Raw genomic sequence first — 57,671 nt, forward strand, 5'->3', positions numbered from 1 at the left:
AGGTCGTACGAAAAGCCTTAGACAGAATACAGATACTTGATAAAGTTAAAGACTCAACAGAAAATCAGCTTTCCGAATTATTATTAGCGTGAGCCAGAGATGGACACGGTAATAARCAGAATTTGCTTGGTGACAATAGCCTTGTGGAACCACCTGATCCCATCCCGAACTCAGAAGTGAAACGCAAACGCGCCGATGGTAGTGTGGGGTCTCCCCATGTGAGAGTAGGTCATCGCCAAGCGCCTAATTTAGGTTAAYGTGTAGACGTTAAGCTAAAGGAGCGGTAGTTCAGTTGGTTAGAATACCGGCCTGTCACGCCGGGGGTCGCGGGTTCGAGTCCCGTCCGCTCCGCCAACATTAAGAGATAAGCCTCATCGAAAGATGAGGCTTTTTTCGTTATGGCGTCGTGGATAATTCGTGTCAGTGACGCACATGCTTCGGGCTCGAAGCATGTGGTTATCGTCATAGTCGGCCATCATGTAGATGACATCCTTATCAGAATATGAAATTTTTGTTTTAAAGCTAAACCAATTCTATTAATTAGCAAAATTTACCCATTCCCGAAAGCACAACTGAGTCATCCTCTTTAGCTCCTCAATGCATTCAGGCTATCGAGCATTACATAACAATATCGCCATACCTATTGAAACAACGATTTGCCAATGTGTGCTGCCTTGGCCATGACTACGTCTGCTCTATCGGATTCAATTTGATTCAAACGGTTGCTGTCTAATGGAACTAGGACGTGTTCCAGTAGTCGCCCAAAGCGATGCTACTTCATTTTCAAAACGATTGAGGGGAAAAGATAGATAAGCGCACAGATGCCGCAAGGTGCGCTTATGAAGGAGGACTACTGGTTATGCTCAGAATGTTTGCGATGGAGAACTTCAAGTAGTTCATCTTCGAGTTCGAAGCGTGTTTCCATGTTATGGGCGAGCTCAGATAGGTCTTTATCGAGTTGATATAATACGAAATCGTCTTGTGTTTCCGCATATTTATCGTTGAAATCTAATGCTGCATTCGTGGTTGGCGTTATCTTGGGCAATACTTGTTGCGCGAGCGTTTTGCTTGATTCGCCATATTCACTGCAGGCATTAACGACTTTATCATAGACCTCGAAATGTCCTTCGGAGACATAGTCAACTAATAAGTCACAGAAAGATTTAACATGTTCGAACGAGGGAAGTGATTTTTCTGATTTACTGTAAGGAGGAAGCCCAGCAATTTGGCAGTAATGCACTAACAGTTTTCGACGGTTTTTTAGCCATTGATCAATAAGCTTATTTGAACCGCCCCACTTCTGTTCTGCTTTTTCGAGTTCTCTCAGCATGATGCATTCCATTTAAGTGCCAGCACATAACTCTAATGTAGGGACAAGTTGCTAATCGATCAACTCTTTTCATGCGAATTTGCGAGAATGACGAAATGGACAAACCAGCTGTTTCGTATCGAAAAATGCCAATAAAAAGCCCAACGATAGAAACCTATCGTTGGGCGAGTAAAGTTTATAGCAGGCTCGATGCGACGAGCTTCTTGATTGTTCTTGCTAGCGCAGACTTTTTATACCAAAGGCGGGGAACCGGCGCAACTTTTTTCTGTCTGAGTGTGACTTCGTTACGAATAAATGAGCAGTATGTTAGCTGGATAACATTTTCCGGTTTATGCGGTCAAATCGACGCCAATGATGGGGAATAGCTCACATAAATTTGCACATAAAGGTTACATTATTCGCGTAAATGCTAAACTACCGACCCAGCGGATCTCAATAAGACTAGGAACCAAGCCCAATGGCAGAATTAAAGAATGATCGTTATTTACGCGCCCTACTAAAAGAGCCTGTCGATGTGACCCCTGTGTGGATGATGCGTCAAGCTGGCCGTTATCTTCCTGAATATAAAGCCACTCGCGCTCAAGCGGGTGACTTCATGTCTTTGTGTAAAAATCATGAGCTTGCCTGTGAAGTCACGCTGCAACCTTTACGTCGTTATGATCTCGATGCGGCGATTTTGTTTTCCGATATCCTAACTGTGCCCGATGCTATGGGTTTAGGTTTGTATTTTGAGGCGGGTGAAGGCCCACGTTTTGAGCGCCCAACAGACACTATCGATGCGATCAAAAAGCTCTCAATTCCTGATCCAGAAGATGAGCTGGGTTATGTGATGAAAGCCGTTAGCACTATTCGCCGTGAACTTAATGGCGCAGTGCCGTTAATTGGCTTTTCTGGTTCACCTTGGACCTTAGCGACTTACATGGTTGAAGGTGGTTCGAGCAAAACCTTCGAAAAAATTAAGAAGATGGCTTACGCTGAGCCAATGGCATTACACATGCTGTTAGATAAATTAGCCGATTCAGTGATCTTATACCTGAATGCTCAAGTTGCTAACGGTGCGCAATCTTTGATGATATTTGACTCATGGGGCGGTGCGTTATCGCATTCTGCTTACCGTGAGTTCTCTTTGCGTTATATGCAGAAGATTATTGATGGTCTGACACGCTTTGCCGATGGCCGTAAAGTGCCTGTGACTCTGTTCACTAAAGGCGGTGGTTTGTGGCTAGAAGCGATGGCAGAAACTGGCTGTGATGCACTAGGTTTGGATTGGACGGTAGACATTGCCGATGCCCGTCGTCGTGTAGGCCATAAGGTTGCATTGCAAGGCAACATGGACCCATCCATGTTGTATGCGCCAATTCCACGTATCGAAGAGGAAGTTGGTCATATTCTAGCGGGTTATGGTGAAGGTACTGGCCATGTATTTAACCTAGGCCATGGTATTCATCAGCATGTCGATCCAGAACATGCTGGCGCCTTTATCAAGGCGGTTCATGCACAATCAAAGCAATACCATAAGTAATTTTTGGTTTGCGAAACAGGCCCGCTTGCGGGCCTGTTTTATATCCGACATTTGAATTTGATAGCGTTGGAGCTTCTGGCGAAGATATCTTTATGGATTAGCGTATGCGGTGGTTTCTATCGTCTGCGAGCTTAATGAGTCTTACTTTTAAACAACGACTTGAATTCCCTATATTCACATACTGATTATGTGTGAATTATCTTGATAAAAAAGTAAAATTTATAATCGTTTAATTTATAAATTTTAATTTAAATCAAAGGTATAAAATTGATTTAATTGCATGAAAATGTCTACTTTAGCAACGACTAAAGCGAAGTGATGTTTAATACTATTCGCAAATAAGATATGTTGCATGGCGCAGTGAAGGATTATGCAAGGCCGTCAATCAATTTAGTCATAACAAGCCGTGGTAAGAGATGCACATTGGCAAGAAAATAATGGTATTTATTGCGGGCTTTTGTCTCCCTGCGGTGGTAATTGTCTCCTATTGTCTTGGTTATTGGTACGACCATCGCGTCGAGCTATTACGTCAAGATAGTGCTAACCGTGAGCTTGCCAATATCCAGCAGCAGTTTCAAATTGATGTCGATCGCTTAACCTTTCTCACTAATATTTATGCCTTACCTTTGTCTCAATTAGATGAAGACCAACTTAAAAAGCTTGAATCCTCGTGGCGCGATAGCTCAATGTCAGCCAATCTGAGTTGGTATATTCTACGGCAGGGTGAATTGCACCCTTTTTTCCCCAATGAACGTCCCTTTGAGAATGATAAGTTACGAGAAATCGCCAGTGCTATTGTCAGTGCCGATAAGCCCAGTGTTGCTGGCGCTTATTTGATGGGCAAGTATGCTTATGTCGTTACTTCCGTGGCTTCTGCGCCCAATGAATCTGTGCTGCTGGTACGCCAACTGACTGATAAAGACTTACTGGAATATGCTCAGGCCTTATTGGTGACTAAGGTGAGCATGAGTCATTCTCGCGACGTTACGCCAACAGTTGATGGTGTGCACAGTGACGCGATTAACATTCCAAGCCTGCTAAAAGATAAGCCTGTCTACCTGCAAGTACTGTTTTCCGATGGTCCCTTTAGGGAGGTTAAATTTCAACTCGATTGGGTATCGCTTGGATTTATTCTCTTTGGTGTGTTTATTGTTGGTCTTGGTTATATTTGGCTGCGTTCGGGCTTACTCAAACCCTTTAAAAATCTGATGCATCAATTGGCGCTGGTCGATCCTATGTCCAGTGTCTATCAACCCGTTACAAGCGAGGGTAATGAAGAATTAGAAGTGCTCGCCAGCCGTGTTAATAGCTTGCTGGCAAGAATTTATCAGCAAAAAGAACGTGCGAAAATCACCTTAGAATCCATTGCTGAAGCGGTGATTTTGACCGATGTCGATGCCAACGTGATTTATATGAATCCGCGGGCCGAGTTGCTTCTCGATGTTGCTAGTTGCTATGCCATAGGTCAGAGCCTTGCGAGTCTGTTAAAGGCTGGGGAGCAGTTGAATCAGGCGGTTTTTACCTGCATTCGTCTCGAAGAATCAGCGCCGCAGGTCGAGAAAATCAAGCTATTAACTGCTTCGCCTCGGATTATGGAGCGCAGTATTAGCAATCTGCGCAATCACGATAAAGAAATTGTTGGTACTGTCGTGGTATTGCGGGATATCACTCAAGAAGAGTTGCTTAAACACCAGCTACAAAAAAGGGCAAATTTCGATAGCATTACAGGGCTGCTAAACCGTCAGGCATTTGATGAGCAGTTACCCCAATTTGCCGCCTCAGCTAAAACCATCGCCGTTTGTTACCTCGATTTGGAGCAATTCAAGTTGATTAACGACAGCTGTGGCCATACTGCAGGCGATCGTATGCTTGCTATGGTGGCCAAGGCAATGCAGGCTTGTCTTGGGCCACAGGAGCTATTGGCGCGCCTTGGTGGCGATGAGTTTGGGTTAGTGATTTGTAATCGCAGTGCCTTATCTGTGGCGCAATTACTGAAGCAAATGATCGCGCAAGTCTCCATGCAAGTGTTGAACGATAAAAACTGTAATTATAAAGTTGGCCTCAGCATAGGTGTCGCTTTTGGTCGTGCGCCCTATATTGATGCTCAAGAATTATTGAAAGACGCGGACATTGCCTGCATTGCCGCTAAAGCTAAGGGGGCTAATCAAATTCATTTTTACGATGATAAAGATAAAGAGCTCACCTACCAAAGAAATGCGCCTAAATGGGCGGTACGTATTGCGCAAGCGATTGAAGAAAATGAGTTGATTCTGTATTACCAACCGATCCGCGGACTAGGCAGTGGTCCGCAGCGACAACGAATGGAAATCCTGCTACGAATTCAAGAGCCCTGTGGCCGCATTTTGGCGCCTGCGCAGTTTATAGCCGCCGCTGAACGTTTTAAGTTGATGCCAGATATCGATAAAGAAGTCATCCGCAAAGCTTTTTTATGGTTGTCTTTGAACCCCGTGCTTTGGCCTGATCATTGTATTTCGATCAACCTTTCAGGCAATAGTTTAGGTGCCGAAGGTATGGTGGAATATATCGCCCAGCAGCAACACATTTTTGATATTCCAAGCCAATGTATTTGTTTTGAAATTACTGAAACCACCGCGATCCAAAATCGCAATCGTGGTATGGAAATGTTGAAGCAGTTACGTAAACTCGGTTTTTCATTTGCACTGGATGATTTTGGCAGCGGTTTTGCCTCTTATGGCTATCTGCGTGAGCTGCCCGTGGATTATGTCAAAATCGACGGCTGTTTTATTAAGAATCTCGCCGTGAATGCTAAAGACTACGCCATCGTTAAATCGATTCAGGATGTTTGTCGGGTTATGGGAATCGAGACTGTTGCTGAATTTGTTGAGAATCAGGATATTATTGACAGATTGTTGAGCATAGGCATTAACTATGCGCAAGGTTATGCGATAGGGCGCCCGCAACCCTTAGCTAATTATCGTGAGCAATACGAGATGAGGCTTGCACAACGCGCGTGAAGGATTGCGCTTTTAGCGTGATTATGCCAATTTAGCAAAAGGCGTAATTAACATAGCGATAACAAAGGAATGACTATGGATGGACTCACAGGCAAGGTCGTGATCATCACGGGTGCCTCAGAAGGTATTGGTCGGGCGCTCGCAGTGGCAATGGCGCGAATGGGCTGCCAACTGGTGCTCAGTGCGCGTAATGAAACACGTCTCGCCTCACTCGCTTTAGAAATCGCTAATTATGGTCCGCCTCCTTTTGTATTTGCCGCCGATGTCTCCAGCCCAGAACAGTGTGAAGCCTTAGTTGAAGCTGCTGTTGCGCATTATGGCCATCTCGATATTTTGATTAACAATGCTGGCATGACTATGTGGTCACGTTTTGATGAACTGACTCAGCTCTCGGTGCTTGAAGACATAATGCGGGTGAATTATCTTGGTCCTGCGTATTTAACCCATGCCGCGTTACCGCACTTGAAAGCCAGTAAAGGCCAAGTGGTGGTTGTGGCGTCAGTCGCTGGATTAACGGGCGTTCCTACTCGCAGCGGTTATGCCGCTTCTAAACATGCTGTGATTGGTTTTTTCGATTCTTTGCGGATTGAATTAGTGGATGATAATGTGGCCGTAACTGTTATTTGCCCCGATTTTGTAGTGTCACAAATTCACAAACGTGCCCTCGATAGTGCAGGTAATCCTTTAGGTAAATCTCCGATGCAGGAAGCTAAGATACTGACGGCTGAGCAATGCGCTAATATGATGTTGCCAGTGATTGCAACTCGAGGCCGTCAACTGATTACTTCACTTCGCGGTCGTTTGGGGCGTTGGCTTAAGCTGATCGCGCCAGGCTTAATCGACAAAATTGCCCGCAGGGCGATCGCCTCCGGGCACTAAAGTCTTTGCCACTACAAGCTATTTGCCACTCTTATTGAGGTGCTTAATGATGGATTGTTCAGCCTCACTTTGGGTCGCTTTGTCCCCATCGATATCGATAGTCACAGTCGCGTTATGGCCCGTCATATCCTCTGCAATATGAAACCAATCTGGATGCCAGTAAAAGCTGGCTCCTTCTAGGGTTTGCCAGTTATGTACGCCTGATTTTTCACCTTGATAAATAAGATCTTTTATCGAATAACCCATATATTTACCCCATTAATTTCATGATTGTTAAAAATATAAGAAGCTAAATGGTGCACGTCATCTTAACCTAGGTATGTGCTTTACATCACATTTTCAGGTAAACATAAACCCCGCCAGAGCGAGGTTTATGAATAGCGTTAGTATCTTAGCGAGATTAAGATTTATTAGTGCAATTAAGGTTTAGCACACTGGGTTGGCGAACCCATGCCTTTCCACAGGGTTGTACCATCAGTGAGTGACAGGGGCACAAAGGTTAAACCTTGGCTCATATTGGCGGGTGGCAAGTCGGTTTCTAACTCATACATGCCCATGGGGATAGCCCCTGATGTGGCATTGGCGGCTGTTTGTGCGGCCGCAAGGCTTGAGTAGTGCAGGCCTAACATATCGAAATGGCTGCGCCAATCTTTGCCTGTGAGTTTACTCAAAGACACTAGCATAAAGTCGTTGCCCGGAATATCTTTCACCGTTTTGCCACCGTAGACACTATTGCCTTCAAACGAAAATTGGCTAAAGCCCAGTTTGCTACGATTCGCTTCCCAATCACTGGCGTTATTCGCATATTTACCGAAAATACGACTGTGTTGATACAGCAAGGTAAAGAGATTAAAGCCATTGTTCAGAGTGGTGCCGTCACTGAGCGTCATGCCGTGAGCCTTAAGCGCCATTTGGATGTAAAACGCCATGCGATAACCGTTATGCACTGCATAAGCATTGCTGGCCCAAGGCGCAGTGTATCTGTCTTCACCAGCATCGAGCACCTTACAATTGGCGCCAAACACTAGGCGTTTACCACTGGTGTCTGTTGTACCTGCGGCATCGGACATAAACACATAAAAGAGATCCTTGTGGTTCATGTGACCATCGGTCACTGTGCCTGTATTGCCGTCGCGCAGATAATGGGTTTTCCACTTCACCACATAGGGGAAGATATTGTTGGAGTTTTCCCCTGCGCGACTGCCATAACCTGCCCAGATATCATGATCACTTGCCGCAGCATATTGCACATTGAGACGGTTAGTTTGTAGATTGTGGCCTAACTCATGGTTATCACCCCAACCCGTTGGGTCGATATTCCATGCTGCGTCCCAAGGATTACCGCTACAACCTCCACCACACTGGGCATTTTGGTCATAATTCGCGTGTTGAATGATAGTGCGGGTATGCAGACTATTATCGATACAGTCGTCGCCAAACAGTCCTTTGCAAGCCGCTAGCACATCGGCGGGTAAGGATTCACTTAAGCTCTTGCCTTGGCTCTTAAGTCCCGCAAGGGTGTAAACTCTGTTGATATGGTCATCGACAATACTTTTGAGTAGCGCGTTTACATCGGGCACATCCCCGCCGATGGCGTTTAAAAAGCGGTCGCGACGCAGATGCTGCTCGGCACCATCGGTACGCAAGTCCACATGGGGTAATTCGGTATTTTGGATGCGATCGTTAAAGGCTGCTATTTCTGCAGGGTTTGAAAAATCCATAATGGTCGGATGTTTAGCCACATGCTCAGCGTTGACTTCGACACTTAACGCGCCGCCATCAGTACTCGAAGTATCACCACTGATATACAGATAAATCGGCCCGCCGTAGGGGGAAGAAAATTCAAGACTTTGTCCTTGAGCTAAGCGCAGGCGTTGCTGCGCCAACTCCAATGGGCCGCGGTAGATTTTCTGCTCATAGGCACGGTTAGTATTGCGTCTGTGGTAGTTGAGTTTGATCTCCACATTCGCAGCGCTGCTATCGAGACGAGTCAGCTTAATGGTTTGTCCTGGCAGTGCATACCAGCCAGTGGTCGTCCATTGGCCTGCATAGGGCACGCTAATGGTTTTACGTTCAGTGACAGTCGCAGGATAAGCGTAGTGCGCATTGCTGCCCTTGCTGAGGTTAGCTCTGTCGGTAACATATTCACCTAAATCTGGCTGGGCTAAGTTATGGCTACGGGCATAGCTGACGGTCCAATCGGCAAACAGGGCCTGCTGCCACTGGGCGTATTCGCTGTAGGCTATGGGGTAGTCAATCTCGCTGCGATACTTATCGGCGAGCAGCAGTCCGGCCTTCATCAAGGGGAAGTCTGTTTTGGTAAACACATCGATAGCATGGGTATCTAAGGTTTCAGCATTGGCTCGATACCAATCGGCACCCGCCTTGAATGAGTCAACAAAGGCGGCAGCATTACAGCTCAAGTAATTACCGCCGCAGTCGTTGAGTACTGAGGTGTCGAAGCGGTCTTCGTTAAGCTTACCGAGCAAATTATTCACCTTGGCCAGGGCGGTGTCTTCGACCAAAATGTCGGTCACACTGAGGTTATTGGCATTGAGTTTTGACCAGTAATTGCCAGAGGTAGAAAGCCCCATCTCAAGGTAAAGTGGCGACAGTATTGGGCTTTCATTACGCCAGTAGTTAGAGAGCAACAAGGGAATTCTTGCCGCTTTGGCCTTAGCGATCGCGGCTTTTATGCCTGCAAAACCCAAGGACTGACGGTCTATGTCACTAATGATAATCAGATCCGGTTTCAGTGTGTTGATACAGTTGCTTAACTCGCTGTAGTCACAGGTATTTGCTGTATTAATGCTATGGGCTGCGGGGTAGTTGTTTGTGAGCCAAGTGCGGATCCCTTCATTATGGGGAAAGTACCAACTGTCAGCCTTGCTCGGCATTTGGGCGGTCACTATGCTGATGCCGTCGGTTTTATCGGCACCTTTGGTCAGCCAGCCTAAAAGATTTTTCAATAAAGTATCGGTTTGAGCCGAAGTGTTGACGGAAAACAGATTCCCCGCCATGGCCGCATATCTTTGCCCCTGTTGCTCGCCCGCCATCACTAACCCACGAACGGCGCTTGCCCCACTGCCATCGACATTTGATGGTAAGACAGTAAAAGTGTTCTCCGGCATAAAGCTCGAAAAGGTAATTGAGTCATGGGTTGGATGCCAAGAGATGCTGCTACCGACACCTTGATATAGCTGATTTATCTGGGCTTTACGTTTGATGTCGATATTAGCGAGTTCGGCGATGCTGAAATCAATTAACTCACTCGCACTGGCAAGCCTGTGGTCTTGGTGCTTAATGGCATTTTCGGCATTACTGATGAATGTCGGCGTGATAGTGCAATCGGCCGTCATGGCCGCAGTGGTGTAAGTCAGCACATTGAGCGTGCCACCACAGCCAGTAATGCCCTCAAGCGTAAAGCCGGTATCGGCAGTAACGCTAAAAATAGCGCTTTTGCCAGACTCCACTTTTTGGCTGCTTGGACTCAGTGCGCCACCTATTACCGATAGGCTGTTGGCGGTGTATTGTACCAGCGCGGGAGGTTGGACTGGCGGCTGAGTGGGTGGTGGTGTCGTGCCAGCATCTTCTGAGCCGCCACCGCATCCGCTAAGCTGTATGGCAATGGAGGCATAAAGTAGTCTAATCCTCATGGGGAGTCCTTGATCTTTGTGTATTTAACATTTGGTTGACATTGTATCTTGTCGCCCCTGTTTTCAATAGAATTAATTGCATAATTTTATTGAAAATCATGACGTTATATTTGGCACTTGTCAAAAAGCAGGCACAAAAAAACCGGCTTCTTGCCGGTTTTTTTAATAGAGATATTAATTAATCTTGCTGTTCACGTGCGATCGCGCGATAACCAATATCGGTACGGAAATACACATCATCCCAGTGGATTTCATCAACCAATTTATAGGCGGCTTTTTGCGCTTCGGTGACTGTGTTACCCAATGCCGTCGCACACAATACGCGACCGCCGTTGGTAACGACGTGGCCGTTTTTCATCTCAGTGCCCGCATGGAAAACTTTACCGTCGTTATCGCCAAGGCTGAGACCGTCAATCACATCAAATTTGCGATACTCATCTGGGTAACCGCCAGCGGCTAATACTACGCCCACGGCTGCGCGCTCGTCGTATTCAGCTGTCACTTTATCTAACTCGCCACGGGTGGCGGCTAAACACAGTTCCACTAAGTCAGACTTTAAACGCATCATGATGGGCTGAGTTTCTGGATCGCCAAAGCGGCAGTTGTACTCGAGCACTTTGGCACTGCCATCGGGTGATATCATCAAGCCAGCATACAAAAAGCCTGTGTAGATATTGCCTTCTGCCGCCATGCCATCAACCGTTGGGCGAATCACGTTTGCCACAGTCCAATCGTGTACCGCTTGGGTTACCACAGGTGCTGGCGAGTAAGCGCCCATACCACCCGTGTTTGGACCATAGTCGCCGTTATCGCGGGCTTTATGATCTTGGCTGGTTGCCATTGGCAGAATGTTTTTACCATCTACCATCACGATAAAGCTAGCTTCTTCGCCCTTGAGAAACTCTTCAATCACTACGCGTGAACCCGCTTCGCCAAACTTGTTACCGGCGAGCATGTCATCAATTGCGGCATCGGCTTCGGCTTGGTTTTGGGCGATGATCACGCCTTTTCCCGCGGCTAAACCGTCGGCTTTGATGACCACTGGATAACCTGTTGTGGCCGTTAATTCACGCACGAAGGCTTTGGCGTCGCTGATCTCAGTGCAGTTTTTGTAACCCGCCGTTGGAATATTGTGGCGGGCTAAAAAGTCTTTAGTGAAGGCTTTTGAACCTTCGAGCTGAGCTGCGGCCTTAGTTGGGCCAAAAATCGCTAAACCTGCGGCGTTGAAGGCATCGACGACACCGATCACGAGCGGCGCTTCAGGGCCGACTATGGTCAGTTCAATCTTATTGGTTTTGGCAAAACCCAGCAGGGCAGGAATGTCGGTGGCGCTGATCGCCAGATTCTCAACATTAGGTTCTAGGGCTGTGCCCGCATTGCCCGGTGCTACATAAACGGTATCAACTTGAGCCGATTGAGCGGCTTTCCAAGCTAGGGCATGTTCGCGGCCGCCGCCACCAATGATTAACACTTTCATGGTTAAAACTCCCACACATCGCAAAGGAAAAGGCCCTAATCGCTAGGGCCAAGTTTGATTTAAGTTGTTATCAATGACGGAAGTGGCGCATGCCTGTCATCACCATGGCCATGCCGTGCTCGTCTGCTGCTGCGATGATTTCAGCATCGCGCATTGAGCCACCCGGTTGGATGATGCAGCTAATGCCCGCAGCCGCTGCGGCATCGATACCGTCACGGAAGGGGAAGAAAGCATCGGATGCCATTACAGAGTTCACCACTTCTAAGCCTTCATCGGCGGCCTTGATGCCAGCGATTTTCGCGCTGTAAACGCGGCTCATTTGGCCTGCGCCGACACCGATAGTCATGCCGTCTTTGGCATAAACGATGGCGTTAGATTTAACGAACTTCGCCACTTTCCAGCAGAACATTAAGTCTTTCAGTTCGCTTGCAGTAGGTTGACGTTTAGAAACCACTTTGATGTCTTCTAAACCGACCATACCTTGATCGCGATCTTGCACTAGTAAGCCGCCGTTAACACGTTTGTAGTCTAAGGTTTGGGTCTTAGTGCTCCACTGACCACATTCCAATAAACGCACGTTGGTCTTCTTGGCAACCACATCGCGCGCCGCTTGGCTAACGCTTGGGGCGATAATCACTTCAACGAATTGACGCTCAACGATCGCACTCGCCGTCGCAGCATCTAATTCGCCGTTGAAGGCGATAATGCCACCGAAGGCTGAGGTTGGGTCAGTTTGATAAGCGCGGTTATAGGCATCGAGTAAGTCTTTACCTAAGGCCACACCACAGGGGTTAGCGTGTTTAACGATAACACAGGCGGGTTCCAAGAATTCTTTTACGCACTCAAGGGCGGCATCGGTATCGGCAATGTTGTTATAAGACAAGGCTTTGCCTTGCAACTGAATCGCGGTAGCCACAGAAGCTTCATCAATTTTAGTGTCAACATAGAAAGCCGCTGCTTGATGGCTGTTTTCGCCATAGCGTAAGTCTTGTTTCTTCACTAATTGGGTGTTGAAAGTGCGTGGGAACTTAGAATCAGCAAAGCATTCGTCCGTGCTGTGTGCAGGAACCATAGTGCCGAAGTAGTTGGCGATCATGCCATCGTAACCCGCAGTGTGCTCAAAGGCCGCAATCGCTAAGTCGAAACGCGTCGCATGGGTCGTGCTGCCATTGTTAGCCGTCATTTCTGCCAGTACGCGTGAGTAATCGGCGGCATTAACGACTATGGTAACGTCTTTGTGGTTTTTTGCCGCCGCGCGCACCATAGTTGGGCCGCCAATATCGATATTTTCGATAGCGTCTTCTAAGGTACAACCGGCTTTAGCCACAGTTTCAGCGAAGGGATAAAGGTTAACCACAACCAGATCGATGGCATTGATATTGTTATCGGTCATCACGCTTTCATCAAGACCGCGGCGCGCTAAAATGCCGCCGTGCACTTTAGGGTGCAGCGTCTTAACGCGACCGTCCATGATCTCAGGGTGTCCTGTGTAATCAGATACTTCGATAACAGGCACGCCATTATCTGCTAACAAGCGAGCGGTGCCGCCAGTTGATAACAATTCTACACCTTGGGCGTGAAGTGCTTTGGCGAACTCGAGAATTCCGGTTTTATCTGAAACGCTTAACAGCGCGCGACGAATGGGTCTGGCATTATTTGCAGCAGTCATTTGGGTACAGGGTCCAGTTATTTTAGTTTCAAGGATCTTTCGGAAAACAGAACAGCCTTAACGCTGTACTGCTTTCCAAAAGTCCCTTGGTCCTATTTTTACTTTATTAGCTAACTTTTTATCCCTTCGTCACAGCGCGCGTATTCTAGCGTAAAACTCGATTTACGGGTGTTTTTTCTGCGTGATTTCACAATATTCATATCAGAACAAAGCGGCATTGCCGTGTTGGCTTTCAGTAAAGTTAAAATTACCTCTTGACCTTGGAGTAGGCTCCAAGGTTTATACTTGCATTATTGAGTTGTATGCTGGAAATGATCCCTGAGTTGTGGGCTATTTCGCAAAGGATGAAGACATGTATCGTATTGGTGAATTGGCGGATTTATGTGAGGTGAAAGCCGACACGTTAAGATTCTACGAGAAGCACGGCCTACTCGCGCCTTCGAGCCGTACTGAGTCTGGCTATCGAGTATATACCGAGGCCGATGCTGCGCGATTACGCTTTATTTTACGGGCGAAAGCTGTGGGTTTTACCCTCAATGAAATCAGTGAATTGCTGTCAATTGAACTCGATAAATCTAACCGAGTCTGTGCCGATGTAAAAGGCATGGTTGATTGTAAATTGGCTCAAGTACAGGCCAAAATTGCTGAGCTGAATCATTTTCAAGCGAGTTTACAAAGCTTGTCTGATGCTTGCTGTGGTGGGCCACGTAGCGCCGAACATTGCTCTATTTTAGAGGCGTTGGAGTCCAGCACTGAGCGGGTACGCGTTGAGCATCACTCTCATAATGTAAATCAGTACCAAGCGCAGAATAATCACGGCAAAGCCATTTATGAAGAGTCAGGGAATTAATTATGTTACTGAAGAATTTTATTGATCTGTTTTTAGACTCGGCGCCTTGGTTGTTACTGGGCCTGATTTTAGCTGGGCTATTAAAAGTATTCGTGCCAATGGCGTGGATGCAAAAGCAGCTCGGTGGTCACGGTTTTAAAACCGTAGTGAAAGCGGCGCTGCTTGGCGCACCTTTACCTTTGTGTTCTTGTGGCGTTATTCCTGCGGCGGTAGGATTGCGCCGTTCTGGTGCCTCTAAAGCAGCAACGACTTCCTTTTTAGTGTCGACGCCAGAAACGGGCGTCGATTCAATCGCCGTTTCCTACGTGTTACTCGGCCCCTTTATGGCGATCGTCAGACCGATTGCAGCGATTACCAGTGCGATAGTGGCGGGCTTACTCGTTGGTCGCGATGATGACGATGGCAAGTCAGTGGTTAAGGTAGATACTCAATCAGATAAGCCATTAGAGGGTGAGGCGTCTTGCTGCGCTTCAAAATCAGTGGCTCAGCCAGAGATGGTAAAAGCCGAAGCGGTTAAAAGCTGCTGCTCATCGACTACGCCTACGATAACGCCCGTAAAGTCTTCCTGCTGTGGTAATGACAATGTTGATGCACCTGCAGCCGAGCCAAAGCCGAAGATCAAAATGACGCCTATGGCGGTGCCGAGCTTAATGGCGGGTTCTTCAAGTGTTATGGCTGTTGGCGGTCAAACCATGGGATCTGCTCAAACTATGGGTTCTGTGGTTAAGGTTAACGCTGTTAAAGTAGAAAGCGTGGGGTCATGTTGTGGCAGTCAAACCACAGAGCCAGAAACAATAGTGGTGGTGAAAAAAGGCGCTTGCTGTGGTGGCAGTGCTAAGGTTGCTGAGCAGGTTAGTGCTAACACTGCAGGCGATAGCTGCTGTGCGTCTACTCAAGATATGGCGACTGAATTTAAGTCGCAATCGGTACTAAGCCGTGTCGGAATTGGCCTTAAATATGCGGCAACGGATTTAGTGCGTGATACTACGCTGTGGCTGCTGGTGGGCTTATTTTTCGCAGCTCTGGTACAAACCTATGTGCCGGCTGACTTTTTGGCTAAATGGGGCGATGGCATTCTGGCTATGCTAGTGATGGTGCTCGTTTCTGTGCCTATGTATATTTGCGCGACCGCATCGACACCGATTGCCGCTGGATTATTACTGGCGGGAGTGTCACCGGGTGCTGTACTCGTGTTTATGATGGCAGGTCCGGCAACCAATATCGCGACTTTAGGCATAGTGGCTAAAGAGCTAGGTAAACGTGCGCTGTGGGGCTATCTTGGCGGTGTGATTGGCGTGGCTTTAGTGGCCGGTATGTTGGTCAATTATCTGGTTAATACCTTTGGTTTTGTGGTGATGCCACAAATTGGTGAAGAGCACCAAATGTTACCTCAATGGTTAGTGGCAAGCTCGGGCATATTGCTGGCGTTACTCATGGCAAAAGTGGTTTTTGAGAAGATCCCAAGAAGCTGGGTTCGCCGCAACGATTGCTGTTCTTAGTCGATTCATATTCTGCTAAGCAGTATCAAACAAATAAACATCCCAGTGTTGTTGCTAACACTGGGATTTTTTATGGGATTGATTTGCAAACTTATTAGTATTTGTTTGCTTTTTTAACGTCGATAAACGTAGGCGGCCTGTCTGCTTCAGCCTTGTTAATCAATTAGGATGTGAAGGAGCTTATCTCCGCCAAGGTTAAGTTGCGCCATTCTCCAACATCGACATCTAAGGTCACTGCGCCAATTTGCGCCCTGTGTAGGGCAACCACTTTATTGCCCACGGCGGCAAACATCCTTTTGACTTGATGAAACTTGCCTTCGGTGAGTGTGAGTAGCACGGTTTTTTCATCCACTTGCTGCAGTGTTGCTGGCAGAGTGAGGGCGGTTTCGCCCTGTAGATTTAGCCCTGCGGCAAACTTTGCGGCTATGGCTGCAGTCGCTTCGCTGTTGAGTGGATCTCGCAGTTGGACACGATAGATTTTTTCGCACTGATATTGAGGCGAGATAATATTAAACGACCAGCGGCCATCGTCAGTCAGTAGCACTAAGCCTGTGGTATCAGCATCTAGGCGGCCAACGATGTGCAGGTCAAATGCGCGATCGATATCGAGCAGATGAAATAGCGAAGGGTAGGCTCCATCCACATTTGAGCACAAGGTATTAGCAGGTTTGTGCAACATGATATAGCGAGATGGGCGTGGTGCTAGCGGCTTTCCATTAAGGCTGACAGTATTATTTTCATGCACTTGCATTGCGCAGTCTGTCACGATAGCGCCATTGACTGTGATTGAGCCGCTAAGAATGGTGACTCTTGCGGCTTTGCGATCAAGATCTGTGCTTTTACAGAGGAATTTATCGAGGCGCATAGTGAAATCTCAGGAAAAACAGTCAGCACAGGTGTTTAAGTAAGCTGCATTATCGCGACTTAGGGAGGATAAGCAACTGCCCTGTCTGAATGTTAAAACTGAGCGTACTGATTTTTAACGTTATGACCTTTGTGGATCATTTTGCTGTTCGTTTTGTATTGATTTGACTGCAGATGTTTTCTATTTGAGCCACTCGATGAGCATATCGTTCATTAAGTGGCTGATTATTGAGTCGCAGTGCAATGTATTTTATGGGACTTGTTAAGGCGAGGAAAAACTTGGCTTAGTGTTAATAAGTAATTGAGCAAAAATGTAAATACTGCTCAGAATACAACATATGCCTAAATACATGAGTAAGCCGAACTCCGTTTGGCCAAAACAGCTGGCAACTAATGGGCCTATTACTGACCCCACCGAATAGCTCAGTAGCATCACTTGAGTCGCTGAAACAATTTGGCTAGCAGGCAAGTCGTCACAAGCTAAGCTGATTGCAATCGGGTAAAGGGCAAAAGCGCTGGCGCCAAGCAAGAGAAATCCAATAATCAGCGTCATATTTGAATGCTGAGTGAGCAGTAATAATGCTGCGAGACCCAGTAGGCAAAAGCTTACTATCAAGCCACTTTTGTTAACTCGAGGAGATAAATAACTGACTAAAGGTTGTACCAGCATGCCACCCACTATGATGAGGGCCATAAATTGTCCTGTTTGCTGATCAAGCCCCATATCCAGTGCCACATAGATGGGAAGTAAACCATAGATAGGGCCAAGCAATAATCCAGAGACTAAACATCCCATAATGGCAGGCTGACTTAGGTTTTTTAGCGCAGACAATGACATTGATTGTTGTTCGCTTACCTGAGGTTGACCGCGTTTTACCAGTAGCGCGGGTAAACTTGCCGCGGCTAATAATCCCATGATCACTAGGTAAGGTAGATTGCCCTTTGTACCTAAATAATCAATGGCTAATTGTCCTAAGGCAGTGCCTCCATAAAGCGCTGTCATATAAAGTCCAAGCCGCTTAGCGCGTTGCTTTTGGGTATCGGCCATTAATAGCCATGATTCAACAACCACAAAAATCCCTGCAACCGCAAATCCCGCTATAAGTCGAGAGGCTAACCAGACTCCACTTTTGGGGATTAATATCATAGCGACAACACTGCAAAGAAGGATATTCAAAAAAAGGATAAAGGCTTTACTGTGGCCGATACGGGCAACAACAGGAGCAATACAAGGCGCCCCCAGTAATAAACCTAAATAAAAAATACTGGCCAGTAATGGAGCAAGTGAGGTGCTGAGTTCGAAAAAAGTGAGCGACAGTGGGATTAAGCTCATTAAGTAGCCTGATGCCAAAGCAAACAAACTTAACCCTGCTACGGGGACGAAAAGGCTGGGCTTTTGAGCCGACTGAGTTAAGGCAATTTTTTCCACGGCGGTTCCGAAAACAGACAAATATTATACGCTAGGCGGGGTTGCGGTCGCGACTTTAGGCTGGATCGCTGACAGGGTAAAGTGAGTTAGATTGACTGTGGTGGTGAATAATATTTGTGTTTACTATTCATGTAGATATTGGGTTTTCTATGTTGCCTTGTTGCAATACGTTTGTGTTGTTCGCTTGCTGTTCACTGCGTCGCAGTTTTAGTGCACATTCAACGATATCTAGATTCGATTTAGCGCTACACACATTCAATTTAGTGCCAAATTGGGGGAATAATACCTAATCCTACCAATGATCAGAAGGTATGATTAATTAGTTGATTATCACCTTGGTAGAAAGTGTGGCGTGATCTATATCCCAGTTTTAAACATTAATTAAATTACAACGTGGGCAAGGTTTTGTTCGATCTTTGTCCGTTTGAAATTTTAAAACAAAGGTGTCGATCAGAATTTGGTGATTATTGTCGCTAATCGGCCGTTTGTGCGTGCTATCTCAGCAATAAATGTTGTTGCCAAGTGATAAAGTTACAAAATAAACCGCTTTGCCAAGTGTGATCTATGCCCTAAATTTGCGTCAAAATAAAATGGTATTAAGGTTGTAACCATGTCTTTAACAGATTCAAGTACTGCTCCACCTAATAAAGCTCCCGTCAGTGAGGGGCTCGATAAGAAAAAAATGCTGATCCTAGTGGCTGATATTGTGCTGTTATTTGCACTTTATTACGGTTTACCTTTCGAGCAAGGGGTGAATACTGGGCTGGCCATTTTGTTCTTTGCAGCGATTCTTTGGCTGACCGAAGCGATTCATATCAGTATCACTGCGATTCTCGTTCCTATACTCGCCGTATTCTTTGGGGTGTTTGAAACCAAGGAGGCGATGAGTAACTTTGCCAATCCCATCATTTACTTATTCTTTGGTGGTTTCGTATTGGCTGCGGCCTTGCATCATCAAAAGATTGATACCCTGATAGCGCAAAAGCTGCTGCTAGCCTCTAAGGGCAAACTCAGTATCGCCTGTTTGATGCTGTTTGGAGTAACTGCGCTGCTATCGATGTGGATCAGCAATACCGCGACCACGGCGATGATGTTGCCATTGGCACTCGGGATTTTGCAGCAGCTCGACCGCGAAAAATACCACAGCACCTATGTATTCCTTCTGCTCGGTATTGCCTATTCAGCCAACATCGGCGGTATCGGTACTTTAGTGGGTAGCCCACCGAATGCGATTGCTGCGGCTCAAGTGGGCTTAAGTTTTAGTGATTGGCTGAAGTTTGGTATTCCAACCGTTATCCTCATGCTACCTATGATGTTGATTGCCTTGTATTGGTATTTTAAGCCTGATCTTTCTGCCAAATTCGATGTGAATGTTGAAGCTCAGAAGCTGACATTTCAGGGGAAATTTACTCTGCTTATCTTTCTGACTACCGTATGTTGCTGGATTTTCAGTGTGCCGTTAGCCAAGGCATTAGGTGGCATCACTCAGTTTGATACCGTAGTCGCCTTAGGTGCCGTCGTTTTACTCTCGGGTTTAGGCTTGGTCGGCTGGAAGAAAATTGAATCGACCACAGATTGGGGCGTACTCATATTGTTTGGTGGTGGTTTAACACTGAGCGCAGTACTAAAAACGACTGGCACCAGCGTATTTTTAGCTCACTGGATGACAGATATTTTCGGTAGCACTCACATGTCGTTGTTCGTCTTTGCTGTGATTGCTTTTGTGGTGATGTTGACTGAATTTGCCAGTAACACCGCCAGTGCTGCACTGTTAGTGCCTGTATTTGCTGCGATTGCTGAGGCATTAGGCATATCGCCTGTAATGTTATCTGTACTGATTGGTATTGCAGCTTCTTGCGCCTTTATGCTGCCGGTGGCGACACCGCCCAATGCTATCGTTTATGGTTCTGGCCATATCAAGCAATCGGAAATGGTGCGAGTGGGTATGATCATCAACTTTATCAGTATGATAGTCTTGGGTATTATCGCCCATACCTTCTGGGATATTTAACACTGATATAGTTCATGGCAACTTTGTGTTTCAACGTTGCCGCTATAATAGTATTCGCCTTATGAAGAGCATAGGGCGGATACGCATTTTTCCTAGCAGAGTCGTCGTACCGAGTTTTTGGGCTTAGTGTTTCGAAGCTTACTCTATGCTTATGTTTTGCACTTAATTTGAGGTTAAGTTGCGACTAAAAGTATTTGCGCTATAAATTGCTTGATGTTGATAACGTAGATAAAAGATTTCTTTTACGTTGATGATATCAATCTGTTCAATGTCATTTTTATATAATACGGGAGCGGTATCGCCTTCAGTGACAGTAACGGCTTGTAAAATAATAGGATTATCTGTCATGGCAAAAAACACTTCTGCTTGCTGTAAATTCTCTGAAAGATAAACATAAGCTGTCTGCGGCTCGGCAGAATTATGATCACTGCGAGTAAAGGCTATCCCTTGCTCGAATGGGCGAATGCATTGCTGAGTTTCATCGTTCCAAGTCCCTCCCTTGTCGAGACAAGTATCAATTGTGAGATATTGTTGTAAACCCCATCCTGTCACCACTAGCAAGAGCACTGCGCCCAGTAAGAACATTGCTTTTTTCAATTTTCGTTACCTTTACAAATTAGCTCGGCTGAGCGTTTGTATCTTAGCTCAATCCTCTTATTTATAGGCATTTAACCATTGGTTTAACGCTGAGGAGGGCAAAGCTCCGGCTTGCTGGGCGAGTATGTGGCCTTGTTTAAAAATCATTAAGGTTGGAATAGATCGAATGTTAAATTGAGCCGCGAGGGCTTGCTGTTCTTCAGTATTGATTTTACCGAAGCGAAATTGAGGTTCCCATGTCTTAGCTGCTGCAGAAAATATGGGCGCAAAACTTTTACAGGGCCCACACCAGCTGGCCCAAAAGTCAACGACAAGGGGGAGCTCTGATTTATTGGCATGGTTGGCAAAGTTTGCGCTAGTGAGTTCAATCGGCGCAGCCGTAAAGACACTGAGCTTACATTTACCGCAAGTGGGTTGTTGGTTTAAACGCTCATCGGGAACGCGGTTTAACGTATCGCAATGGGGGCAGGCAATAATCATGGTAAAGCTCCAAAATAAAACGTTTATACGACTTATATATTGGGCTAACCGATAGTAATTTAAAGGGCGAGTGATGATGTTATCGCCCATGATGACTTTATTATTAAGGATTAAGCAGTGAACCGAGCCGCAGAAATGTTTAGATTGCGCCGACAAGCCCGCTTGTCGGTGATAAAATCCTGCGCAAAGTTGAATATCACGCCCTAAGTGCGAACAAGAAAAGAGAATGAATATATGACTGAATTAGAAGTAATCGATCTGCAAGTGGGCGAAGGAAAAGAAGCGGTAAAAGGTGCGCTGATCACCACCCAATATCGTGGATTTTTGCAGGATGGTACCCAATTCGATTCATCCTATGATCGTGGTCAGGCGTTTCAATGTGTAATTGGTACTGGCCGAGTCATTAAAGGCTGGGATCAAGGTATTATGGGGATGAAAGTGGGTGGCAAACGTAAGTTGTTAGTCCCAGCTCACTTAGCCTATGGCGAGCGCCAAGTGGGGGCTCATATCAAACCAAATTCTGATCTTACCTTTGAGATCGAATTGCTCGAAGTGCTGACTCGCGATTAAGCGTGACAGGACTGCGAGAGTCTGTGTAAGCTCGATTGAGCCAATATGATTCTGGCTCATCTTGCACTCTTCACTATGTTGCTTCGGCATAGGGTGATTTACACTAGACTCAATTTTCCCACTTAATGGAAAGAGATTTGTCGTGGCTTCGGATACTGCAGCAGAGTTAATTGCGCAACTTCAGGCTGAGATCGCTCAGCTAAAAAGTGAAAACGCTCATTTAGCAGCGTTGAATTATCGTGCCGAAGAAAAACTCTTTGCGGCCCTCGATGGTAATGGTTTATGTCTATGGGAACAGCATATTCCAAGCGGAAATTTAACCATATTTAACATGCGCTGGGGCGAAATGCTCGGGTTTAGTCCTGAAGAGTTTGCTGCCCATGTTGATATCTGGAAAAGTAAATTACACCCCGAAGATAAAGAATGGGTGATAAAAGCCTTTGAAGATCATGTGAATGGTCAAGCCGATTACTATCAAGCAGTTCACAGAATGCTACACAAAGATGGCAGCATAACCTGGGTGTCCGATCGTGGGCGTATTGTCGAGCGCTTAGCTGATGGAACACCATTGCGAATGATGGGCAGCCATATCGATATTACGCAAGAAAAGCGCTACGAAATAGATTTAGCCCGTTTAGCCCACAGTGATCCACTCACCAACTTAATGAATCGCCAAGCTATTGCCAAAGTATTCGATGAATCCTCGCAACCAGGTATTCACGGTGCGTTGTTTTTTATCGACCTTGATGGTTTTAAAGCGTTAAATGACCGTCACGGCCATAAGTTTGGTGACAGCCTGTTGATGCACGTTGCGCATACTTTGGTATCTCACGCCGGTGAATTTGCGCAGATCGCACGGTTAGGGGGTGACGAGTTTGTGATATTACTGCCGTCATTTGATCGTGAATCTTTAGGGGCGCTCGCACAATCATTGCTCGATGTTTATCGAGATAAATTCCTGCTAGAAGGTTGTGAAGTAGAGGTAGGCCTGAGTATCGGTATTGATATATTTGGCTATGGTGATAGTTTTGCCGAGAGTTGTGATCGCGCTGATGCCGCCATGTATCGCGTGAAACACCAAGGAAAGCATGGATATTGTTTTTATCAGTCGTCGGAATAATGATCCAAGCCTGCAGATCTTAGTAATACTTAATTTATATTTGATTACAGTGCCTTATTCGAACAAAAAACCACCTTTAATGGTGGTTTTTTGTTTTTAGCTTTTTAAGCTTAGTGTCATCAGCTTATGGAGTTACAAAATTAAATGGTTGATGGCAACTGACACAATAGTTTTCAGATTTTTTGTGTACATGGTGGCACTTACTGCAATCAGTTTCTGTGTCGAAGTGGCGATTTTTATGAGGATTGGTTGGTTTTACATCCGCCGTTTTTTCCGCTAATTTCTTAGTGTTGTGGCATTGTACACACTTGAGCATAGGGACGGCTTGTCGTTCTTCTGCACCATGGCAGCTTGCACATTTAAGCCCTTTCGCCATATGAGTTTGATCGAGTAAAGTACTCTCTTTAGCGAACGCGCTGCCAGCGAAAATACCCAAAATAATAGCCAATATAATTGTTAAGTTTTTCATTGTTTGATCCCATTATTCATTTCACAGGATGCCAAAATGTGAGGCATCCATTATTGATGACTATGTGTTCTATAGTTTTGCTACATATTTGCCAGCTAAATAGCCGAAGGTGTAGCAGCGACCTAAAGACAAGCCAAATACCGTTAATGGATAGTCAACGCCACCATAGAAACCTGCGCCTAGGTTACCAACAATGAATAAACCTGGAATTTCCTTACCATCGGCATCAAGTACTTGGTGGTTGTCGTTAACAAGAATTCCTGAACATAAAGTAGAAATACGCATACGACGGTGAATACCGTAAAACGGTGGTTTGAGTACTGGTACCATTTTGCTTTTAGGTTTACCGAAGTCCTCATCTTTACCTTTTTTGCACAGCTCGTTATAACGGCTAACGCTGGCAACAAAGGTTTTTGGATCGCACTCTAACTTCACAGCCAATTCTTCTAATGTGTTAGCTGAATGGGTGTTGATCAAAGAGGGAAATACTCCTGTTTTCTCACTAGGAACTTCAGGCATGTAAACTTTAAGCTCTTCAGGAGAATAGAGGTGTCCAGGCCAATCCTTCGCTTGCGTCATATAGTCAGAATCAAATACTTGTGAGTAATGCCCCGCATTCTGCTCATCTTTCAAGTAGTTATTCATTAGAGACATCTCAACCTTCTCATTCACAAAGCGCTCACCTTTACGGTTTACCGCTAAGAATGGCATGTCACACATGGATGCCGGGCCGGCATCGAAGTCGTGCAACATTTTGGTATGTCCAACAGGTTCAATAACGCCGCCAGCCCAATAGGCCATAGCAAAACCGTCACCGGTACGATCCATTTGTTTACGTTCGAAGTTTTTCAGTTCGGGGATGAAGAAGTCACACATGGCTTTGTTATTTTGATAGTCGCCAGAGGACAGAATTACACCTTTCTTCGCCATGTATTTGTGGTATTTACCATCACGAGTTTGAGCAATGACGCCGATGACTTTTCCTGACTCATCCTGGATTAATTGTTGTGCAGGAGTATTAAAGAAAAACTTAACGCCTGCTTTTTCTGCTGTTTTAGCTAATGCGCGCATAGCATCACCCGTGGTGTAGGGTTTAGGGCCGCAGAAAGAAGTGATAAAATTTAAACGGTCATCAGTATCAGCAATTCCGCGAATACCGTGCTGCACTTTGGTACCTTGGTCAACAATCTGGCCGCCACCTTGTTTAACTCTATCGATAACCCAAGTGACAGCTTCACCTGAATTGTAAGCCCATTGCTTAAGAAGACCGGGATGTGAACGGTGCGCGTTATCCGCCATTAAACGGCTAACTAAAGCTTCAATTGCTGATTTATCACTGTTTTTCAGGTCAATCCCAGAACCAGTGTTTCCTTGAGAGACTGGCATGGCTTGCTTTTGTAAACACGCAACGGTTGCACCACTTTCTCTGGCTGATAGTGCCGCAGGCACACCAGAAGCTCCTGCACCGACGACAACAACATCAAAGGTTTGGGTTGTTGCAATATCTTTATCAGCAATAGGTTTTGGCTTAGGTAGAAAATTGAGCGTTGCGCCGCCAATTTCGCCATATTCAGTGCCAACTTGAAGTGGTGCTGCACTCGCTGAAGCAATACCAAGACTTGCAAAGGCTAAGCCACCACTTCCCACTGCAGCTCGAGTTAGGAAACTTCTTCGAGATATACCATTTTGCAGGACGCTAGCAGTGTATTGATCGATTTCTTTCGGTTTCTGTGAATGCTCTTTACTCATTTTGATACTCCTTGGGTCCTCATTGCTAAGGTCGATATGACATCGTTAGCAACGACAATGGATCTGGCCATAACCGCATGTGATTTGTTTGCTTTAAAAACTAGAAGTGCAGTTGCGTGAAAGTGATTAAATTCTCATTCATTAACAACATACGTTTAAATGTATGACATATGACAATAAACCAAAAGAGGTATTAATTACATCTTTGCAGTGCTTCACAAAATGCTGGCATTTTGAGCGATGAATGTGATTATTCTTTTTAAAACAATCTAATATAGGACTTTATTGAATGAATAAGTTTGGCGACGTGGGAAATATGAGCGTCTGATTTTATGCATGTTTAAGTAGTTAACAAATAGGGACTATTTATAAATAAGCATGATTTGAGGTAGGCCACTTCAATATTGTTGAGGTGGCCTTTGGGCTTTAATGCCTTGGGTATTATTTAGGTGTTACACAGGTAAAATTGGCGGCATCTTCAACATTACCTATACCATTGTATTTTGCGAATTGGGGGTATGGGCAGAGGACCCGAGTTCTGCTTTTTGACCAATCACTGGGTAGTTCGGCATTTTCAGGGCGGACTGAAGCCGTGATGTTTTGGGGTTCGACTCCTTTTTCAACCCAGTCAACCAATGCGCGGATCATGTTAAATTTATCTGTGGTAGGACCGCTGCCGCAATGATTCATCCCAGGGATAAGGAATAAACGGGCGAAGGTTTCTGCGTGCCCAGCATTGGCCTCGGCTAATTCGTTATACCAGTTCACTGTATCATTGGCTGAAAATACGGGGTCAGATGTTCCATGGAACAACATCATCTTAGCGCCGCGATTTTTTATGACCGAAAGATCCGTTGGCTGGGGCGGTGTCATAAAGTCTATACCCGATTCGGAGTAAATCGAATCCGTGGCATAGATCCGTTGGGTATCCTCATCCATGCTAAATGATTGCACAAATTCCAAACTGGATTGTTCAGTTGCACCATTAAAGGGAGTTGGTGGCGAGCTAAAAATAAAACCAACGGCACCAGGGTCTCGATTGAGCGCCATGTTATATTCCCAGGAAGCCCAACCTGATGCGCCGATACCCGCATCATATGGGAAGTCAGTATAAATGGCTTCACCTGTCTTGCTGTTATGGGGCCCTGCCATGATATTGCCGAGTACCTGCTTTTGCTCTGCTGTTAAGCAGGTATTATCTCTGTCACTTGAACAGGTTGGAACATCACGTTCAAGGTCAAAGGTCTTTTGACAGGAATAGGTGTCGGTAATAATGCCATCGCTCACGCCGTCAAGGGCATCACACTGCTCGAGGACTTTTTGGGACACGAGGGAGAATTCTTCAGGGGTAATGGCGGTTTGTAGTGTGGCTAAAATATCAGGACCATCAAATTCAACCAGCTTTGAATACTCTTGAACACCATACATTTGCGCTACTGCAGCTTTAGGTAAGTTAAATCCAGGGTTGCCTACCAGAAAGCCATCGTACATATCGGCAAAACGACTGGCCGCGACCATAGTGTGTCTACCACCGTTAGAACAACCGGCAAAATATGATCTATCAGGTTGTTTACCATATGCTTTTTTTATTAAAGCTTTCGCCATTGGCGTTAACTCGGCCACAGCATTGTAACCATAGTCAAGCCTTGCTTGAGGATCTAAACCAAAGAAAGGGGTTGGTGCTGGATGCCCCATATCAGAACTTATCACAGCGAACCCTTCATTGAGGGCGGCAGAATCTGGGCCTGCGGAAAACACTAAGCGGCCAACCGCCTTAGCGATCGAACCGTCGAGGCCGCCATTGGCTTGATAATAGAATCGACCATTCCAGTTAGTGGGTAAACGCATTTCAAAGCCGATCGCATAGCGGGTTTCTCCCGCAATGCCAGTTCCCATCCTTTCATTCATATAACCCGTCACTAAACAATGTTCTGGTGCTCGGTAACGTTCAGTAGCACTATATTCAACATTGCCAGCCGCAATAATTTGTGAGTTCGTTATCACAGTATTTTTGAAATTATATTGTGAAGCAATTTCACTACATAGATTCAGTGTGGCGGGTGTGGCCGAGGCTAACTGTGGTAATGGGGTTTCGGCGTTATCGTTATTTCCACATCCGCTAAATAAAAAACATGACATAGCAACGGCTGGAATAAGTAAGAAATTCTTTGTTTCCATTTAATCTCAATCCTTAAGTCAAAGTGTTTACCGCAACTTTTACTTGGGTATGGGTAATTTTGCGGTACAAAAATTGGGTGTATCGAACAAGGCTGATACACCCATATAAGTTTTGGTGCAGGGGAGTTAAAACTGATGAACTATTTACCTAAGGCAAATTTATAAGTGACATATAAACGCAGATCATCAAGATCTTCAGCTTGATCAAAATCGACCATGGCATAACGCGCCTTAAGGCCTAGGCCCGATAATATGCCTGAAAATTTATAGGCGATTGAAAAGTTTGTTTCATTAAAATCTGACGCAGTCCCCTCTGGCACATCGTACTGCCCATAAAAGGCATAGGCTTCTAATCCACTCGCCCCTAATTTTTCAAAGTCATAGGCCAGCTTTAACGCGTTGACCTCTTCATTCGCCCGTGCAGATTGATATACCTGTTGAATGACCACTTTTTCATCGCCCCATGGGGTCAGCACTGTGTCATCCCCGGTTTTGGCGTACATATAAGTGAGATCTGCCCCCGCCAATTTGGCGCCTAGATGGAAGCCATATTGATAGGTATCGAGTGGGCCGCCGGTTTCTTCACCAGTGGCTTGTTGTGTTAAATAAGAGGGGGTTAAGTACAGATTAGTCGCACCTAACTGAGTGGATAATTTCACTTTGGCATAGGTTTGATTGAAAACATCTTCCATGCTGTAGTGCCAAAGATGGGCTTCAGTTTGGACTGTCTTAAAGGGCAATTGATATTTAGCACCTAGGGCATAAACTGGGTTATCGGCAACATCTGCCACAATACCCGCTCTTGCTAATTCGCTTTGTACCGCCTCTTTTACGGATACGAAGCTATTATCAGACCAGCCCATGGAATCTGTAATATAGAGTGCTGATAACGTTAGATTGTCAACACTCTTATTTTCTGCTGAAAAGCCGCGAAAAGTTCGTGGGATCGCACGAATGTCATGGGGATTCATCATTGGTGTGCGCAGTTCTTGTGCACCTAATTTGAATTGAGTATCCCACCAATTACCTTGGACAAAATACTCCTGTAAACGGTTGACGTTGTCATGATCGCCAGCGGCATCGCGAGCAACTAGGCCGTAGACATCATCTGAATCATTGGTCCAAATGGGATTTGCAGATGCGAAGCTGGTCCCAAAACTGAGGCCATTCACTTTTGCGGTATTGTAATAAAACAGTCCGCCAAATGACGTATCGTGTTTAGTGTTCGTCGTATTATCAAAGTCACGGGTAAAATCGAATAAGCGTAATTCCCCTTTTAACGTACCTTGGCTAAACATTTGATCAATGCTGGTATCTGCTGTAGCTGGAATCGCTAGCGTAGATAGCACAAGCAAAGATAAATAAGATTTTTTCATCATCATCTTCCCTATTATTAGTAAGCCCTGATCAGAATTGTCTGAGCTAGTTAAAGAAATTATGTTTAACATTCTTAGGTTAAATGTATGACGTATGACTAATGCCGACAACGAAGTTAAGATGAATATGAGAAACTAGTTACGAAATTCGCACAGATGTTACTTGGATCAACAAAGATGAATGTTTTTTAATCACTAATGTAGGAAAGATGAGAGTACTTTTTCTGCGTTAATGCGGTTTTATGCTAGTATGGCGACACTAAGCATATTTGGGATAATCAAGTGCATATCTTCAAGCCAATTAAGCAGATAAGAGCATCGAGTGAAGTCGGGCAGCAACTGAAAAATGCTATTTTAGACGGCGAATATAAGGCTGGCGATAAATTACCCTCTGAGCGCGAATTAATAGAATTATTTCAAGTTAGTCGCACTGTGGTGAGAGAGGCGATCAAAAGCCTCGAAGCGGGTGGATTAGTGGAGATTCGCCAAGGTGCAACAGGCGGCGCATTTGTTAAGCACTTAACCTTTGAACGTTTAAGTGATGCTTGCCAAGATTTATTTCTAATGGGGAAACTTTCCCTTCCTGAACTGTGTCAAGCACGCATGCTGATTGAGCCGCAAGTGGCTAGAATGGCTGCTAAAAATTGCACTCCAGAGCAAGCTAAAGCTTTGCAAGAGGCGAATAGTCATGAAAGTGACTCATTGGCTTATCCCGAAACTGTCATATTGCGATCTCAAGTACATTATTTGCTCGCTGAAATGTCTGGAAATCGCTTTTTAGAAGCGATCGTAAAATCCTTGTTGGTTTTATTAAGTAATCAAACGACTAAGTTTCAGCCACCGACTGATGAAATTCATCCTTTAGGTTTGCATGATGTCATTGTCGAAGCGGTTATCGCAAAAGATGGGGCGAAAGCTGAGGCCGAAATGTTTGCACACCTTGAGGATTTTAATCGGCGCCTAATAGAAATTGAGCGTAAATATATGGATAAACGCGCTTAAGGCAAAGAGTTGCAACCCCAAAGTTCAACCGCGGCTGTTTGTTTGTTGGGTACGCCAATCCAATGACTCATGGCTTGGCATTGCACTTTTCCTGAGATTTGAGTGAAGCAAAGTTCAAAATCCCCTGCTTCGGGCGTGCGACCTAAGCGCAACACAGGCAAAATGGGCAGCTTGGGCTGATAATGCCAGCTGCCATTTTTAAGATAGGCATCATCTGGGATTTCCATTCCAGCACCCGTACCTTTCACTCTTGCTTCGACCAACACTAATCCTTGTGGCGTGACGTTATAGTCTTCCTCCCAGCGAATTTTTTCTATGCTGTGGTTCCATGCCAAGGTGAAGTTGTCTGTGGGCACTTGTGCCCACAGTGTGCCCGCTAGGCCTAAGCACAGGCCTAGCATCTGTTTACCTTCAATGGCTGATTAATAACCAATAATATCAAGAGCTTATCCTTGCTCTGCAAGACGTTTGAGTTTGCGTGCTCGCCAGCTGTGTTGCACGATAAATAGCAGCGCGAGCCCAAAGCCAATTTCATCACTCAACGGCGTAGCAAGAATTAAGCTCGCACCCGCAAGGAAGCCGATAACGCGTTCCCACCAGTAGAGTTTTTGTAATAGATATCCGGTAAAGATGACGCCCCAAATACCAATACCCACAGTCGCTTTTAGCAAGACAAACCCAGTGGCTAACCAGCTATCACCTTGAAGCATCAAAGCGGGATCGTAAACCGCCATAAAGGGGATCACAAAACCTGCAATGGCGATACGGATTGCCCAAAGGCTGATCTTAAGGCCTGATTCCTTCGCGATTGGTGCTGCGGCAAAACAGGCTAAGGCAACGGGAGGCGTGAGATCGGCCATGATGCCGAAATAAAATACAAACATATGCGACACAATCAGTGGCACACCGAGGTCGAGTAATGCGGGAGCGGCAATCGAGCTAGTAATAATGTAGTTAGGGATTGTGGGGATCCCCATGCCGAGCACTAGGCAAGTGACCATAGTTAACACGAGTGATAAGAACAAGTTATCTTGGCCAACGGCAAGAATATAGCTCGCGAAGGTCGAGGCAATTCCTGTCAGTGACACTATGCCGATAATTACACCGACTAAAGCACAGGCGATACCCACAGGCACGGCATGACGGGCGCCTTCTACCAGTGCATGCAAGCAGATGGTGAGAGTATCTCTGCCGCCTTTAATAAACCAACAAATGGCGACTAATAAGGCGATAACCCCAAATACGACCCCGATCCCGAGTTGGAAGAAGCCAGCGCAAAGGATGCCAAGGGCAATCCAAAAGGCAATGCGCATTGCCATTGAGGAAAGCCGCAGTACTATGGCTGAGCCTAAAATTACTATCGATGTGAGGGCGAGTCCTACCATGCCTGAGAACAGCGGCGTTCTACCCGAAAACAGCAAGTAGACTAAAATAAACAAAGGGATAAGGAGATACCAACGCTCTTTAATTGCCGCCCATGGATTCGGGCACTGATCTTTAGGCAGGCCACAGAGATTGGCGCGTTTGGCTTCTAAATGCACCATCCAAAATACGGAGCAGAAATAAAGTAGCGCAGGGATCAATGCCGCTTTGGCTATCTCGATAAAGGGGACGTTAATGGTTTCGGCCATGATAAAGGCCACTGCGCCCATGATCGGCGGCATGATTTGGCTGCCCATACTCGATGTTGCCTCTACCCCGCCGGCGAAGGCTGGGCGATAACCGAATCGTTTCATGAGTGGAATGGTAAATTGGCCCGTTGTGACCACGTTGGCAACACCTGATCCTGTAATCGTCCCCATCAATGCCGATGACACTACCGCAACTTTTGCAGGACCGCCGAGCTTGTGGCCAAATAATCCCATGGCAAAGTCGGTAAATAAACGGATCATTCCGGCTTGTTCTAAAAAGGAACCGAAGAGAATAAACAGGAATATATATGTCGCCGACACATAGGTTGGTGTGCCGTATAGCCCTTCGGTACCGAAGGCTAATTGATTGATGATCTGATCGAATCCATAGCCGCGGTGCATTAAGTCACCGGGTAAATACTGGCCAAATAAGCCATACATCAAAAAGATGCTACAGATGATAGGTAGCGCCCAGCCCATGACTCGGCGCGCTGCTTCAAACACTAATACGATCAAAGTGATACCTATCACTATATCCGCATCGGTCAGATCGCCTGAACGTTGAATTAAGTCGGCTTCGAAATACCACTGATAAGCCGCTGTGGCCATACCAGCTAGACCGAGTAGCCAAGCGAGTGGCTGCCAAGGCTGAGATTTTCCTCTAGCGGGATAACTTAAAAAAACCACTAACAGTAAAAAGCCCACATGGGTGGCACGCAGTACTTGAGTCGAGACGGGATGAAAAGCGGCAGTGATGATTTGAAAAATAGAAAAAATTAAGGCTGTATAAAATAGAGCCTTGGGCCAATCGCCAGTATTTGCGCTGAGACCTTGTTGGGGATCACTCATATTATGCCTCACAGCATTAGACTACAGAGATGATATAAACGAGATGCCGTTATTCGACGGCATCTCAATTGCTTAGTTTGGAATAGGATGCACAGATATCAGTAAAACTTAGAGTGCACCAACTTCTTTGTAATAACGTTCTGCACCTGGGTGCAGTGGTATTGGCAGATTTTTTGTCGCTTTATCTACGCTGATGGTCTTCGCAGCGGAGTGCGCGTTACCGAGTCGGTCTAAGTGCTCGAACATGAGTTTTGTCATCTGATAGGCTAAATCATCCGATACACCGCTTTGAGTCACCAGTAAATTTTGAATGGCGACGGTAGAAACGTCGGTGGTTTGGCCTTCATAGGTCGATGCTGGGATCACGCCATGTTGATAGGCGGGATTGTTAATCTTAGCGATCACATCTTCTGGAATTTCAACAAAGTTGATTGCCATAGTCGCAGCTAAGTCACGGATAGCAGCCATGCCGAGACCGGAAGATTGTAACGTGGCGTCTAATTGACGATTTTTGATTAGCTCAACGGATTCGGCATAGGGTAAAAACTCGACTTTCCCCATGTCTTCGTAACTTAGTCCCGCAGCCTTGAAAATCGATCTGGCATTGAGTTCTGTCCCTGATTTAGGGGCACCCACTGAGATACGTTTTCCTTTTAAATCAGCCAAGGTTTTAATGCCAGACTCTTTATTGGCGACGATTTGAATGTAGTTAGGATAAGCCGAGGCAAGTACTCGGATTTTATCCAGCGGCGTTTTAAAGCCTGCATCAATATCACCTTGATATGCTGCTGCGACTGAATCACCTAAAGCGAATGCTAATTCACCACGACCCGCTTGCAATAAATTGAGGTTTTCTACCGAGGCTTTAGTTGCTTGAACTGAGGTTTTAGAACCTTCGATTCCTGTGCCGTAGAGTTGCGACAGCGCAACGCCAATAGGGTAATACACACCACTGGTGCCGCCTGTGAGAATGTTGATAAAGGCGGGGGCAGCAGCCATAGCGGCAGCACTGAGTGTGAGAGTCACTGCTGCGCCGACGGCGACAAAACGTTTTTTGATTTTCATTATGAAATATCCTTATTTTTTATAGTGTTATGTAGGGTCTTTCGAGCGGTAAATACCGTAATCAGCTCAATATAACTACATAAAACCTGGAAAAGGTCAATTAGGCTATAGTCGATAGCTGCTACTTTTGTATCACAAAACTGAGATCTGAGACTGTTTTGAGCAAGGTTGTATTGTGAGGTAAAACTTGGTTGGTTCAATGAAGCGGGCAATAAAAAGGGCTAACCTAAGTTAACCCTATTTGTGTTATTAGAGGACAAACCTCCTAATAACAAGACACTATTTAGTGTTATCTAAGAAACCTTTAGTTGCGTTTTTCGCATGTTTTGCTGCTCTTTTCTCTTTAGGAGACATCAGCGGTTGTTTCTTCGATTCTTTACGGTTTTTTTGCTCTTTACTCATATAAAACTCCATGTACTCTTTGGTTATTCATCAGGCTAATCATGTAAGCCGTACTTAATTGAACCTATTCCATGACGTCCTGATTGAAGCGAAATTTTTATCTCGAATTACAACATTTTAAATTACAAATATCTAAAATCATTGATAATTATCTGTGAATTTATTTGCCTCAATGAGCGATTACAGCAAAATAATCTTATCACCGAATTCCGTACCATGATCCATCTATCACTTAGAATAATTAATGCTAATGCTAGCGTTAACCTGTATAAGAAATATGCGAACAAGGACACAGTACCTCTATTTTCGTCATTGTTTGTGGTTTTAGTGGGCCCTAATTGGAGGCTTAACTAAGTACCATATGCCTAACGTCGGCTCGATTTACCTAACATGCCACCTAATATACCGCGCAAAATTTGTTTACCTAATTGGCTGCCAACCGTGCGTGCCGCTTGTTTTGACAAGGTTTCCGCTAACCCTTGGCGACGCTTATTACCAAAAATGAGTTCACTGAACCAACCTTGTTCCTCAGCTTTTTGGCCCGTTTGCACATCACTTGCTGTGGATGTGGTGTCGCTGGTGGCGTTATCAACTCGTCTTTGGTTAAGGCGTTCGTAGGCTGATTCGCGGTTGATTAACTGATCGTATTTACCTCCAATCGGGCTTTGGGCACGGACTTGTTGTAACTCCTCACTTGTGGCGGGTCCCATGCGGCAACGTGGCGGTGCGATGAGTGCGCGCTCGACCATAGTTGGCACGCCTTTGTCGGCTAACATAGACACTAAGGCTTCACCTACAGCGAGCTGGGATATGACGTCGCTAACAACCAGTTTGGGGTTAGGCACAAAGGTTTCGGCGGCGGTTTTAACGGCCTTTTGATCCCTTGGCGTGTAAGCTCGCAGGGCATGTTGAATACGATTACCTAATTGTCCGAGAATTTCGCTTGGGACATCATCAGGAAATTGCGAGCAAAAATAAACGCCTACGCCTTTTGAGCGAATTAGGCGCATGATCTGTTCGACGCGTTTTAATAGACTCGGTGGGCAACCCTCAAAGAGTAAATGCGCCTCATCAATAAAAAACACTAGCTTAGGTTTTTCGGGATCGCCGACTTCGGGCAGATTCTCAAATAATTCTGAGAGTAGCCATAGTAAAAAACTTGAATATAAACGGGGTGTTAAAATCAGTTTGTTCGCTGCTAATAAATTGATAATGCCGCGCCCTTGCAAATTAGTGCGCATTAAATCTTCAAGCTGTAACGCGGGTTCACCAAAAAAGTCTTTGCCACCATCGCGCTCTAATCCTAGTACCGAGCGTTGAATTGCTGCGAGGGATTGGGCGCTGATTAAACCATATTTGGCGGAGATTTCTTTGCGTTCCTCGGCAACTAAGGCCAGCATGGCCCGCAGATCATCTAAGTCGAGCAGTAATAACCCTTGGTCGTCCGCTAGTTGAAAGACTATGTCTAAAATACCGCTCTGGGTGTCATTCAATTCTAAAATTCGGCCGAGTAAGGTTGGGCCCATTTCGCTGATGGTGGTACGCAGTGGGTGGCCTTGAACGCCCGCTAAATCCCATAACACTACAGGATTGGCTTCGTTGTGATAATCCTCAATGCCAATTTGAGTTGCCCTTTGTAATAGCTTTTCACTTGGGGTACCCGCCATCGCTAGACCCGAGATATCGCCTTTAACGTCTGTGATAAAAACCGGCACGCCTTGGCGTGAAAAACCTTCGGCAATACTCATCAGCGACACGGTTTTGCCTGTCCCTGTGGCACCGGCAATTAACCCATGGCGATTGGCATACTTAAGATTTAAGTGAACCTGTTGTTCACCTTTTCCTATTAATAGCGTATTCAAAGGCATTCCTTATGTTAACGGTAGGGCTTATATTGGAATCGTTGCAGCATCCTTATTTTAGCCACTGTGTATCTAATCCACTTTAGTGTCGTCGTTCATGCGTATAAAAATTCATCATTGAGTGTTGGCCTTAGCGTAATTTATGTCAACATGAGGCCTGAATAAGCTTGATATCACTTAGCAAAAATGTGTGATTGGTAATATGGGCGTTACCTATGAATGAGGTGTGTTATTTGGGTCATTCACTGAGGCGTGCTTGATGGTGAAATTCCCTTTGATTATGCTGCTCTTGTTCTTTACTGTGCTGACATCTGCCTGCACCGAATGAGTCTGTGGTGCAAGAACCTGTGTTGAATCTTATGAGCCTATGCGAGATAAACAGCGCTGTGTTGCTGAGGTGGATAAAAACCTTTATTTGTATGAAAAACTAAAAGCAGTCGAAGAAAAGCAACGGCTGAAAATGGCCAAAGAACAAGCCACTCAAAAATCGTTAATGTAGAAAGGATATCTATGAAAGGTGCGGGCGGAACACAGGGCGGGACGGGACAATTTTTTATGGGTCTTGCCATGATGTGTGGCGGATTTTATTTATTGTTCAATGCAATACAGGTGAGCTCTAGTTTTGGACTGGGCTATGGCTTATATCGAGTGAATGCCTTTGGGCAAGGCATGTCGATTACCACAGGCATGGTGATGCTGCCGTTTATTATCGGCATTGTGATGGTGTTTTTTGACGCTAAGAGTAAGTTAGCTTGGCTGTTGAGTCTAGGTTCGCTTACGGCCTTGGTTGTGGGGGTTATCAGCTCGATTCAATTCCACTTTAAATCTATGTCGGCCTTTGAACTTATCGTGATCCTCGTTTTGGCCTTTGGTGGTTTAGGGTTGTTTTTACGCTCACTGAAAGACGCGCCAACAAGCGATACACAAGCGAAATAACCACTAGACTCTTAATCACTAGGCTTTTAACCACTAGTCGCTAGAGTGCAAATACGAAATCAGAGCTGTGCATCTAAGCGGCTCAAATAGCGATTTAACGAACGGTTTAACGAGAGTTTTTAACTACTGAGTGAAGGAATGCGATGCGCTGGCGTGACACTGACAGAAGCTCCAATATCGAAGACAGACGCGGCCAGCAAATGGCATCTGCGGGTGTGCCGAGTGCCTTGTTACTCAGGTTCTTGCCCTTTTTGCTGAGAACTAAACTTGGTCGTGTGGTGTTGCTCATCGGCGGCATTTATATTGCTTTTCAGTATTTTACTGGTGGTCTGTCACTCGACCCAAATACTCAAGCTCATCTTAGCCAATCCCAATCTAGCTCAACAACAGCGGTACAGGATGAAAATGCCCAGTTTGTGGCGGCCATTTTAGGCACCACAGAAACCGTTTGGGGCCAGTTGCTCAAAGGGCAATATCGAGAGCCTAAGTTAGTGCTTTATCGCAATATGACCTCCACTGGCTGCGGTATGGGACAGGCGCAGTCTGGGCCTTTCTATTGCCCTGCCGATAGCAAAGTATATATCGATCTTAGCTTTCTTGATGAGCTTAAAACCTTAGGCGCGCCCGGTGATTTTGCCTTTGCCTATGTGATTGCCCACGAGGTGGGTCACCATGTGCAAAACCTGCTGGGCACGAGCACTAAGGTGCGCCAAGCCCAGCAATCTGGCAGTAAAGTGCAGGCGAATCAATTGAGTGTCGCACTTGAATTGCAGGCTGATTGCTACGCAGGGATTTGGGGGCATTATGTCAATCAACAACTTAACTTACTTGAAGCGGGCGATTTAGCGGAAGGCATTGCCGCCGCCAGTGCAGTGGGTGACGATCGTCTGCAAAAGATGGCGGGTCGCGCCGTACAGCCCGATGCTTTTACCCACGGCAGTTCGGCGCAGCGGGTGAAATGGTTTAAGACAGGGTTTGATTCGGGTAATCTCGCCAGTTGTAATACCTTTGCGGCTAAGTGATTTAGTCTGATATCTCAAATACGTACCGAACAGAAATGCAAGGATAACTGAGTGGCCTTTAACGATACCTTTAGATTGAGCAGCCACGCGGTTATCACTAATGCGCAGGGACAAGTGCTGTTGCTTAAGGCCAATTATGGTAATTTTGCTTGGGGTTTGCCCGGTGGCGCACTCGAGCCAGGTGAAACGATTCACGAGGCCTTAGTACGTGAATGCCAAGAGGAATTAGGCTTAAGTGTGCAGGTTAACTATTTGAGCGGCGTGTATTATCACAGCGCCTATCAATCCCAAGCCTTTATTTTTCGTTGCGAACTGCTATTGCTTGATGGGCCTGAGGTGGCAAAAGATGGGGCAGACGACGAGCCACTGCCGATCCACTTAAGCCACGAACACTCAGAGTTTGCCTTCCACGATATCGACACCCTTAGCGCGGTTCAGCAGCAAAGAATTAAAGATTGCCTCAATTTCAACGGGGTTGTGGTGAGTGCCAAGTTCTAATGCTTTGCCAGTAAACCGCCGGCCGTTAATCGGCTTGGGTTTGCGTGAGTAAGGTTTCTAAGCAGTGTTCCTTGATACCGTAATAGGCTTTAATGTCAGCAATTTGCGCGAGGATTGCGGCGCTGTCTTTCTGATTATGTTGTGGCTTTTTAACGGCCAAAATCATCTTATTCTTATTGGTATGTTCTAGGCTGATAAATTCAAACACCTTAGTCGCATAACCGTTGGCTTCCAAAAATAGCGCACGTAATGAATCCGTCACCATTTCAGCCTGTTGGCCCATGTGCACCCCATATTGCAGCATAGGTTTAAACAATTCTGGGCTGTGCATCTGCGGTCGAATTTGTTTATGGCAGCAAGGTGAACACATGATGATGTCGGCATTGGCGCGAATGCCATAATGAATTGCATAGTCAGTGGCGATATCGCAGGCATGCAGCGCGATCATCACATCGGTTTGCTTAGGTGCATGGGTTCTCACATCGCCGCAGACAAACGACAATCCTTGATGATCCAGCGTTGCCGCCGTTTCATTACATAAATCGGCCAAGGCTTGGCGTAATTCCACCCCAGTTACCTGCGCATCATTGTGAAGGCTGTGGCGCAGGTAATCATGGATTGCAAAGGTGAGATAGCCTTTGCCAGAGCCAAAATCGACCACATTGATCGGTTGGTCATTCTTGTGGGGTGAGGCTTCGAGTGCTTGGCTGAAAACCTCAATAAATTTATTGATTTGCTTCCATTTACGCGACATCGCAGGGATAAGATTATGTTGGCTGTCCGTCACCCCTAGCTTGGTCAGGAAGGGACGTTCGATATCCACAAAACGCTTTTTCTCACGGTCATGTTCTAAGGGCGCCGCGACGGCTTGTTTAACGTTATGTGTGCTGATTTGGACTTTGCCTTTTTTGCTGATCTCAAGCTGAACTTCTGCCTGCGCCGTAGCTAAGTGGGCGCTCTTAAAATCGCTACCGAGTAACAGTTTTATGCTAGCTAACCCTTCGTCATAACTCAGGTTTTTAGTGATGTGATTCGTCTGGTGCTGATACACAAACGACAGCATAGGTTCATTCTGCAAACTGATCGGCCGAATCGTAATGCGCTGCAGGCTTTTATCTGCACCTCGGTACTTACTCAACAATAGTTTGATCAGACTATTCTTCGCCAAGCTGTCAGCCAAAAGCTGGTAAAAATCATCAAAAGAATTAAGCGCTGAATGGGACATTATTGTTTCCGAAAAAGTAACCAAGAAAAACAGGGTGAGTATTCTAACCGCGATCCGCCGCTACCTAAAGTTATTCTCACCGAGAAGGGGGGTTGGGGCTGCACTTCAATATCCTGCTATCTATTGCAGGTAGCCGTGTTAAGCACAGCTACTCCTGTTACAGTCCCAACTCTTGTTTGAATTATTTAATCAAAGTCAACGTCGTGGGGCTTCACCCCACACCCGACCAAGGAGGACTGCTCGTCCTATCCTCCTTGGATGCTCCATGACGCCCCCAACGGAGTTGAAAGCCCCTTGTGCTCATTGCCAAATTTGCTATCGCTTCCGAAGGATGCGTCCTTGCACCTGCGAAAGCTAGCTCGCCATCCATGGCGAGACTCACGCAATTTGTCTATTCGCCCTGCGGCAACTCCGAGGGGATGCGTATTCCGTCGATTTTTGAGTTGTCTGATTGGTCACTTAAAGCATTAAAGAGTTGTGGATGTTCTGTTTCACCATATTATGTGTTTTAGATCTATAGATTATGTTTTCTGAAAATGATTTGTTGTTTAGATTGTGGAATTACGAAGTTTACTCCTTGGGAGCGAATATTGTTATAGTTTGAGACTATTCTAGAAAATGATTCATGATATATGCTTGGGATTTCTGAATTTTTATATAACCAGCCATTTATATATCTGCTCATGAAGCCAGCTATAAGATCAGCGATTTGTATGCCCACATGCGACTTGGAATCTAAAAAGTCTAAATTTGCCTTTTTTGTAAAATCATAATCAGAGTTAAATACTGGAGGGCCATTGTAAGGTGTTGTTTTTTGTTCAATGATATTTTTAGAGTATAAAATTATACTTTCGAATTCATTTTGTAAATCATGATGGAGATTTACTTCGTTAATATTCTTGTTGTGAAGTTGATTTAGCCTAGCTAGAATATTAAAAACTGAATGTACATGGGGTAATATATTAATTTTCTGACCAGTTTTTGTTTTCTCGGGTATAGGTGAAAACTTCTCTATAGCAACGGTCTCGCCATATTTTTCTTTGGCTTCAAAATAGTCATCAATGGTTAAATTTATCGATTTTACCGTTAATTCTGCAAAATCTAATTCAGGTACTTTTTGAGAAAAAAAGTCTCGTGTTGTCTCCAAGGCAGCTATGATGCTAGTCTCGGATGGCTGGTTGCAAGCTGAAAAAAAAGCCAAGAAACACTCATCGGGCAAGTGATGTGTTATGTAGTCAGCGATACCATTTCTTATCAATTGTGCCATCCCATTCGACTCATCAGCCATGAGAGGGATGATATAGTAATTAACAATATGTGTTGCAAGGCAATATTTTTTATCAACAAGCTCAACTAGTATTGGATACTGTTTTTCATTTAAGTAAGCAAAGATGTCAGAGAATAGTTCTGGGCACTGAAAATATAGTGTTGATGACTTTAATTCGACATCGGAAATAGAATGTTTAATTCTTATATCAATAATGTCACTTTTTGTTTTTTCTACATCAAGTAGGCCGACACAAGCTAAAGTAAAAATTGGCTGATTTCCAAAATTGAGATCTAATTTTTTATTAATGAGATCACCAGAATTTCCACTTTCATCAAGATAATAATGATAATTCATGCCTATCCTTACACATAATGTCTTAGTATTTATGCGCAGCGCTGTTTGCAGGGCATAAATCGCTTGTTGGACTTGGTCGCTGCCACATCCATGTCAATTGGTATAAATGATGCTATAGGAATCTGCTATTTTGCGGTAGCGGTTTTTTATACAGTTTGATGGATAATCACTTGATATCGTTTTAGCTTTATCATCCTTTGCTGGCTAGCAGAGATACGCAAAGGTTAATAGGATTAAGCACTGTCATGGAAGTGACCGTTGACGGCATGGATGCCGTCGTCGAGCCCTCAGGGATGAGTTAATGGCGAGTCACTGGAATGACAGTGCTTAATCAATTTAGTCATTACAACATAAGTGCAAATCAAGGTGTGGCTCTTGTCTTGTGGATCAAACGCGCAGGCGGGTTTTCTTCTGTTATAATGCCTCCTCGATTTTTTGGAGGCGAGAATGGACGTATCTTCTTTACTAGACGGCCTGAATGACAAGCAGCGCGAGGCTGTCGCGGCACCGCAATCTAGCATGTTAGTGTTGGCGGGCGCAGGCAGTGGTAAAACTCGGGTGTTGACCCACCGCATTGCGTGGCTGATGCAGGTTGAACAGCAGAGTCCTTACTCGATTCTTGCGGTGACATTTACCAATAAAGCTGCGGCTGAGATGCGCGAGCGAGTTGAAAAAGTCGCTGGCACCAATATGGGCCGCATGTGGATTGGCACTTTCCATGGCTTGGCGCATCGCTTGTTGCGCACTCACTTCCAAGATGCGGGTTTACCGCAAAGCTTCCAAATCCTCGATTCTGACGATCAAGTGCGTTTGATCAAACGTATTCTTAAAAGCTTGAATTTGGATGAGAAACAATATCCTCCACGCCAAGCTCAGGGTTATATCAATGGTAAAAAAGACCAAGGATTACGCCCTAAGCATATCGATGCGGGCGGTTTTCCGCTTGAGCAGAATCTGCTAAAAATCTATCAGGTTTATCAAGAGTCTTGTGACCGCGCTGGTTTAGTCGATTTTGCCGAAATCCTATTACGTGCCCATGAGTTATGGCTCAATAAGCCGCACTTGTTGGCCCATTATCAAGACAGATTTAAGCATATTTTGGTGGACGAGTTCCAAGATACCAATGCCATCCAATATGCGTGGATCCGCGTGCTTGCCGGTCAAACCGCCAATGTGATGATAGTGGGTGATGACGACCAATCGATTTACGGCTGGCGTGGTGCTCAGGTTGAAAACCTGCATCGCTTCCTTCAGGATTTTCCTACCGCAACCACGATTCGCCTCGAGCAAAACTATCGTTCTAAGGGGAATATTCTTAAAGCTTCCAACGCCTTAATCGCCAATAACCCAGAGCGTATGGGTAAAGAGTTGTGGACGGATGAAGCCGATGGCGATCCGATTTCGCTTTATTGCGCCTTTAATGAAATGGACGAGGCGCGCTTTATAGTCGGTCGAATTAATGATTGGCACGAAAAGGGCGGCAACCTCAGTGATTGTGCGATTTTATATCGTTCTAACGCTCAATCGCGGGTATTGGAAGAAGCCTTATTACACAAAGGCTTAGCCTATCGCATTTACGGCGGTTTACGCTTCTTCGAACGCCAAGAAATTAAAGATGCCATGGGTTACCTGCGGCTGATTAATAACAAAGACGACGATGCGGCGTTTGAGCGTGTAGTTAACACGCCGCCCCGTGGCATTGGCGATCGCACTTTGGATATTTTGCGCTCCACGGCGCGCCAGCATGAATTAACCCTGTGGCAGGCGAGTGTGCGTTTGCTCGACGAGAAAGTGCTTGCGGGCCGCGCGGCAAATTCTGTGCGTGGTTTCATGGACTTAATCATGACACTGCGTGAAGACACTCAAGATATGGTGCTGTATCGCATGGCCGATACTGTGATCCAAGCCTCGGGCCTTAAGGCTATGTATGAAGCCGAAAAGGGTGAAAAAGCCCACGCTAGAATCGAAAACTTAGAAGAACTCGTCACGGCGGCGCGTACTTTTGAGCTGCCAGAAGAGCTGGAGGATATGGGAGAACTTAACGGTTTCCTATCCCACGCGGCGCTCGAAGCAGGCGAAGGCCAAGCCGATGCCTTTACCGATGCGGTGCAGCTAATGACGCTGCATTCTGCCAAAGGGTTAGAGTTCACTATGGTGTTCATGGCGGGTGTCGAAGAAGGGATCTTCCCGAGTAAAATGGCGCTCGAAGAGGGCGATAGACTCGATGAAGAACGCCGTCTCTGCTATGTGGGCATGACCCGTGCCATGGAAAAACTCTACATAACCTATGCGGAATCGCGGCGCATTTATGGCCGCGAAGATTACGCTCGGCCGTCGCGTTTTATCAAAGAGATCCCGCCGCAATATGTGGATGAAATCCGTCTTAAGGCGCAGGTTTCAACGCCGATGGCGAATAATCGTTTTAGCGCCCCAAAATCGGCTGCGACAAACGATACAGGCTTTAACGTCGGCCAACGAGTCAATCACCCTAAATTTGGTGAAGGTAAAGTGACCAACTTTGAGGGCAGCGGTGCCCAAGGGCGAGTACAAGTGAGCTTTACTGACTTTGGCAGCAAGTGGTTAGTGGTGGCTTACGCTCGGTTAGAGGCGCTTTAATACCAGCCCTGAACGCGATGAATGTCAGCTTTTTATGACACGCTTTCAGGGCGTAAATTCGCATCGGGAGAAGCATGGGTATATGATGCTAATCCTGAAACCGAGTGGAAACTTGAGGGTATTGGGAGTACCTAGTTAATGAATTTAAAGCAGAAGTGGGATGTGTATTCCCGTCTTACTCGAATCGACCGTCCCATAGGTACGCTATTGCTGATGTGGCCATGCTTGATGGCGCTGATGTTAGCGGCGGGTGGTATGCCCGATCTTAAGGTATTGATCATCTTTATTATTGGCGTGGTAATCATGCGTGCCTGTGGCTGCATTATTAACGACTATGCCGATCGCGATCTCGACTCTTTTGTGGAACGCACTAAATCTCGGCCGCTGGCCAGTGGCGAAATCAGCACTAAAGAAGCCTTGATACTGTTCGTCATTTTAGGTTTATCTGCTTTTGGTTTGGTCTTATTACTCAATGGATTAGTGGTTAAATTATCCGTTGTTGGTATTATCCTCACTATCATTTATCCCTTCACTAAACGCATCACCAATATGCCGCAGATGTTTCTAGGCGTGGTGTGGAGTTGGTCTATCCCTATGGCTTACGCCGCGCAGACGGGTGAAGTACCCATCGAGGCTTGGTGGTTATTTGCGGCCAATTGGTTTTGGACTGTCGCCTACGATACCATGTATGCCATGGTCGATAGGGATGATGATTTAAAGGTGGGCATTAAATCTACTGCAATTTTGTTCGGTAAATATGACCGCCAAATCATAGGTTTATTTCAGCTTGCTGCGCTGGCTTGTTTTATCGCCGCCGGTTGGAGCGCCGATCGTGGTTTACTCTATGGCCTAGGTTTACTGACTTTTGTCGGTTTTAGTACTTACCAGCAAATGCTGATCTTTGATCGCGAACGAGCCCCTTGTTTTAAAGCGTTTCTCAATAACAATTGGGCAGGACTCGCATTATTTGTTGGGCTGGGCGCCGATTATTTAGTTTAGTGAACATCATTTTGGCTGAGGAAGATCCTGATGGATCATCCACTGATTCTGTGGCGCTAATATTTGTTCTAAATCAATCTGGTGGATGTTGTCTTGGGAGATGACCTTGATAACTGGGCTCACTCTGTGGGGATAAGGCGCACCTTCGAGTGCGCGTATTGCGAGATCGATGGCAATTCGAGCCTGCAATACTGGCGAGTCGCTGACCGTCGCGAGTAACTGTTTTTTCTGCACTAATTCTATGGTCTGTGCATTCGAGTAGAATGCGATGACTTTTCCCGTTTTATTCCTACGTCCGTCTAAATAGCGCGCCGCGAAAGTGGCGGCAACTGCATTGGCGATCACATAATCTACACTTTGTTTAGTAAGCACTTTTCGCACTAAATCAGCTTGAATAAATAACTCCGTAGTGCCAAACCCTCCTTCAATTGTGTCGAACTCTTGTTTGGTTGCCGCCCGCCTAAATCCTTGTTCCGCCGCCATAACCCAAGAAGCGTCCTTAGGCCCTGGAAACCAAGCAACTTTAAGTTTCGCAGGCGCTTTATCGACAGGGTCTCGTTGCTGCGATGCAATATACTCAATCGCTGCCGCAGACATATCTTCAAAGCTGACTAAGGAGCGACTCGTGAGTTTGTCGGTCGCGATACCATTGACTAAATCGATAACCGGAATGCCCGCAGCGCTGAGCTGTTCAATGTCCGCAATCAGTCCGTCAGCGGTATTGGCAGCAATAATATAAGCTTGAGCCTTGAGTGCATAACAATCATGGAGTTGCTGTCTTTGCTGCTCAATCTTGTCATATCCACCAGCATCATAAATGCCAAGCGTTACGCCTTGGCGCTCGGCTTCTTGTGATAATCCAAAGGCGACGCCCCACCAATATTGATCTTTCCCGTGGGGAAGTAAGGCACAGATCCGCCATGCTTTATTGGCCTTAGTGAGTGGCGTGTAGAGGGTCTTTTGACCGTCGGCAATGACATCGGCGGGATACCAAGCTGCCTGCACTGCAAAGACGAAACTACTGAGGATTAAGAGGAGGCAAATCCTGAGGTAACGGGCGAAGAATGCAGTCAAGTGCATAGGCTCATGATGTTAAGTGAACAGTGAACTAAGCATAGAACAAGGATCCGTAGTTGCTTAATCATAGTTAAATAAAGCTAATTTATTGTTTAATAACAAGCGTAAAGCAGTACTGTTATGGTTTGGTCGCAAAGATACAACATGACTTAAACGCCATGGGGCAATGCATCTGCAGGCTTTACGCTTTGGCTAGTTCACTAAATGCTTAAGTTTACATTTCACGTTGAAGGCTTAATGGCCACTGCTGGTTTTCGCCATAGTGCTTAGTCTATAGTCATTGGCTAATAGTGGTTTTTTATGATCAACATCATGCTTGGGTAACAAGGAGTCGTTATGTTTATTCCGCCAGGATTTGCACGGGTTAGCCCGTATATGATTATCAACAATGCCGATAGTTTAGTAGCCTTTATGCAAAAAGCCTTTGATGCTAAAGCGCTACATATTTCCCATCGATTGGATGGCAAAATAGCCAATGCGCAGATGCAAATCGGCGACTGCCTATTTATGTTAAGCGAGGCGAGTGAAGCGTTTCCGCCAATGCCAGCATCCTACTATTTGTATGTGGCAGATGCCGATAAATCGGTAGCTCAGGCGCTTGCTGCTGCGGGCGAGTTAATCATGGCAGTGGCGGATAAACCCTATGGCGATCGCCAAGGTGGAGTGCGGGATCCCGTGGGTAATCTGTGGTGGATCTCCCAGCGTTTAGCCGAAGGGCCATATCAGGATTGATCGTCAAGTGATAACCAGTCAAAGGAGGTGATGTATGCCGTGCCAGTTAACCCGATTATTTGGAATCGAATTGCCAATTATTCAAGCGCCTATGGCGGGTGTTCAGGGCAGTGCCTTAGCGATAGCCGTGTCTCAAGCCGGTGCGTTGGGATCTTTGCCCTGCGCCATGTTATCCCTTGAAGCATTAGATGCCGCGTTGACACAGATCCGCGCCCAAACGACTAAGCCCATCAATGTAAACTTCTTTTGTCATCACGAGCCCGAACCGCAAGCGGCGAAACAAGCTGCATGGCTCAAGCAACTCGCGCCTTATTTTGCTGAGCTGGGTATCCATCCTGATACCCAAGCTGCGGGAGCACAACGCGCGCCCTACACGAGTGCTCAGGCTGAAGTGTTAGCTAAATTCAAACCTGAGGTGGTGAGTTTTCACTTTGGTTTACCTAATGAAGACTTGTTGTTGGAGATAAAATCTTGGGGATCTAAGATCATCTCGACGGCGACCACAGTGGAAGAGGCGCTCTGGTTAGAAGCGCGTGGTGTAGATGCTATTATTGCGCAGGGCTTAGAAGCTGGCGGCCATAGAGGACATTTCTTATCCGATGATTTGACTGAGCAGCTCGGCACTTTTAGTTTATTGCCGCAAATCATTGCTGCCGTTGATGTGCCCGTTATCGCAGCGGGTGGCATAGTCGATGCCAAAACCGTGCGCGCCGCCATGGCGATGGGCGCTTCGGCGGTGCAAGTGGGGACGGCCTATTTACTTTGCCCTGAATGCACCACCAGTGAGATCCATCGCGCCGCACTGCAAAGCGAGGCGGCGCAACATACGGCTTTGACTAACTTATTTTCCGGTCGCCCCGCCCGTGGCATAGTGAACCGTTTTATGGTTGAACTTGGACCTATCAATAACGCAGTACCGGATTTTCCGCTCGCCTCCAGTGCCATCGCAGGATTGCGAAGCGCCGCCGAGCAACAAGGATTTGGCGATTTTAGCCCACTTTGGTGCGGCCAAAATGCAACCGGCTGTCAGGCGATTCCCGCCGCAGAGCTCACCAAGCAATTGGCGTTAGGCTTGATGGTCTAATGATCAGTTTGAGCGTTTTTAAGCCAGCATTGTATTCATGGTTTTATCCATCATGTTATTGATAAGCCAAGCTACTTTTTTGGGTTTTTACTATCGCATAGGCTTGGCTAGATCAACTGACAAGGATGTTAAATGCTAAAAATTCGACTAAGACGCCCAGCTAAATATCGAATTTATTTTCTCATTTTGATGATTATTGTGTATTGGCTTGGGTTTAATTTACTGCCAGAACAGTTAACGCAAACAAGTGAGCAGTTGTCTTTGGCTGTCGTCAGTGCACTATATTTTGTGTTGTTACCTCTGCTTTATTGGTATTGGATTATCAAAATTGGTGCGCAAAAAAGCTGGAAAATATTAGTCATTCTCAGTTTGAGCAGCCTCATGGCTCGCCTCAGCTACCCTCCTCAAATTGCAGAGTATTTCGAGTTTATCGCTTGGTTACGTTTCCCTATTATCACGGTATTACTGCTCATCGAATTGTACTTGATGGTGAGCATTATTAAGGGATTGTGGCAGGCGAGGAAGGCTTCAGGCGATCCAAGATTAGCGATCATTGCTCAATATGCTGCCACTGTGGAGCAAGAGCTGGGTAATGGGGCAAATGAACTTAGAACGCTTAATATTGAGGGCGCATCAAACACTGATTTGCCAAAGAATCAAATGCCTGACGATAAGAAGCTGACCTTAGGTTTAATACTCGCTACCGAACCCGCGAGTTGGTATTACGCTATCCCTTATTTTTCCCGTCGCCACCCAGCATCGATCACACCGCTTAAGTTACTGAGTGCCCAACCTTGGCATGCTTTAGTCATCATAATGTGTTTAATCGTGGCCTCCACACTGAGTTACATACTACTCGATTATGTGAGTCATATTGTTGCCGTATTCGTTTCTGGTTTGATCTTATATTCAGTGGTATTAATCGCAGCCAATTACCGAATCAGTCGTTATTACTCCCTGTATCAAAGGGAAGGTAAGCTCATTATCAATAATGGTATCTGGGGTTTTATGTCGATCGATTTAACCCAGATAAGTGAACTGAAATTGGGAACATTTTTGACTCATGTACAGCCACAGCAAATGGGGGGGAAATCGGTAGGTGATTCAACTGCAATCAATGCAACAGAAATATTGACGATAGGCCGCGGTGATACCGCGAATGTGCAGCTGATTTTTAAGCGGCCCCAAACTTATTATGGCGGCATGGGACAATTGCCTGAGCCGTTAACTGTGATCAATTTAGTAGTGGATGAACCCCAAGTGTTAGCTGATGCATTGGGCATACTCCAAAATTACAAAAAAGTTTCTTAGAATAGATTTATAACCATGAAATCATATGCTAATTAGATGATTTATCGACCAATCTGAGTTAGTCTGCTTAGCGTTTATAAGAGTGTATTTGCGCGCTCAATGTGGCGTATAGCCTATTGTTTATTCATCTAAGTTTTTGGGAGCCGTACCACTATGACGCCGATTTTCAGTAATGCCGCTATTGGCCGTAGTTTGTTGGTTTTGCTCTTGTGTGCTGGCGTATTCTTTTTTATCGATTTTTTAGTGCCCGCCTTAGCTGCATTGATTGTGTGTTTTTCAAGTTGGCCTCTCTATCAAAAACTATTGGTAAAATGCGGTGGTCGCTCGGCGTTGGCAGCAACCATTGCCCTATGTTGTATTGTGCTCGGGCTGATTATTCCGCTGGTGTTTGTATTTTCCTATGCGTTACAAGAGATTAGAACTTGGGTTGATTGGTTGGTGTTTACTAACCAACACGGTTCGCCCGTGCCCTTGTGGATCAAAGATTTACCTTGGATGGGTGAATGGTTAACCCTGCAATGGCAGCAGTTTATTGGTGAACCCCATGAATTAGGCCAAATTATCAGTGCCATTAGTGGCCAGAATTTGAGTGGCATTTCCCGTTGGGTGCTGCAATTGGGTTGGAATACTTTAGGGTTGTTATTGACCTTACTTTTTATGCTGATCACTTTGTTTTTCCTGTATAAAGATGGTCCGCAAGTGGCTAAACAGTTGGATATCGTGGGTGAGCGAGTGTTGCCTGCTCGCTGGCATAGTTTTTCCCGTGTGGTGCCTGCAACAGTCAGTTCTACCGTGATAGGTATGACGCTTATCGCAATTGGTGAGGGCATAGTGCTGGGGATTGCCTATTGGATTGCGGGAGTACCTTCGGCCGTGGCTTTTGGGGTGTTAACCGCCTTTATGGCCTTGGTTCCCGGGGGGGCGCCAACCATGTTTACCTTGATTTCACTCTATCTTGTCGGCACTGGCGATATGACGGCGGGGGTCGGCTTGTTTCTTTGGGGCAGCATAGAGTTGTTTATTGTCGATAAAACCTTAAGGCCTAATCTTGTCGGTGGGCCGATTAAATTGCCTTTCTTACCGACTTTTTTCGGTCTGATCGGCGGCGTAAAAACCATGGGTTTTGTCGGTTTGTTTGTTGGTCCAGTATTGATGGCCCTGCTGGTGGCCATTTGGCGGGAATGGTTAAGGGAAGAGCCCGAAACGATACCATTGGATAAACAGGCAGATAGATAGTCGCTAAAGCTTCATTTCTCTAAGGTATTTTTGCGCTCATCGGTGTAAAACCACCAAGGTTTAGGATCTTCACCTGCCATAAAACGGGTGATGGAGATAAACACATCGAGCATGCAGGGGTCGTGTCTCTGGCCCGTTTTGTCGCACAGCGTTTGATACAGCTCGTAGGGGTTTCTATCTAACAGCTGCTCAGGCCTATCTAGGCCAAGCAAACGTAAATCCGCTGCACAGGCTTTGCCAATATTGGGTAAATCAGTCAATTGCTTAACCTCGGCACGCACGACTTTTGCTGGATTCATTTTTATCTCTTGGGGTGTAGTCATACTTGATAGATTAGTCTATTCGCCCGCAGTTAACCGCGTTAGCCTGTTGAGATATTTCGCCTTCCTTGGCAAAATCGGTGTTGCACTTCTAACGCTTTATTAAGGTTACAGTTTTTCTATATCAACATTTAAGCTATTAAGATGTTCAAGCAAAGCTGGATTGACATTATTATCCACTTTTCCGCCTAAGTACTTACCAAAGAAACGTTCAGTCGCAATTATCGCGGCGAGCTTGTTGGCACGTTTGATAAATCCATGACCTTCATCTTTGGCGAGTAAGTATTCAACGGGTAACGATTTTTGGTACATCTTTTTCGCAATATTATCTGATTCAACTTGAGTCACTCGCGGATCATTTCCCCCTTTATCTTTCATAAAAAAGAGTTCGTTACTGTTTGATGACCATTCAAATTCTTTAATGGGTTCAATGGACTGCGTTAAGAGTGTCGCACTTGCAAGATCGCTTTTATCCGCCATTACATAAATATTGCTCGCACCTTGGTATTCCTTTGTGAAGGCTAACCATTTACCGTCGGCGGACATTTTTAAATGGTGAATATTTTGCTCATTGAAAAAATCTTCGATGGGAATGAGCGGCACTTGGGCTTGCTGGCTGTTAAGCCTATCCGTATTGGCTTTTTGCTCTGTGGTTGAGGTTGAACAGCTTGCGAGTAGCATAGCGGCAATAGCAGCACTGCATAACTGGCTTGTGAAGGAGGATAATCGCATTGTTGTAACCTTGAGTTGTTAGAAGTGACATCATGTTAATACGAAAATTAATTATCGTAAAACAATAAAATTATATTTCTTTGCAATATATTTTACCGGACGAGTATACTAGCCAAGGTTAAAGAGCACTGGGATTGGATTAAATTTAGGATTGAGTGATGAATAAAAACATAGAAAAGTTAATAAAAATCAGTGCATTTTTCCGGTGGGTGATTTTGTTAGCCGCTACGATTGTGGTGGTGTATCTGGGTTATAGCTACTTAGTCCATGATGAGATACGTTTTGGATCGAATAATGGATTGTTACAAGCGCTATGGGTATCGCCTGATGCGAGTCAAACCCTGTTGCTGTTAATGTTAAGTCCATTGTTTATCACGTTTTTACTGGGTGTTTATTGGCTGCAAAAATTATTAGCCTACTATCAAGACGGCTTGTTTTTTAGCGACGAAAGTATGCATTGTTATCTGTGGTTGGTTTGGCTTAAGGTTGCCGCCTTAGTGATAGAGATACTGCAAACCTTAGGCGTAGGTTACTATCACAAGTCGCTTTTTGAGGATACCCGTATCGACTTGGCGCTCGATTTTGGCAATATCACCACGATTTTATTGATGTTGCTGATTGTTTATTTGCTTAAAGCTGCCCGAGATTTTGAGGCAGAAAACAAAGAGTTTGTGTAATTTTGGACATTATCGTTAATTTAGACGTCATGATGGCGATACGGAAGGTGAGTTCTAAGGAGCTTGCCAAAGCGGTTGGCATTACCGAAGCGAATTTATCCCTGCTAAAACGTGGCAAGGTGAAAGGCGTGCGTTTTGAAACACTGGCGAGTATTTGTGAGTACCTGTCGTGCCAGCCTGGGGATATTTTAGAATATCGTAAGAGTGATACATCGGACTGAGTTCTGCCGTTTTAGCCTTGTTCAACACATCCTAGGACGCACTTAGTTAAGTGCTATCCTAGGCTTGCCGTGGTTAGGCTTTAACCAGTGTAGTCAGATCCGCTGGGCGATAGTAAACCGATTTTAGTACCTTACCTTGGCGAACCACTTTACCTGCCATTTCCACATCTTTAGCGCATTTGGCTATGATGAAATCACCTTGCTGACTACCGACAATTTCAACACCTTGCTTGGCATAGAAGGCAATGGTCTCGGCCAGTTCTTGCTCGTTACGGCACACTTTACTCATATTGCTCGAGTGGACTTCATCCCAGCAGCTAATAAAGTCGATTTCACGGTTTTGAGCCACGCAAAGCAACAAGTCAATCAGGTAACTGATTTCGAGTCTGTCCGTCATTGCTTGCGCGCCTAAGTGCACTAGACGGCCCATTAACACGTATACAGAATCGACTATGGCATCGGCCTGTTCGATACGGCTATCGGCTTCTGCAAGTTCAGTTAACTCCTCAATAATCAGTGAAGTATGTAAGGTATCGGCCTTGTCATCTAAAGAATCAACATCATTAACGGGCAAGTCGAAGGTGCTACGAAACTCACTGATATCACGATATAAGTGGTCATAAATAGGTTGAGTTAAGCGGGTGAGTTTCATCTGATTTGCCTTGAAATAAAGAGTTTGGCGGCAATTTTAAAGAAATGCGTCGCAGAATACAAAGATGGGGCAGAGATAAAAATACCCGCAGCCAAATAGGCGGCAGCGGGTTTCGGCAAATTTTGGCGGATGACCGAATGGAGAAATATATTGTGAGCCTGTGTTACTTGGTGATTATTGGCCGTATTTTGCAATCAGTTGATCAAGATAAGGGCCAACGTCTTTATCAGCCCAATCGAGATATCCCCGCACAAAACCGACAAGATTACCTTTAGCATCAAAAATATAACTGGCGGGTACGACATTCGCGGGAATGATTTGTTCTATGTTTTGCTCCGGGTCAAGCCAAGTGGCATAGCCGCTAAAGCCATGTTGGTTAAGAAAAGGGCGTACATCTTTAGATTCTTCATCGATAGAGATTGGAATGATGGCGATATTCTTCCCTTGATACTGCTGCTTAAGCTTTTGGAGTTCTGGAATTTCCCTTAAACAGGGTGCACACCAGGTTGCCCAAAGATTGACTAAAACCAATTTTCCTTGGTGCTGTTTTAGGGTTTGGGTTTGTCCTGATTCATCAATAAAGGGAACTTCTGGTACGCCGCGTGCGTGCTGCATTTCTATAAAACCAGTCATCACAAGGGGCTTAGGGAGGGGCTCTCCTGTACTGTAGAGTTTATTGTCTAGTGAGTGGGCTGAGCTGCTATTAGAAAACAGACCCAAACACGCGAGTAGAACAAAGGGAAAATAGTGTAATTTCATCTGGTTATCCTTTACTTTTAAATAGTCGTTTGTGTTTTTCTACGGGTTACCAATGCGAGACACAACCCAACACCAAGCACTAATAACAGCAGTGGCCCAAACCAAAGTGCGAAGGTGGAGGTATTAAATTCAGGTTGATAACGGATTTTTTGACCATAGCGTTGCACCATAAAATCGATAATCTCATCTTGGCTTTGCCCCTGTTCCAGCATCGAGAATATTTGTGCTTTGAGCTCGTGGGCGATTGGCGCCTGTGATTCAAATAGGCTTTGATTCGTCGCCATAGGGCAACGCAGCACTTTACTGATATCTATTGCCTGTTGCTGGTAGGAAAGGCTTGATATGGGCTGAGCTTGCGCTACGGATAAGCATGGGATCCCTATCCCACATAAGGTGATAGGGAGCAGTAAGACTAAAAAGCGCAATATTGGATTCATTAGGCAAGTGTCTCCTGTGGTTTGTGATGGGATAGGTTACCTAAGGTTGTTAAATCAGCTTGGTAGCTAAAATGGCGAGTAGGCCAAGCGGCAATCGCCCCACCTAGCATCATTAATAGCGCACCAAGCCAGATCCAACTCGCAAGGGGTTTATAGCTGATACGAATAAGGTATTCGCTGTCACTTAATTGCAGCCCCATAGACACATAAATATCCCGCCAGAATCCATGTTCGATACCCGCGTGGGACATTTCCATCCCATTGCTTTTAAAGGTTTGGCGTTGCGGCCTAACGTAACCGAGGATCACTTCATCATTCGCACCATCGCGGATACTGATATTGGCTTGGATTGCCGTAAAGCTGTTGGTTTCGACATTCTCAGTGCTTTCATACACTAAGATATAACCCGCCAACGGTTTACCTTGGCCAGGGCCCATTCTGAGGAGGGCTTCCTGTTCAAAAAAGGAGATGGATGTTGCACCAATAATAGTGATAGCCACCCCAAAGTGGGCGAATAGCATGGCTATAAACCCTTGTTTTGATGTTTTAACGGGAGGATTTAAGCCGTGCTCATTGCGGTTTTGGGTTAATTGACGGGCATATATTCGTCTACCTAATCCTGAGGCTGCCAATATCGTGAGCAATAAACACACCAGCAACCAAAGTGCTGCGGCAGTGCCAAGGAGTAAAAATAAGCTACTGCCCGAGGCGGCCTGTAAGCTTACCCAGCCAGCGACGGCTAATATCACTAGGCTAGGAATGAGCAGGGAAGTAATACGAGTCTTTGAGGCATTTTGCCATTGCGCTATTTGCCATTGCACTAAGGGCGCAATGCCCATTAAAAGGACAAGCAAGAAAGTGAGGGGGACAAATATAGCGTTGAAATAAGGGGCACCCACTGAAAGTGTACCTAAATCGAGTAGCTCATAGATCAAAGGGTAAAATGTACCGAGTAATACGGAAAACGCTGCTACGACTAAGATAACGATCCCGAGCAGTAACAGCGTTTCCTTACTGAAAAGCGCGAAAGTCACATCCGCTTTTAAATGGTGGGCTTTGAGTGCAAAAATGAGTAACGCAGCCCCAACAAAAATCACTAATAAGCAGAGGATTGACATACCACGGGTCGGATCGGCAGCAAAGGCATGTACCGATTGCACTATGCCGGAACGCACCAAAAAGCTGCCGAGTAAACTGAGTGAGAATGCCAATAAGCACAGCAGTAAAGTCGTGAGTTTAAAGCCATGAGTACGTTGAGTGAGAATGAGGGAATGTACTAATGCTGTTGCCACAAGCCAAGGAATAAAGGAGGCGTTTTCTACCGGATCCCAAAACCACCAACCACCCCAACCCAGTTCGTTATAGGCCCACCAAGATCCAAAGGCATTGCCGCCCGTTAGAAACACCCACGCTAATAATACCCAAGGTCGTAAATAGTTAATTTGACGAGTATTAAAACCACCACCGAGCAGTGATGCTAACGCTGCAGCAAAGCAAACAGTGAGGCCAACATAACCAAGAAAGAGCATGGGCGGATGCAGTATGAGCCCTATGTCTTGCAAAATGGGGTTAAGATCTCGCCCTTCAATCGGAATGTTAGGTAATAAGCGGGCAAAGGGATTAGAGGTAAAGAGTAAAAATAAGTTAAAACCAAGGATCACTAATGCCAAAATGGCCAACAGCCTCGCAAAATACAGGGCGTCTTGGTATTTATCGCTGGCCTTATCCTGAGTGCAATCCGCCATCTTTATGCGATAACTGATGATCGCCCCCCAAAGGGTAATCGCAAATATCCAAAACAGCATTGACCCTTCGTGGCTGCCCCAAACGGCGGCCACTTTATAACCCAATGCTAATTGGCTATTCGAGTGGTTTGCGACATAAGCAACAGAAAAATCATCAGTCATAAAGCAATAAATTAAGCAAAGAAGTGAAACAAATACTGAGGTAAATATGGCTCTAAAGAGTGTCGGGCTTAATCCCACCAGATAGGCATTATTCTGCTTAACACCGATTAAGGTCAGTGCTGCAGAAAATAATGCCAATACGCTACTGATGATCAGTAATATATGTCCAATTTCTGGAAGCATAGTTGTCATTTATTATGCCTTAGAATAATGTGGTCGCGGTAATATGGTGTTAACAGTTAACTATTTTACCTATGTGGTTTTAACTGGCTGAATTTTTATTCGATTCGCTCAAAAACTTGAATTATTTTATTGTGATTTTAAATGTACATATAATTTTTTTCGTAGTAAAAGTCAGTTTAATCACAAGATTTAATCACTGTTGATTTTAAGATTAGTCGAGTTTTGCATTTAATAATGTGATCTTATCCGTTATTAAATTATTCCTTTTTACGCTTGATGTTTTTTGAAAAGTAAAATGCATTTTTAGTTTTTTTTATAACTGAAATGTGCTTTTTAACTTCTAAAAAACAAATGGCATTAATTTTGTAAGTTATTGTATTTTATTTGTTTTAGTTGATTTCATTCATCTTGATTTATCAGCGCAAATTTAGTGTGCTCTAGCTCTGATTTTTAATGGTTTTTTGCCTCCACCATGCTGTAACTGGTCAATTGTTTATGTCGTTCAGTGAGCAATTAGGTTCAGTAGAAAATAAAAAACTAATGATAATTAGGAGTGAATGATGAAACGATGGAAATCCAAAATAGCACTCAGCGTGCTGTTTTGTTTAGGTACTATCATCAGTGTGGCCGGAATAGCATCCGATGCTAAACCGGGCGAGGTAAAGCCTGGCTATGGTAATAAACAAATGAGTGCGGAAGCTCAGGGAATTATGGCTAATCCCGATCTAACACTAGAATCCCGTGGTGTAAGAACACTGCAGGATTATATTGTTCAGGAAAAAGAGTTGTTTGATTTTCTTTTTGAAAATCATCCGGTATTTAAATATGCCGAGCAAGGTCGTTTAAAAGGAACCTATAAGGTCAGTGACCGTGGTGAAGAATACTTACACGGTGGTGATAGCCAAAAATATAGCCAACATCAAGAGGGCAATCGCCCTATGGCATTGCAATATCGCCTCGGTGCCAAGTCGATTTTGGATTTCCCAAATAAGTTTGTTGGTCCTGAAAAATGTGGTGAGTGCCACGGCCCACAATATGAAAAGTGGAAACGTTCACGCCATTCAAAAACCTTACGTTTTCCGGGGAGTCATCCCGAAGTCGATAACGATTTAAACAAAACCATGTATGGCACTAAGGATACTTCTATCCTGCCAGACGGCATTACCCCTGATGCAATTTATGCGACGGTGGGAACACCAAGAACCAAATACGGCTTTATCGACAGCTACTTAGTACGCGGTACCTTCCATGTGAAAGACGGTTTACTCAAAGATGGTACTGGCACTATGGTCGCCGGCGGTAACCAATTCTCCCGTGGTTGGGCTGAATGGTTAACCCCTGAAATGGCGAAGAAAATTCAGAAAGTTATTCCTGAATTTCCAACTAAAATGGAAGATTTTGGCGCGAGTGGTTCACACCAGTGGGGTATGAGCTCCTATGGTGCTAAATACGAGAAGGAATTCTTATTCCAACCTGCGAGTTCCTATTGCGAAATGTGCCACACCTTTAAGTTTGATTTTAAAACTAAAGATGAGTTTTTTGCAGCCCTTGGTAATCCTAAAGAGCTACAAAAACATACAGTGTCACTCGGTATTACCTGTGAAGAGTGTCATGGCGCAGGTGGTCATTTAGACGGCGGTATCGGTGGTGGTATGCCTTCTAACTGCGAGCGTTGTCACCAGCGTTTTAACTTCGTAGAAGAACTTGCGCAAACCCCACAGGGTAAAGAAAAACTGGAATATGCCTTTAACGTGAAGATGAAATCTTCTTGCCCATCTTGTGGTACAGAAGGTTCGCAAATGTTTGCCTCGTCTCACTACGATAAGGGCATGCGTTGTTCTACCTGTCATGATCCACACGAAGTGACTGATGGTGATTGGAAATCCGGTAT

At 45.4% G+C, this 57,671-nt stretch carries 49 protein-coding genes, 1 tRNA gene and 1 rRNA gene (1 of these 51 running past the window's edge); 24 read left to right on the forward strand and 27 right to left on the reverse strand.

Going from position 1 to position 57,671, the window contains the following annotated elements; genetic code table 11:
* The first annotated feature begins 125 nt into the window (after positions 1-125).
* A 5S ribosomal RNA gene (gene rrf, locus L5L77_RS03550) occupies positions 126-241 on the forward strand.
* A 36-nt stretch (positions 242-277) separates the two neighbouring features.
* A tRNA-Asp gene (locus tag L5L77_RS03555) sits at positions 278-354 on the forward strand.
* A gap of 496 nt (positions 355-850) precedes the next feature.
* Here the strand turns inward: L5L77_RS03555 and rsd are convergent.
* On the reverse strand, positions 851-1,330 hold the full coding sequence (gene rsd / locus L5L77_RS03560) for a sigma D regulator (RefSeq protein ID WP_113941703.1): 480 nt from the start codon (positions 1,328-1,330) through the stop codon (positions 851-853).
* A 457-nt stretch (positions 1,331-1,787) separates the two neighbouring features.
* Between rsd and hemE the strand changes: the two genes are divergently transcribed.
* From hemE to L5L77_RS03575, 3 genes are all read left to right on the forward strand, one after another.
* Positions 1,788-2,852: a uroporphyrinogen decarboxylase gene (gene hemE / locus L5L77_RS03565; RefSeq protein ID WP_006079904.1), complete on the forward strand. Its 1,065-nt coding sequence runs from the start codon at positions 1,788-1,790 to the stop codon at positions 2,850-2,852.
* Positions 2,853-3,268: 416 nt separating this feature from the next.
* Positions 3,269-5,848, forward strand: a complete 2,580-nt coding sequence (locus L5L77_RS03570; protein WP_113941706.1) for a putative bifunctional diguanylate cyclase/phosphodiesterase — start codon at positions 3,269-3,271, stop codon at positions 5,846-5,848.
* 75 nt (positions 5,849-5,923) lie between these two features.
* Positions 5,924-6,727: an SDR family oxidoreductase gene (locus L5L77_RS03575; RefSeq protein WP_105250391.1), complete on the forward strand. Its 804-nt coding sequence runs from the start codon at positions 5,924-5,926 to the stop codon at positions 6,725-6,727.
* A gap of 18 nt (positions 6,728-6,745) precedes the next feature.
* Here L5L77_RS03575 and L5L77_RS03580 read toward each other — a convergent pair whose 3' ends face one another.
* From L5L77_RS03580 to purH, 4 genes are all read right to left on the reverse strand, one after another.
* A complete protein-coding gene (locus L5L77_RS03580) occupies positions 6,746-6,973 on the reverse strand; it encodes a hypothetical protein (RefSeq protein ID WP_105250390.1) in 228 nt (75 codons plus the stop codon).
* Between the two features lie 173 nt (positions 6,974-7,146).
* Positions 7,147-10,383 carry an ImpA family metalloprotease gene (locus tag L5L77_RS03585; protein ID WP_263222073.1) on the reverse strand — a complete coding sequence of 1,079 codons (3,237 nt, stop codon included), beginning with the start codon at positions 10,381-10,383 and terminating at the stop codon, positions 7,147-7,149.
* Between the two features lie 178 nt (positions 10,384-10,561).
* Positions 10,562-11,860, reverse strand: coding sequence for a phosphoribosylamine--glycine ligase (purD, locus tag L5L77_RS03590; protein ID WP_263186549.1), 1,299 nt, complete (start codon positions 11,858-11,860; stop codon positions 10,562-10,564).
* Positions 11,861-11,930: 70 nt separating this feature from the next.
* Complete coding sequence (gene purH, locus L5L77_RS03595; protein ID WP_263186548.1) at positions 11,931-13,529, reverse strand: bifunctional phosphoribosylaminoimidazolecarboxamide formyltransferase/IMP cyclohydrolase; 1,599 nt, start codon at positions 13,527-13,529, stop codon at positions 11,931-11,933.
* Between the two features lie 352 nt (positions 13,530-13,881).
* Here purH and zntR point away from each other — a divergent pair, with 352 nt between their 5' ends.
* Together zntR and L5L77_RS03605 are read left to right on the forward strand one after the other, a co-directional pair.
* Positions 13,882-14,379 (forward strand): Zn(2+)-responsive transcriptional regulator, encoded by a 498-nt coding sequence (gene zntR / locus L5L77_RS03600; protein WP_263171890.1) that lies wholly within the window; start codon positions 13,882-13,884, stop codon positions 14,377-14,379.
* A gap of 2 nt (positions 14,380-14,381) precedes the next feature.
* The gene (locus L5L77_RS03605) at positions 14,382-15,878 is read left to right on the forward strand and encodes a permease (RefSeq protein ID WP_263192852.1); all 1,497 of its coding nucleotides are present in this window, start codon (positions 14,382-14,384) and stop codon (positions 15,876-15,878) included.
* 163 nt (positions 15,879-16,041) lie between these two features.
* On the opposite strand, the gene L5L77_RS03610 is transcribed toward L5L77_RS03605, so the two are convergent.
* Together L5L77_RS03610 and L5L77_RS03615 are read right to left on the reverse strand one after the other, a co-directional pair.
* The gene (locus L5L77_RS03610; RefSeq protein WP_263186545.1) at positions 16,042-16,743 is read right to left on the reverse strand and encodes a pseudouridine synthase; all 702 of its coding nucleotides are present in this window, start codon (positions 16,741-16,743) and stop codon (positions 16,042-16,044) included.
* 261 nt (positions 16,744-17,004) lie between these two features.
* Positions 17,005-18,171, reverse strand: coding sequence for an MFS transporter (locus L5L77_RS03615; RefSeq protein WP_263179994.1), 1,167 nt, complete (start codon positions 18,169-18,171; stop codon positions 17,005-17,007).
* 610 nt (positions 18,172-18,781) lie between these two features.
* On the opposite strand from L5L77_RS03615, the gene L5L77_RS03620 reads away from it, so the two are divergent.
* Positions 18,782-20,182 (forward strand): DASS family sodium-coupled anion symporter, encoded by a 1,401-nt coding sequence (locus tag L5L77_RS03620; protein ID WP_263186544.1) that lies wholly within the window; start codon positions 18,782-18,784, stop codon positions 20,180-20,182.
* Between the two features lie 162 nt (positions 20,183-20,344).
* On the opposite strand, the gene L5L77_RS03625 is transcribed toward L5L77_RS03620, so the two are convergent.
* Both L5L77_RS03625 and trxC read right to left on the reverse strand, forming a co-directional pair.
* Complete coding sequence (locus tag L5L77_RS03625; RefSeq protein ID WP_263186543.1) at positions 20,345-20,779, reverse strand: hypothetical protein; 435 nt, start codon at positions 20,777-20,779, stop codon at positions 20,345-20,347.
* A gap of 57 nt (positions 20,780-20,836) precedes the next feature.
* The gene (trxC, locus tag L5L77_RS03630; RefSeq protein WP_263186542.1) at positions 20,837-21,259 is read right to left on the reverse strand and encodes a thioredoxin TrxC; all 423 of its coding nucleotides are present in this window, start codon (positions 21,257-21,259) and stop codon (positions 20,837-20,839) included.
* Positions 21,260-21,493: 234 nt separating this feature from the next.
* On the opposite strand from trxC, the gene L5L77_RS03635 reads away from it, so the two are divergent.
* Together L5L77_RS03635 and L5L77_RS03640 are read left to right on the forward strand one after the other, a co-directional pair.
* The gene (locus L5L77_RS03635; protein WP_011845636.1) at positions 21,494-21,829 is read left to right on the forward strand and encodes an FKBP-type peptidyl-prolyl cis-trans isomerase; all 336 of its coding nucleotides are present in this window, start codon (positions 21,494-21,496) and stop codon (positions 21,827-21,829) included.
* A 142-nt stretch (positions 21,830-21,971) separates the two neighbouring features.
* Positions 21,972-22,949, forward strand: coding sequence for a sensor domain-containing diguanylate cyclase (locus L5L77_RS03640; protein ID WP_263186541.1), 978 nt, complete (start codon positions 21,972-21,974; stop codon positions 22,947-22,949).
* A gap of 124 nt (positions 22,950-23,073) precedes the next feature.
* On the opposite strand, the gene L5L77_RS03645 is transcribed toward L5L77_RS03640, so the two are convergent.
* From L5L77_RS03645 to L5L77_RS03660, 4 genes are all read right to left on the reverse strand, one after another.
* Positions 23,074-23,418, reverse strand: coding sequence for a cytochrome c3 family protein (locus tag L5L77_RS03645; RefSeq protein WP_105250378.1), 345 nt, complete (start codon positions 23,416-23,418; stop codon positions 23,074-23,076).
* A gap of 69 nt (positions 23,419-23,487) precedes the next feature.
* Positions 23,488-25,167 (reverse strand): FAD-binding protein, encoded by a 1,680-nt coding sequence (locus L5L77_RS03650; protein WP_263186539.1) that lies wholly within the window; start codon positions 25,165-25,167, stop codon positions 23,488-23,490.
* A gap of 441 nt (positions 25,168-25,608) precedes the next feature.
* Complete coding sequence (locus L5L77_RS03655) at positions 25,609-27,345, reverse strand: tannase/feruloyl esterase family alpha/beta hydrolase (RefSeq protein ID WP_263186538.1); 1,737 nt, start codon at positions 27,343-27,345, stop codon at positions 25,609-25,611.
* Between the two features lie 140 nt (positions 27,346-27,485).
* Positions 27,486-28,724 carry an OprD family porin gene (locus L5L77_RS03660; RefSeq protein ID WP_263163738.1) on the reverse strand — a complete coding sequence of 413 codons (1,239 nt, stop codon included), beginning with the start codon at positions 28,722-28,724 and terminating at the stop codon, positions 27,486-27,488.
* 279 nt (positions 28,725-29,003) lie between these two features.
* On the opposite strand from L5L77_RS03660, the gene L5L77_RS03665 reads away from it, so the two are divergent.
* Positions 29,004-29,723: a FadR/GntR family transcriptional regulator gene (locus L5L77_RS03665; RefSeq protein WP_113939236.1), complete on the forward strand. Its 720-nt coding sequence runs from the start codon at positions 29,004-29,006 to the stop codon at positions 29,721-29,723.
* Here L5L77_RS03665 and L5L77_RS03670 read toward each other — a convergent pair.
* From L5L77_RS03670 to L5L77_RS03690, 5 genes are all read right to left on the reverse strand, one after another.
* Positions 29,720-30,124 (reverse strand): DUF1850 domain-containing protein, encoded by a 405-nt coding sequence (locus L5L77_RS03670; protein ID WP_105250374.1) that lies wholly within the window; start codon positions 30,122-30,124, stop codon positions 29,720-29,722. The genes L5L77_RS03665 and L5L77_RS03670 overlap by 4 nt on opposite strands.
* A gap of 45 nt (positions 30,125-30,169) precedes the next feature.
* The gene (locus L5L77_RS03675) at positions 30,170-32,203 is read right to left on the reverse strand and encodes a TRAP transporter permease (RefSeq protein WP_131524216.1); all 2,034 of its coding nucleotides are present in this window, start codon (positions 32,201-32,203) and stop codon (positions 30,170-30,172) included.
* Between the two features lie 108 nt (positions 32,204-32,311).
* On the reverse strand, positions 32,312-33,268 hold the full coding sequence (locus tag L5L77_RS03680) for a TAXI family TRAP transporter solute-binding subunit (protein WP_105250372.1): 957 nt from the start codon (positions 33,266-33,268) through the stop codon (positions 32,312-32,314).
* Between the two features lie 279 nt (positions 33,269-33,547).
* Entirely contained in the window at positions 33,548-33,670 is a 123-nt protein-coding gene (locus tag L5L77_RS03685) for a hypothetical protein (protein WP_105250371.1), read from the reverse strand.
* Positions 33,671-34,035: 365 nt separating this feature from the next.
* Positions 34,036-35,532 (reverse strand): DUF853 domain-containing protein, encoded by a 1,497-nt coding sequence (locus L5L77_RS03690; RefSeq protein ID WP_263186536.1) that lies wholly within the window; start codon positions 35,530-35,532, stop codon positions 34,036-34,038.
* A gap of 367 nt (positions 35,533-35,899) precedes the next feature.
* Here L5L77_RS03690 and L5L77_RS03695 point away from each other — a divergent pair, with 367 nt between their 5' ends.
* The 4 genes from L5L77_RS03695 (at position 35,900) to L5L77_RS03710 (ending at position 37,988) form a co-directional block, all read left to right on the forward strand.
* Complete coding sequence (locus L5L77_RS03695; RefSeq protein WP_263143323.1) at positions 35,900-36,031, forward strand: hypothetical protein; 132 nt, start codon at positions 35,900-35,902, stop codon at positions 36,029-36,031.
* Between the two features lie 11 nt (positions 36,032-36,042).
* Entirely contained in the window at positions 36,043-36,468 is a 426-nt protein-coding gene (locus L5L77_RS03700) for a hypothetical protein (protein WP_107949438.1), read from the forward strand.
* 143 nt (positions 36,469-36,611) lie between these two features.
* Complete coding sequence (locus L5L77_RS03705) at positions 36,612-37,490, forward strand: neutral zinc metallopeptidase (protein ID WP_131524218.1); 879 nt, start codon at positions 36,612-36,614, stop codon at positions 37,488-37,490.
* Positions 37,491-37,541: 51 nt separating this feature from the next.
* A complete protein-coding gene (locus L5L77_RS03710; protein WP_263192855.1) occupies positions 37,542-37,988 on the forward strand; it encodes an NUDIX hydrolase in 447 nt (148 codons plus the stop codon).
* A gap of 25 nt (positions 37,989-38,013) precedes the next feature.
* On the opposite strand, the gene L5L77_RS03715 is transcribed toward L5L77_RS03710, so the two are convergent.
* Together L5L77_RS03715 and L5L77_RS03720 are read right to left on the reverse strand one after the other, a co-directional pair.
* The gene (locus L5L77_RS03715; RefSeq protein ID WP_263222076.1) at positions 38,014-39,213 is read right to left on the reverse strand and encodes a class I SAM-dependent methyltransferase; all 1,200 of its coding nucleotides are present in this window, start codon (positions 39,211-39,213) and stop codon (positions 38,014-38,016) included.
* Positions 39,214-39,727: 514 nt separating this feature from the next.
* Positions 39,728-40,837: a DUF3800 domain-containing protein gene (locus L5L77_RS03720; RefSeq protein WP_263222078.1), complete on the reverse strand. Its 1,110-nt coding sequence runs from the start codon at positions 40,835-40,837 to the stop codon at positions 39,728-39,730.
* Between the two features lie 447 nt (positions 40,838-41,284).
* On the opposite strand from L5L77_RS03720, the gene uvrD reads away from it, so the two are divergent.
* Together uvrD and ubiA are read left to right on the forward strand one after the other, a co-directional pair.
* Positions 41,285-43,453 carry a DNA helicase II gene (gene uvrD / locus L5L77_RS03725; RefSeq protein WP_263222080.1) on the forward strand — a complete coding sequence of 723 codons (2,169 nt, stop codon included), beginning with the start codon at positions 41,285-41,287 and terminating at the stop codon, positions 43,451-43,453.
* 138 nt (positions 43,454-43,591) lie between these two features.
* Positions 43,592-44,452, forward strand: a complete 861-nt coding sequence (ubiA, locus tag L5L77_RS03730) for a 4-hydroxybenzoate octaprenyltransferase (RefSeq protein ID WP_105250362.1) — start codon at positions 43,592-43,594, stop codon at positions 44,450-44,452.
* 6 nt (positions 44,453-44,458) lie between these two features.
* Here the strand turns inward: ubiA and torT are convergent, their stop codons facing one another.
* Complete coding sequence (gene torT / locus L5L77_RS03735; RefSeq protein ID WP_263222082.1) at positions 44,459-45,532, reverse strand: TMAO reductase system periplasmic protein TorT; 1,074 nt, start codon at positions 45,530-45,532, stop codon at positions 44,459-44,461.
* A gap of 333 nt (positions 45,533-45,865) precedes the next feature.
* On the opposite strand from torT, the gene L5L77_RS03740 reads away from it, so the two are divergent.
* From L5L77_RS03740 to L5L77_RS03755, 4 genes are all read left to right on the forward strand, one after another.
* Positions 45,866-46,261 (forward strand): VOC family protein, encoded by a 396-nt coding sequence (locus tag L5L77_RS03740; RefSeq protein WP_263222084.1) that lies wholly within the window; start codon positions 45,866-45,868, stop codon positions 46,259-46,261.
* 34 nt (positions 46,262-46,295) lie between these two features.
* Entirely contained in the window at positions 46,296-47,345 is a 1,050-nt protein-coding gene (locus L5L77_RS03745; protein ID WP_263222085.1) for an NAD(P)H-dependent flavin oxidoreductase, read from the forward strand.
* 132 nt (positions 47,346-47,477) lie between these two features.
* Entirely contained in the window at positions 47,478-48,656 is a 1,179-nt protein-coding gene (locus L5L77_RS03750) for a hypothetical protein (protein WP_263222088.1), read from the forward strand.
* A gap of 153 nt (positions 48,657-48,809) precedes the next feature.
* Positions 48,810-49,892 (forward strand): AI-2E family transporter, encoded by a 1,083-nt coding sequence (locus tag L5L77_RS03755; RefSeq protein ID WP_263192861.1) that lies wholly within the window; start codon positions 48,810-48,812, stop codon positions 49,890-49,892.
* Between the two features lie 11 nt (positions 49,893-49,903).
* Here the strand turns inward: L5L77_RS03755 and L5L77_RS03760 are convergent, their stop codons facing one another.
* Both L5L77_RS03760 and L5L77_RS03765 read right to left on the reverse strand, forming a co-directional pair.
* On the reverse strand, positions 49,904-50,191 hold the full coding sequence (locus tag L5L77_RS03760) for a helix-hairpin-helix domain-containing protein (RefSeq protein ID WP_263222091.1): 288 nt from the start codon (positions 50,189-50,191) through the stop codon (positions 49,904-49,906).
* A gap of 129 nt (positions 50,192-50,320) precedes the next feature.
* Positions 50,321-50,944 carry a hypothetical protein gene (locus tag L5L77_RS03765; RefSeq protein ID WP_263222093.1) on the reverse strand — a complete coding sequence of 208 codons (624 nt, stop codon included), beginning with the start codon at positions 50,942-50,944 and terminating at the stop codon, positions 50,321-50,323.
* Between the two features lie 158 nt (positions 50,945-51,102).
* Here L5L77_RS03765 and L5L77_RS03770 point away from each other — a divergent pair, with 158 nt between their 5' ends.
* Positions 51,103-51,621 carry a DUF2975 domain-containing protein gene (locus L5L77_RS03770; protein WP_173247795.1) on the forward strand — a complete coding sequence of 173 codons (519 nt, stop codon included), beginning with the start codon at positions 51,103-51,105 and terminating at the stop codon, positions 51,619-51,621.
* A gap of 2 nt (positions 51,622-51,623) precedes the next feature.
* Entirely contained in the window at positions 51,624-51,842 is a 219-nt protein-coding gene (locus tag L5L77_RS03775; protein ID WP_063883682.1) for a helix-turn-helix domain-containing protein, read from the forward strand.
* A 73-nt stretch (positions 51,843-51,915) separates the two neighbouring features.
* On the opposite strand, the gene L5L77_RS03780 is transcribed toward L5L77_RS03775, so the two are convergent.
* The 4 genes from L5L77_RS03780 to L5L77_RS03795 all read right to left on the reverse strand — a co-directional run bounded on the left by L5L77_RS03780 (position 51,916) and on the right by L5L77_RS03795 (position 55,789).
* Complete coding sequence (locus L5L77_RS03780; protein WP_105250355.1) at positions 51,916-52,494, reverse strand: nucleoside triphosphate pyrophosphohydrolase family protein; 579 nt, start codon at positions 52,492-52,494, stop codon at positions 51,916-51,918.
* 174 nt (positions 52,495-52,668) lie between these two features.
* Positions 52,669-53,253 carry a TlpA family protein disulfide reductase gene (locus L5L77_RS03785; protein ID WP_263192864.1) on the reverse strand — a complete coding sequence of 195 codons (585 nt, stop codon included), beginning with the start codon at positions 53,251-53,253 and terminating at the stop codon, positions 52,669-52,671.
* A gap of 17 nt (positions 53,254-53,270) precedes the next feature.
* Entirely contained in the window at positions 53,271-53,690 is a 420-nt protein-coding gene (locus L5L77_RS03790) for a cytochrome c-type biogenesis protein CcmH (protein WP_263192866.1), read from the reverse strand.
* Entirely contained in the window at positions 53,690-55,789 is a 2,100-nt protein-coding gene (locus L5L77_RS03795) for a heme lyase CcmF/NrfE family subunit (RefSeq protein ID WP_263222098.1), read from the reverse strand. Before L5L77_RS03795 ends, L5L77_RS03790 begins: the two co-directional genes overlap by 1 nt.
* A 551-nt stretch (positions 55,790-56,340) precedes the next feature.
* Here L5L77_RS03795 and sirA point away from each other — a divergent pair.
* A protein-coding gene (gene sirA / locus L5L77_RS03800) for a dissimilatory sulfite reductase SirA (protein ID WP_263192868.1) crosses the window boundary here: on the forward strand, positions 56,341-57,671 show its 5' portion. The gene runs 733 nt beyond the window's last position; only the first 1,331 of its 2,064 coding nucleotides appear in the window; its start codon is at positions 56,341-56,343; its stop codon lies off the right edge, out of view.

Origin of the sequence: Shewanella sp. SM29 (genome assembly GCF_025654245.1) — a bacterium.
Taxonomy (GTDB): domain Bacteria; phylum Pseudomonadota; class Gammaproteobacteria; order Enterobacterales; family Shewanellaceae; genus Shewanella; species Shewanella oncorhynchi.

Coding starts and splice junctions, on each gene's coding strand:
- rsd (WP_113941703.1), bottom strand. CDS start 1,330: ATGCTGAGAGAACTCGAAAAAGCAGAACAGAAGTGGGGCGGTTCAAAT.
- hemE (WP_006079904.1), top strand. CDS start 1,788: ATGGCAGAATTAAAGAATGATCGTTATTTACGCGCCCTACTAAAAGAG.
- L5L77_RS03570 (WP_113941706.1), top strand. CDS start 3,269: ATGCACATTGGCAAGAAAATAATGGTATTTATTGCGGGCTTTTGTCTC.
- L5L77_RS03575 (WP_105250391.1), top strand. CDS start 5,924: ATGGATGGACTCACAGGCAAGGTCGTGATCATCACGGGTGCCTCAGAA.
- L5L77_RS03580 (WP_105250390.1), bottom strand. CDS start 6,973: ATGGGTTATTCGATAAAAGATCTTATTTATCAAGGTGAAAAATCAGGC.
- L5L77_RS03585 (WP_263222073.1), bottom strand. CDS start 10,383: ATGAGGATTAGACTACTTTATGCCTCCATTGCCATACAGCTTAGCGGA.
- purD (WP_263186549.1), bottom strand. CDS start 11,860: ATGAAAGTGTTAATCATTGGTGGCGGCGGCCGCGAACATGCCCTAGCT.
- purH (WP_263186548.1), bottom strand. CDS start 13,529: ATGACTGCTGCAAATAATGCCAGACCCATTCGTCGCGCGCTGTTAAGC.
- zntR (WP_263171890.1), top strand. CDS start 13,882: ATGTATCGTATTGGTGAATTGGCGGATTTATGTGAGGTGAAAGCCGAC.
- L5L77_RS03605 (WP_263192852.1), top strand. CDS start 14,382: ATGTTACTGAAGAATTTTATTGATCTGTTTTTAGACTCGGCGCCTTGG.
- L5L77_RS03610 (WP_263186545.1), bottom strand. CDS start 16,743: ATGCGCCTCGATAAATTCCTCTGTAAAAGCACAGATCTTGATCGCAAA.
- L5L77_RS03620 (WP_263186544.1), top strand. CDS start 18,782: ATGTCTTTAACAGATTCAAGTACTGCTCCACCTAATAAAGCTCCCGTC.
- trxC (WP_263186542.1), bottom strand. CDS start 21,259: ATGATTATTGCCTGCCCCCATTGCGATACGTTAAACCGCGTTCCCGAT.
- L5L77_RS03635 (WP_011845636.1), top strand. CDS start 21,494: ATGACTGAATTAGAAGTAATCGATCTGCAAGTGGGCGAAGGAAAAGAA.
- L5L77_RS03645 (WP_105250378.1), bottom strand. CDS start 23,418: ATGAAAAACTTAACAATTATATTGGCTATTATTTTGGGTATTTTCGCT.
- L5L77_RS03650 (WP_263186539.1), bottom strand. CDS start 25,167: ATGAGTAAAGAGCATTCACAGAAACCGAAAGAAATCGATCAATACACT.
- L5L77_RS03655 (WP_263186538.1), bottom strand. CDS start 27,345: ATGGAAACAAAGAATTTCTTACTTATTCCAGCCGTTGCTATGTCATGT.
- L5L77_RS03660 (WP_263163738.1), bottom strand. CDS start 28,724: ATGATGAAAAAATCTTATTTATCTTTGCTTGTGCTATCTACGCTAGCG.
- L5L77_RS03670 (WP_105250374.1), bottom strand. CDS start 30,124: ATGCTAGGCCTGTGCTTAGGCCTAGCGGGCACACTGTGGGCACAAGTG.
- L5L77_RS03675 (WP_131524216.1), bottom strand. CDS start 32,203: ATGAGTGATCCCCAACAAGGTCTCAGCGCAAATACTGGCGATTGGCCC.
- L5L77_RS03680 (WP_105250372.1), bottom strand. CDS start 33,268: ATGAAAATCAAAAAACGTTTTGTCGCCGTCGGCGCAGCAGTGACTCTC.
- L5L77_RS03685 (WP_105250371.1), bottom strand. CDS start 33,670: ATGAGTAAAGAGCAAAAAAACCGTAAAGAATCGAAGAAACAACCGCTG.
- L5L77_RS03695 (WP_263143323.1), top strand. CDS start 35,900: ATGCGAGATAAACAGCGCTGTGTTGCTGAGGTGGATAAAAACCTTTAT.
- L5L77_RS03700 (WP_107949438.1), top strand. CDS start 36,043: ATGAAAGGTGCGGGCGGAACACAGGGCGGGACGGGACAATTTTTTATG.
- L5L77_RS03705 (WP_131524218.1), top strand. CDS start 36,612: ATGCGCTGGCGTGACACTGACAGAAGCTCCAATATCGAAGACAGACGC.
- L5L77_RS03715 (WP_263222076.1), bottom strand. CDS start 39,213: ATGTCCCATTCAGCGCTTAATTCTTTTGATGATTTTTACCAGCTTTTG.
- L5L77_RS03720 (WP_263222078.1), bottom strand. CDS start 40,837: ATGAATTATCATTATTATCTTGATGAAAGTGGAAATTCTGGTGATCTC.
- uvrD (WP_263222080.1), top strand. CDS start 41,285: ATGGACGTATCTTCTTTACTAGACGGCCTGAATGACAAGCAGCGCGAG.
- ubiA (WP_105250362.1), top strand. CDS start 43,592: ATGAATTTAAAGCAGAAGTGGGATGTGTATTCCCGTCTTACTCGAATC.
- torT (WP_263222082.1), bottom strand. CDS start 45,532: ATGCACTTGACTGCATTCTTCGCCCGTTACCTCAGGATTTGCCTCCTC.
- L5L77_RS03740 (WP_263222084.1), top strand. CDS start 45,866: ATGTTTATTCCGCCAGGATTTGCACGGGTTAGCCCGTATATGATTATC.
- L5L77_RS03745 (WP_263222085.1), top strand. CDS start 46,296: ATGCCGTGCCAGTTAACCCGATTATTTGGAATCGAATTGCCAATTATT.
- L5L77_RS03750 (WP_263222088.1), top strand. CDS start 47,478: ATGCTAAAAATTCGACTAAGACGCCCAGCTAAATATCGAATTTATTTT.
- L5L77_RS03755 (WP_263192861.1), top strand. CDS start 48,810: ATGACGCCGATTTTCAGTAATGCCGCTATTGGCCGTAGTTTGTTGGTT.
- L5L77_RS03760 (WP_263222091.1), bottom strand. CDS start 50,191: ATGAATCCAGCAAAAGTCGTGCGTGCCGAGGTTAAGCAATTGACTGAT.
- L5L77_RS03765 (WP_263222093.1), bottom strand. CDS start 50,944: ATGCGATTATCCTCCTTCACAAGCCAGTTATGCAGTGCTGCTATTGCC.
- L5L77_RS03770 (WP_173247795.1), top strand. CDS start 51,103: ATGAATAAAAACATAGAAAAGTTAATAAAAATCAGTGCATTTTTCCGG.
- L5L77_RS03780 (WP_105250355.1), bottom strand. CDS start 52,494: ATGAAACTCACCCGCTTAACTCAACCTATTTATGACCACTTATATCGT.
- L5L77_RS03785 (WP_263192864.1), bottom strand. CDS start 53,253: ATGAAATTACACTATTTTCCCTTTGTTCTACTCGCGTGTTTGGGTCTG.
- L5L77_RS03790 (WP_263192866.1), bottom strand. CDS start 53,690: ATGAATCCAATATTGCGCTTTTTAGTCTTACTGCTCCCTATCACCTTA.
- L5L77_RS03795 (WP_263222098.1), bottom strand. CDS start 55,789: ATGACAACTATGCTTCCAGAAATTGGACATATATTACTGATCATCAGT.